The sequence below is a fragment of the Pseudoalteromonas rubra genome, assembly GCF_005887095.1.
Taxonomy (GTDB): domain Bacteria; phylum Pseudomonadota; class Gammaproteobacteria; order Enterobacterales; family Alteromonadaceae; genus Pseudoalteromonas; species Pseudoalteromonas rubra_E.
The window spans coordinates 1-57671 of record NZ_PNCI01000076.1; the positions used below are offsets into that span (position 1 = coordinate 1).

Here is a 57671-nt window from a genome sequence, read left to right on the forward strand (position 1 = left end):
ACCAACTGAACTACCACTCCAGCGTGCGCTTATAAGAGAAAAAGTAAGTGGCGGAGTGGACGGGACTCGAACCCGCGACCCCCGGCGTGACAGGCCGGTATTCTAACCAACTGAACTACCACTCCGCAGCATCTTGTTCTCTCGCTGTTCAGGTGTGCTCCCTGACAGCGGCGTGAATAATACGAATGCCCCCCTTAAGAGTCAACACCTTTTTTGAAAAAATCGGGGATTTTTAGTCATCCGACATCGAAAGGTTCAAAATATCAGCTGATTTATCATTTTTTGAACTCTGTTTGCCCGAGTTTTCTTTATCTTGCTCTAACTCTTCTAAATCTAACTGCTTTTTCTTTCCCAAAAACGGCAGGCTTATTTTGAGTTTGATGGGCTTTTTCTGTACAAAAATGCGCACGGCCAGCCAGCCCAGAAGTAAAATCAACACATTTCCCACCACCACGATGGCTACGATTGCGCCAGTACTGAGTCCGGGTTCAGGCTCGGGCGGGGCAACAACGCGCTGCGTTGGCCGCTCAGACTCAGGCAATTCAGGGACTTTTTCTATCGGACGTTCTATCTCAAAGTTGTAATCCGGCAGGCGAGCCATAAATTCACGGCCATTGATGTTTTCGCCAAAGGCAGACAATTCCACACTGTAACGGCCCCAATCGTAATTCTTGATCGCCAGCTGCCGATATAGGCGCTCTTCACCATTGAGAGTAAACATTTGCTCTTCCCCATTGGGGTATAAGATCTTGCCCTGAAAAATGACGGTCTCGGGCTTAACCACCTCGGAGGCGAGCCGAACGGTCAGTTGATGTTCGAACTCTTCCGGCCCGGCCAGCATTAAATCAAAGGAAAATGGGGGTTCTGCAATAATGATGGGATCTTTAACGACACGGCGTTTAAGAATGGGGGTCTCTATAAAAAACTCAGGTTGCCACTCGCCGGCAGGGAAGTTGAGCCGGAATTCGCCGGTGAAGATGCCATCGAGCGGACGCTCATCGAATTCCCGGCCATCATCTTTAAACTCGGCCACACTTTGGGTGCCCGCACCAAAATTAGCATACCGATCGTTATTGGTACTGACAAACTCCACATAGAGGGTGACCACATCGCGGAAATAACCAATGTCGACAGGCTGGCCATCATTGGTGACTTGCCCCTGGATTTTCAGCATTTCTCCACGAAAGATCAGTGGCGGTAAGGGGTCGACTTGCAATTCAATGTCACCTAGCACCATCACTCGACTATCCTGACGGATCTGACCCAACACCTGCCAGGGTCCCGGCATGGGATCTGTGACGATTACCAGGTCATAGCTGATCTCGTCATACCATTCGAGCTTTTCGTCACCAATGGCGTGTGTGGCGTAATATTTACTACCATCGGGTTTAACCAACACCACGGCCGGCGTGCCGGGCGCACGAAAGAACAGCAAAGTGATTTTCTTTACATTGTGGTCAATGCGAAAACGGTTATCCAGCAGCGGGATTTCATTGATTTTACCGTCTCGCTCAAGCAAGGTTATATGCGGAGTCTCGGCCATCGTCATCGCGCTGAGCAACGCGCTACCTAATAACATCAATCCTGCTAAGCCGATCCGCATGCTAGTTTACCCCATAAAAAGTTAATCTTTCTCTTTGACTATCGATGTCATACCTGACAGCCATTATTGCTGCCACAAACTCTGGCCACTGGCTTTGTTAACCAGCTCCATACGTGCTTCATGGGCATCCAGCTCTTCGGCTGTCGCCAGCACCACTGTTAACGGGGCCCTGTCAGCATTCAGGCGACGTATTCCTCCCCCGCTACCTTGTTGTGCCTGTTCATTATGTTGGGCCAGATTCAACTTTTTCTGTCCCCCGGTCATGGCCAGGTAAACATCCGATAAGATCTCGGAATCCAGCAATGCGCCGTGCAGTGTTCGTTTTGAGTTATCTATATCATAACGACGACACAAGGCATCAAGGCTATTCTTCTGACCAGGATGCAAGTCGCGCGCCATCACCAGCGTATCTAAGACTTCACATACATCGTGGGTTTTTGCAAAGCCCTGATTGAGCATGGCAAACTCGTGATCCATAAAGCCGACGTCGAACGGGGCATTGTGGATCACCAGCTCAGCGCCCTGAATATAGTCGTAAAACTCCTGAGCAACCTGATGGAAAAATGGCTTATCTCGCAGGAACTCATTGGTGATACCGTGAACGTCTATCGCTTCTTCTTCAATACCACGCTGTGGATTGATATAAACGTGAAAATTATTGCCGGTCAGGCGACGATTCACTAACTCCACACAGCCGATCTCAATGATCCTGTGACCTTCTTTGGGGTCAATGCCCGTGGTTTCTGTATCCAGTACTATTTGTCTTTTATGCATATCGTCGATTGCCTAACTTTGCTATGGTTAGCGTCTATTGGAGTATTTTACATAAAAACAGGCAAATTCGTGCAAAAATCCGTAGAGATCTATACCGACGGCTCCTGCTTAGGTAATCCCGGGCCTGGTGGCTATGGTGTGTACCTCAGTTATCAAGGTCATGAAAAAACCCTCAACGCCGGATACCGGCTCACCACTAATAACCGTATGGAGATGCTCGCTGCTATTGTTGCACTCGAAACGCTAAAGCGTCCCTGCCAGGTAATTCTGTATACAGACAGCCAGTATGTGAAACAGGGCATTGAGTCCTGGCTGGTAAACTGGAAGAAACGTAACTGGAAAACCGCCGCGAAAAAGCCTGTTAAAAATGTCGACTTATGGCAACGCCTGGATGCCGCTGTACAGCGCCATACGATTGAATGGCGCTGGGTAAAGGGTCATGCTGGCAATAAATATAACGAACTGGTAGATGATTTAGCGCGGGAAGCCGCCAGCGGAACTGACCTGTTGGAAGATACCGGCTACCAGAGCGAGTAGCTGCCTACCCTTGTTTCTGATTGCGGCTGTGTTTCAGTCGCGCGCCTTTCACAGCAGGTGTCCATTTGGGCCGTGCATGCCACTTTGGCTTAATCGGCGTTAAAGGCGCAACCCGTTTGCGGGCCACCAGCAGATAGACACTGCCCATAGGCTTCATGTAATGTCGACAAAACCGTCGCCAGGGCGCAAAACGCGACAAACGTGAGCCCCTTGCCAGCGAGGCATGGACAAAGCGCTCATCAGCAAGGATTTCAAACCCCAATAGATCCAGCCAGTCTTTAACCCGCGATGGCGTAAAAAAGCGCCCCGACCAGGGCAGTTTTTCTTTGCTAAAAGGCAACAGGTGCGCCAAACCACACAAGCTAAATGGGTTAAACCCACTGATCACAATATACCCGCCCGGGATCAGCGTTCGATGCGCCTCTCGCAAAATATGATGCGGGTCAGAATGATATTCCAGGCACTGACTCAGAATACATGAATCGACACTGTGTTCATAAAATGGTAGCTCATCAATCTCAGCGAAGACACCAACATGCTCACCTTCTGGCGCAACACAGATTTGATGACTGATCGGGCTTTGTGATGTATCCAGCTGACCACTCAGGCAACCTAACTTAAGCATATGATAGCCAAACATGCGAGGTAACCAGTGCGCCATGCGCCGCTCGATCCCTGCACGTACATAATCCCCATGCGGAAAATCCTGCCACTGGTAGGGTTTTGGCCCCTGCTGAAAACTTAGAGCTGGTTTCATTATTCGCACTCGCTATACTAGTTACACCTTCACTTTATAGAGCAATGAGTTATGGCGCAAGTCGCGGTGCAGATCCACCCCATCAAGGCCTTTAACGATAATTATATCTGGGCAATATGTCCGTCTGATAGCAACCTGATGTGGGTTGTTGACCCCGGACAAAGCGAACCTGTCATTGAGTTTGCAACGACACAACAAAAACAGCTGGCAGGTATACTAGTGACACACCATCACTGGGATCATACCGATGGTATCGCCCCGTTGCGCGCGCACTATGGTGAACTGCCAGTATATGGACCACAAAATACGCCTTTTAATGGCGTCACACACCCTTTGAACGACGGTGATAGAGTAGCCATTGCTGGACTGGACTTTGCCATTGCCCACACGCCCGGACATACACTGGATCATATCTGCTACCTGACATCGGAGCTGGCGTTTACCGGCGATACTTTGTTCAGTGCAGGATGTGGACGTTTATTTGAGGGCAATCCGCAGCAAATGTGGCAGTCACTACAACGACTATCCCAGTTGCCTGAGCAATGCCAAATTTACTGCACACATGAGTATACCCAGGCCAACCTGGCATTTGCGGCCGCAGTCGAGCCAGAGAATGAAGACATTGCTCAGTGGCAACAATGGGGTGAGCAGCAACGCGCACAAGCGCAGCCGACATTGCCCACCACAATCGCACGCGAGTTAAGCATCAACCCTTTTATTCGGGCGAACCTGCCACATATGCTAAATACTTTACCGGCTGATATACACATCGAGGGTAATGAAGACTGGCAAAGGTTTGCCGCACTCAGAAAATGGAAGGATAATTTTTAGGCACTGCTTTAATTTTCACAACTAAACAGTTAACATTGACGGGTTTTAGCTGTGGATTTTTCTGCGGCGCCGTACCCTGACAATGGATCAATGACCGAGTTTTATGAAAAAGCCTCTCTTGCTGCTGGTAGTATCAGCACTGCTGAGCGGTTGTCAAACTACGTTCGACAGCCCGACAATTGAACAAGCCGAACAACTGGATCATGCCAGTCCGGCCGAGATCAGCGACACTCTGATGAGTGCCATTCAGGAACCCGTGGAAGCCGATGAGCCACCACCGGTGTTCGACGACGTCTGGGAGCGGATCCGCTACCAACTGTCTATTGATGTGCCGCAAAATCGCCCCGTAGTCGCAGAGCGTAATTATTATCAGCGCTACCAGGCTTATCTGGATCGTATTTCAAAACGCGCCGAGCCTTACCTTTACTATATCGTAGAGGAAGTCGAGAAGCGCGAAATGCCGATTGAAATCGCACTGTTACCAATTGTGGAAAGTGCCTTCGATCCATTCGGGTATTCTCATCGCAGCGCATCCGGGATTTGGCAGTTTATGCCACAAACCGGCGAGCGCTTCGACCTTAAACAAAATTGGTGGTATGACGGTCGTCGCGACATCGTTCAGTCAACCCGCGCTGCGCTGGATTATCTGACCTATTTGCACAAAACCCTGGAGGGTGACTGGCTCAATGCCATTGCTGCGTATAACTCAGGAGAGGGCCGTCTGCTCAAGGCGATCCGCAAAAATCGTAAAAAGCATCTGCCAACTGACTTCTGGTCTTTAGATTTGCCACGCGAAACCACAGCCTATGTACCTAAGTTGCTTGCTCTGTCTGACTTGTTAAAACGCCAGGACGAGTTTAATGTTAAGTGGAACAAAATCATTAACGCACAGGTTGTTGATACCGTCGAAGTAGGTTCGCAAATCGATTTAGCGCTCGCAGCCGAAATGGCCGATATGTCACTCACTGAACTGTATCGTTTGAACCCGGGGTTTAACCGCTGGGCAACCGACCCGAACGGGCCACATACCTTGTTGCTGCCGGCAGATAAAATCGAAGCTTTCCAGACTCGTCTGGCCAATACCCCAATCAAAGACCGCTTGCGCTGGCAATATTATACGGTCGCCCGGGGTGACAGCTTGTCAGTCATAGCCAAGAAGTTTTCTACCAGCACCAGTGCCATTCGTTCTCTGAATAAACTGGATTCACACATGATCCGGGTTGGTCAGAAACTATTGGTCCCGCTGAGCGACGGCGAGTTACAAAGTGAGCACTTACCAGATGCCGTGCGCAGCGCTGCGAACAAAGCAACGCGTAATAAAAAAACCCACACGGTCACCAGTGGTGATACCTTATGGGATATTAGCCGCGAATATGACGTTACTGTGGCACAGCTTGCTAAGTGGAATAAACTAAAGGCCAATGCAGTCCTAAAGCTTGGCCAAAAGCTCACCATTTATCAGAGTCAAACGGCCACTCAGCCTGTTGCGAACACGACTGAGCGCACCATTACCTATAAGGTTCGTAAAGGAGATTCTCTGGCACGGATAGCGGCTAAGTTTAACCTGACTGTCAGTGAAATCGTGAAGTGGAATAAGCTTGCAGGTCAGAAATATCTCTACCCTGGCCAAAAGCTGAAACTGACCGTTGATGTCAAAAGCTCATAACGCAAAAAGCCGCTGACAACAGCGGCTTTTTTGTCGACTTACACCAGGACACTCGAATCAAAAATGTTGCAGCCACTTCTGTAGCCAAGGTGAAACGGCTTCATAAGGTTCAAAATGCTCACATGCATCAACATCCAGACGAGGCTCAGCCACAGTCGCATTCAGCTCCTGAATGAGTGCATCGATCTGACGTCCGGCGCCACAAAAAGTGTCCCCATAGCTACTGTCACCCAGGGCAATAACTCCGACTTTCTTGCCCGTTAGCATAGGAAACTGGCTTTGCATTTGCAGTATCAAAGGTAACAGGTTATCCGGAATATCGCCTTGTCCGGTTGTCGAAGAAATAAACAGCAGGTTTTCTGCTGACTGAACTTGTTGCAAAGTGAGTACTTCGGCAATTGTTGCAGTATGACCTTGCTGTTCAATGTCATTTTTAACCTCAACCGCCAGATTTTCTGCATTGCCAAATACTGAACCGACAAAAAGTGTAATGGATGCCATTATAGGTAGTCCTTTTCTGTACTCGGCCAGCCCAGTTGCCTGCATAAATTCAACATTTCCTCTCCCAGACTGGCGCGAATGATGATGGGTTGTTGACTATAAGGATGCAAAAACTTCAATTCAGTTGCAAATAACATCAGGCGGCGAATGCCAAAATGATCCTGAAAAAAGTGGTTCTGCTTGTTATCCCCGTGATTTACATCGCCAATAATGGGGTGATTGAGATGATTAAGATGGCGACGGATCTGATGTTTGCGACCCGTTTTTGGAAAACACTCGACCAGGGAGTAGCGAATACTGGGGTATTTACCCAGCGGAATATCCAACGTTGCCTGATGTAAGCAGTTGAACTGGGTCTGTGCTTCCTGAGGTGCTTTATCCTGATCGGCAAACTTGTCGGCGATTTTATCTAACTGTTCTTTTAACGGTTTATCGACATAAACATCTTCAGGAGCAAAGCCACGTACTAAAGCCAGATAACGCTTTTGCACTGTGCCATCGATGAATACCTGATTCATACCCCGTGCTGCTTCGGAACTTAGCGCAAACAACAGAACGCCCGAGGTAGGCCGGTCGAGTCTATGAACTGGAAACACATGCTGCCCAAGCTGATCGCGCAGCATCTGCATTGCAAATTGGGTTTCACGTTTGTCGAGAAACGAGCGGTGAACCAGCAATCCTGAAGGCTTGTTGATAGCCACATAGTGCTCATCCTGATAAATGATTTCTAGCATACTGCGACTACTCCGAAACGGCCAAATCTAGTCGTTGCAATACACTCAGTAACACTGCCAACTGAGGATGCTGTGCGAGGCTGACTTCTGCCATTGGGGCAATGGCCATGTTGGCGGGCAATGCTGATCCGCTTTGCAATAGCGCACGCATCTTGACGACAAAGACAAACTGTAACCATTGTTCGAAACGTAGCGTATCGCAGCAAAATGGTTGAGTAGAGCGTAACGCCTCAACCGGAACAGGCGTTGCCTGCCAAAGTTCAGCCTGACGCAGCGTATGCTCCAGCTCGTCCAGCAGGCGCCATACAGGGTGATCCATAGTGCTTCCTCACACAAATATAAAAGCGATATTATACCTCATCAACCCCGAACCTTTGTATCTTTATAGCTGCTCTTATCAGTCACTGAGAATAAAGCTATAATCGCGCTTCAACGCAATTAAGTGAGAAGATAATGACAGCGCAAATTACGACTTTAGGTGAACTACTGACTTCAGCTGGCACGCAATGGCGCGCCTATGATATTGGCCGTCGCATAACCAAAATCGATAAAAAGCAGTTTGCGCAGATCGAAACCACTCAGGTTCCTTACCCCTATCCGCTTGCAGGTCATGCATTACTGGCAATCCAGTTTTGGGATAACCAGGCAACCCAGGACCCTTATGTGTGGTTTTTAAAACTTCCTTTGGATGAACAAAGTAAGCTGGTTGCTGCCAGCCGCGATCACTTTGCCTCTATGGTGATTGATGCAATAGGCACTCAACTGACCGGTGAAGATGCGCAGGGTAAACTGGATAATAATCCGTATGTCTATGCGCCCAACGCAAATAAACTCGCCGCATTTAATGCGTTATTGAAAACGGAATTAAAGCGGCCTGCATCGCAATACTATGAGTACGCTGAGCTCTACTTTGCACAGAAGTTGGGGTTAGATCAGTGGCAAAACCTGGCGGTACAGGGCCTGGCAGATTTTGCGATGCGTCTGGATCACGGCAGCAATCGGGATAATTTAAAAGCCAGCTGGTCAGAGCTTCCTCAAACGGTTCAATCACCTTTGGCAGCGATGTTAGAGCATGTAGCCATTGGTGTTGAGCTGACAGAACACTTACTCAGAAGCCTGAAAACAGCTGTGGCTAAAAATGATCTGACAGCCTGTGTAAACCATCTTAGAGCTTTGTCCGGCAGCCACAGCCTGGGGCTTATCGCCGAAGCCGTAGATACTATTCTGGATTCGCCTTTGGCCGCACACGCCGACCTGCAACTGACCATAACAGGGCGTTGCTGGGAAACATTGACCGAGACACACAGGTTAATCAAGCTGATGGACCAGGCAGCCCACAACACCGATGTGGAGGGTCTGTTTGAAAGCATTTTCGCCGACTTGGTTGCAATTCCGGTTTTGCGCCCACATGTCTTAGCTCTACTTAGAACAGAAAATCGCAGTGAAACACTGTCAAAAGCGATAGGCAGGCTATTTAAACGATGATCACTCTTTGGCTTTTTATTCTTATCGGCGCAATCATTGCGTTCTTTTGGTTTGGCCGTCAGATAGCAGAAGCGGCGCAGCAGCATGCAATTGGCCAGGCTGAAAAACTAAACGTACAGCTACTCAGTGTCGCCTGTGTTAAACGCAGGCTTGCAGTACTGAGTAATGGAAAACTGGGAATAAAGAGTCAATTTGCTTTTGAGTTCAGTTCAGATCAACAAAGTGCCTACACTGGCACTATGTACCTGGAAAATCTGCGCCTGAAGAAAATGGACATCCCACCTCATCGCATGATGTAGCAGATGCACTGTGAACTGGTGAGTAGTTGATTAGATAGATCTTTCGATTTGCGGAAACGTACCTGTTCAATCAGGTATCAGGTGAACGTATTAGCCAACTGCACAGTCAGGCTAACAGACAAGCATAAAAAAACCAAGGCGTAACCCTTGCGCTACGCCCCAATCTGACGAATTTCCTGGGAGGTATCCGATACCTCTGCTTACAACAAACTAGCAAGCCGCCAAGCTTCATCATCCCCTGAACGGGTATACATCCTGACACACCCGATCTTCTTCCCTGACTTCATCCGATAGGTTACGTCCTGTAGATATCCTTACCGCATCCAAGCACATCCTTTGTCTTACAGTATGACTTTTTTCACACCGTTCGACTCTTCTTCCCTATTCCTTTTATAAACAACATCCTGTTGTGTCCTGAGTCATCCTGACTCTGTCCACTTCGCTTATCCTAAGCGCTCCTAACATCCTTTGTTCAACATCATCCTGATGTTTCCTGAGTCATCCTGACCCTGTCCACTTCGCTTATCCTAAGCGCTCCTAACGTCCCTGATTCAACATCATCCTGATGTTTCCTGAGCCATCCTGACTCTGTCCAATTCGCTTATCCTAAGCGCTCCTAACGTCCCTGATTCAACATCATCCTGATGTTTCCTGAGCCATCCTGACTCTGTCCACTTCGCTTATCCTAAGCGCTCCTAACATCCTTTGTTCAACATCGTCCTGATGTTTCCTGAGCCATCCTGACTCTGTCCACTTCGCTTATCCTAAGCGCTCCAAACATCCTTTGTTCAACACCGTCCTGATGTTTCCTGAGTCATCCTGACTCTGTCCACTTCACCTCTTCCTGGCGCTGATGTCCTTCCGTCCTTGGACACGATTAAGTTTACGCAATCCTGGCTGTCAGAAAAGGCGCTTTTTCTGATAGTTTTTTAAGTCATCAAGTTGAAATAAAATAAAAATCAATATAAATAAATAAGTTAGACTTAAATAAGGGGTTAAATCAACAGGTCTAAAACGCCTTGACCTACATCCATGTGAGAAAAGTCTCACAGCGTTTTTTCCATAATGGCCGCTCGGGTTTTAAACAGCAATTCACCTTGTACTGATTTGAAAGTTAAAACCTGATGCTTTTCATACCCATGCTCTTGAAAAAACGCTTGTTGGTTAGGTTCTGAGACAAACACCCCAAGGCCCGTGGCAAGTGGGTTCTCTTTTACCAATTCGTCCAATGCGCTAAGCAAATGGTGCCCCAGACCTTGCCCCTGATATTGCGGCTCTACCGCAATAAAAGACAGAAAATAGTAATGCCCCTGCTCAGACAGTGCTTCACGAATGGTTTTCTCTTTATCAATCAGCTGCTGCGTTTGAAGATAGCCAGCACTCATCATGAGTCGCAACCGCCAGTCCCAGCGTCGTGACGCTTGCAACTCGGTTTGCGCTTCAAACACACAGGCCACCGCAAGCAAAGATTGTCCCTGATATAGCCCAATCAGTGGCTGGGCTGATTGACCAAAACAAGACAATTCTTCGCGGATCAATGCACGTAAGCGCGATTCATAGCTTTGCTCATCGGATCCGCCCAGAACATCTTTAAACAACTTGTCATCATGGTAGGCTCGATATAACAGGCTGGCCGCAACGGTACTGTCTTCCGGGTGTAAGTGTTTAATCGTTAATTGTGTAACGGATGCAGGGTTAGTCATGGAGTGTCCTTGTTTTTTGTTTTGATTATCCGACGATAATTTACTTGGTCGGTGTCGTAAATCTACTATAGTTATAGCGTACTTTTTAAACAAAAAGAGGGGCGTATGGATACTAGTGTACATAATCTGAAAAACTTGTTTGCGCAACTTGGGTTGGATAACAGCGATGCCAAAATTGAGGCCTTTTTCAGTCAACATAGTCTGCCCAGTGATATGTTGCTAGCCGAAGCGCCATTTTGGAATGAAGGGCAAAGACATTTTATTGAAGAGTCACTTCAAGAAGATGCCGACTGGAGTGAAGTAATAGACGAACTGGATGCGCGATTGCGTTGAGCATGACTGGACTATTTGCAAGCAGTTAAATAGCACTTTACGCGCGGCCTTATTTCAGCTCGCATGCTAGTCCGGCGCTTTTTGATGGCTCCTCAAATCAGGCTCAATACAAACTGTTTTACGGGTGATGTTCCGCAGGCTAAGATGGTACAATGCACTCAGTTTTTGTTTCCAGAGGGCACACTATGCATCCCGCCGTTTTAAACGCCATAGCCACACTCATTGCACAAGGTAAAACCCCCACAGTTGCTACTACCAAAGCCAAATTAGCGGAGCCTGTGGCTATGCCATTGATCATAGCGGGACTGACGACATACAAGAATAACCCGGAAATACTGTCGACATGCGATGACAACCCCAGCCAGCGCGATGATTCTGAACAACCCAGTTCTGAAACACAACTTGATCGTATCGAAGCCAAGCTGGACAAGTTGATCGCCCTGCTGGAGTCTCGTTAATATGTTTGTGGTTGATCTTACCTTTGACTGTTATCAGGACACCACCCTTGAAAAAGCAGAGCAGGCAATCAACAGGCTCGTCAATGCACTGCGGTTCAATGGCCAGATCATCGGAGATGAATTTCCTACGGTATTAAAAGAAGGATTCTTTATCACGCGGGTAATGTGCCCGCTCGAAGATTCGTTGCACCCGCTCCACCACAGTCCCTTTGTGAAACATGCCATTGAGCAGCTGCAGCAAGCGGGATTGCTGGCACCTAAAGTCAAAGTAATAGGCCAGGATATTCATGCTAACGGTGCCGACCAGTGCCAATCCCCCTCAAGCTATATCCTCTATACCACCTATGTGCACACATGTAGTCCGTTATATTGTGGGGATGACTTCCAGCCAATTCCTTTGTATACCATTCCGGCTATTGCGAATGGCGATTATAAGGCGTTGATTAAATGGCAAGAAGACTGGCAGGCCTGTGATCAGATCCAGATAAACGGGGCAACCCGGTGCGAATTTGCCGCACTCAATGAACTGACAAGCCTCGACAGCGATCTAACCCGACGTGGACTGGACCTGAGTAAACGTATTCGTTACCTCACCAAAAAGCCGGTGTATTATTATTTATATCGGGTTGGCGGAGAAAGCCTCGCTCAGGAAAAAGCGCGCACCTGCCCGGGCTGTGGCGCTGACTGGGCATTAGAAGCGCCCTGGTTTGGCATTTTTGACTTTAAATGTGACGCCTGCGAACTGGTGTCTAATATATCCTGGGACTTTCAGTAGCAGAAAAGGTGACGTCCTTGCGCGTCACCTCAAACGCCAACATCACACGATTAAAACTGTGCCGATAGTTGACTTAAAAATGCTGTCAGGTTGGGCGCAAGTACTTTGTGCGGCGCTTTACCTACCCGCTCAAGACAAACCTCTCCTGTGCCTAGCTGCACCGTAATCAATACATCTTCCTGTGCAGTCAGGCCAATAAAGACCGTATCTTGTTGCTTGAGGCGTCGCTTCATCAACACATGACCCGTGATATTTTGTTGCAAACGCTCAAAGTCTTCTTCATTCCAGGCTTGCAGCAACTCTACTTCTTCACCGTCCAGCCCGACCAATATATTGCCCGCGTAAGCCGCGCCATAAAATTCATTTAGCTCAGAGCTAAACTGGGTTTCCAGCGCACTGGCCAGTGCATTGAAGTCACCACATGGCGTTCTGGGCACCGCCTGCCACGCTATCAGACCATCACCTCTGGGCTCTCCAGTTTCACACGGGCTGGGCCATTGTGCGTCATGCTGGATCAATGGCCAGTGGCCCTGTGATTGCTGTACCGAGTTGGCAAATTTATCATGAAGTTCGAGGATCAAAGTGCTCACGCTCATACTGCTATTCTCGCTCATTATTCGCTATAATCGGGGCCATTGTAACTACTAATGGATCAACATGACAGACTACAATAACGCCCCCGAGTTAAAAGCTTCCGTACTGGGCAAGACCACAGAATACGCCAGTCACTACGACCCAAGTCTGCTTCACCCCATTGCGCGCAAGCTCAATCGTGACCAGATAGCCGTAGACGAGCAGGCGTTACCGTTTTTTGGTGAAGATATCTGGCATGGCTATGAACTGTCCTGGCTGAATCATAAAGGCAAGCCACAGGTTGCAATTGCCCGATTTGTCTTCCCCTGTCAGAGCAGCCATATTATCGAATCCAAATCATTTAAGCTGTATCTGAATAGTTTCAATCAGAGCAAGTTTGCCAGCTTAGAAGCGGTGCAAAAAGCATTGCAACAAGACTTATCTGCAGCAGCCCAGTGCGATGTCGACGTCACCCTGTATGGCCCAGACGACCATGACTGCTTACCCTTTTCTGCCCTACCGGGAGAGTGTATCGATGAGCTGGATATTTCGGTAGATGATTACAGTCCCCGCGATGGCTTGCTGGCGCAAGAAAGTGACTCTCAGGTCACTGAAACCTTGCACAGCCATCTGCTTAAGTCTAACTGTCTGATCACCTCACAGCCAGACTGGGCAAGCATCGTGATCCGATATGAAGGGAAAAAGATTTGCCGGGAGTCTCTGCTGCGTTATTTAATCTCATTTCGGGATCACAACGAGTTTCACGAACAGTGCGTTGAGCGTATTTATTGTGATTTGTTGCGTGCATTTGAACCAGACAAACTCGAAGTCTATGCAAGATACACGCGCCGAGGCGGTCTGGATATAAACCCATTCCGCTCCAGCGAGCAAAATAAGACGACCTTTAACGTCCGGATCAATCGTCAATAAATGCCTTTACCGGCACGGTGACCGCGCATACATCGGTATGATTGGCCTGGTGTAAAAACCAGGCTTCCGGGCGGTTCTGCCGCGCCGCGATCAGCGCCCGAAATGCCTCGCTCTGAGTGTTAAATACCATAAAGCGTTGCTTGTCTTGTGTGTCTGCCAGCACCTCAACAGCCATAATAGGGTTAAAAACCTGCCCAGCGGTTGGCGTTCTGTGTAGCCGCTGAACGTGCTCCATTCCCGCTAAAACGCGGCCAAACACTGTGGTGTTTAAATCCAGATATCGTTGTGCTGTTAACGTAAAATAGAACTCACTGCCACCACTGTCTGCACTGTTCTGACGCGCCATTGCAAACGTGCCGGGGCAATGTGTTTGCCAGGTACGCTTGCCATCTTCACTCTGTGCCACCGCAAACCCATTTAAAAAGCCTGTTCGGGGGGCATAGCCATCATCTAGCCCCAGCTCTGTGATAGTAAGGGCCTCACTTGTGGGGTAGAAAAACTCCGCAGCAATGCTTTTTTTCCCATCAACAGGCTGTTTCTTGTCATCCTGGTCGCCACCTTGTGCAACAAAGCCCTCGACAAAGCGATACATATTGAGGCCCTGGTAAAAGCCTTCCCGGGCCAGTACTTTAATATTGTCGACATGCCCTGGCGCCAGCATGGGATTCAGCTCAACGTAAACCGGGCCTGTTGCTAGCGTAATCTTAAGCATGTTATCCGCAGCGACTGATCGCCAGTCATCTTTGTGCGCCTGAGCAATGATGCTGGCAGGTGAGCGCTGCTCTTGTGTTATCGTGATGCTGTCAGTCTGTGCTTGCTTGTCTGTCGACTGGCAAGCAGTGAGCGTGAGCATTAGCATAGCTGCCAGGCCCACCGCTTGATTTGTGTTCTGTGTTATTATTGTCATTGTGTTTTCCTGGTTGATACCACAGTTCGCTGCGTGACAAAGGTGTCTCGGCAGACAAGGTTGGGTTGGGCAGGGTCAGCCGCATCCGCCCGGCTAAATCCAGTTGCTCCAGTTTTTTTGCAAAGTGGCTGCGAAACAACCACTCGAAGCAGCCATCAGCAATGGCCTGCTCCAGACCGGACTCTAACAAAGTATGTAACTGGATATTGTTTTTATCGACAAACAGATAGACAGCAGAGGGGTAGGTAATCAACAGGTGTGGTTGCACCATGACGTCTGTTCGTGCCGAAAAGTCCTCGACTGCCAGTATATCCAGCGGCACCACATCCAGCCGCCTGTTACTCAGCATGGTCATCGCTTTTTCTGTATCGTGAAATGCCACCACCTGAAACCCATTGTGCTCAAACACCGCTCTGTCAGGCCAGTCATGGCGAAGCCCAAACAGCAGTGGTTTGAGCTGCCCCCAGCTCTTAAAATCCAAGAACTCAGCAGAACGGTTAGCATCAATAAACAGAATGCGGTACCCCAGTAACCCTTTTACCAGCGGGATACGTATTGCCCGTGCTTGTTGCTCTCTTTCCTTACTGGTCACTGACCAAAATACATCAATGCCCGATTGCTTGCCAAGCAGACGCACAGCCCGGGTTTGCGTTGGAATACCTGCTACGGTTTTTAACCTGACAGGTCGCGACTGATAGGACAAAGCCAGCTCAATCAGCTGAAGAACATAAGGATTAGCACCTGAAGTTACTCTAACTTCAAGCGGTGCACGTACGGTGTACGCGGCGCTCGAAAAGGTGGTGCTAAGTATCAGTGCCAACAAAAAGCGGTGCATTATTCATCCCAGTCAAATTTGTACAGCAGGTCAATACTTTTATACAAACCACTGGTCGCTTCAATATAAAACTTCGAAAAAATCCGATAGCGCACCGCGACTTCACTCAGCGATGCAAAGACACCCACCCGATAACTGACTTGTACACTGGGAGTCAGATAACCCGACACTTCAACTTGGGTATCATCACCACTGCCCTTGGCCGACAGGTTTACATCCTGTATTCCTATTGTCTCACCCGCTTTGGCAAAATACCCCTTGCTGCGATCTATACTCTGGGACAACAGAAATTGTGCCAGCATAGTATTATTATTACTTTGACCATCGCCTAACGGCTGACCGTTGAGCAGGTAGGCCAGTGCCTGAGCTTGATCCATCGAGGGCTGTGAATAAATCACCAGCTCGGGGCTTTGGATGCTGCCCTTCACCTCAACTCCGGCAACAACACCGTTGGCCGTTGTCTCAGGGTTACGAATTGCGCGCACATTAATATAGGGCTTGTCCAGCGGGCCATTGAAACCCAGCTGACCCGTCTCTATACTCAGGTCCTGCCCAAATGCTTTGTACTGCCCTTCTCGCAAATTAATCTCACCACTGGCCAGTAAGGCTGAAGCAAGCTGCTTTTCTAAAGACAGTTCACCTGCCAGGTAAGCATCCAAACCTAAGGCCCTAACCCTGACATCATCCAGTAAGCGCACGTCCAGATCGAGCCGATAATCCATTATCTGAGCTGACTGGGTAGGGCTGGCTTTGTCAACGATGACCTGGTCGTCGCTTACAGCGACTACCCCCTGGGGTAACTCTTCAATTTCTATACGGCCATAAGGCACTGTAATCTCGCCAGTGACTTCTGCATATTCACCGTTGTAACGCAATGACAGCTCTGGAGTCACATCCAGAGTAACCCCGGGTTGCGGTGTTAAGGTTAACTGCTCACCACTGAGGTTTAACTTTGCGCTCATAGCGCTGTGCCAATCCACTTCACCGTTGAGCGCGACCTGACCTCGTGGCGTCGTGTTAAGCTGCCCAGTCAGCTGAGCCTGCTGGCCATTCAGTTGCACATCAAGATCCAAGTCACTAATGGCCAGGGGAAGCTCACTCGCTTTTAGTTGAATGTCCTGTGCGCTAAGCTGACCACTTAACTTCGGCAGTGTCAGCGCACCGTCGATGTTGACTTGACCCGCAATGACCCCCGCCAGCTCCAAATCGGGCCATAATAACCGGCGTAGCAAAGGCCTGAATTTACCCAGCTCTATGCCTGCTATATTGACAAACCCACGCATCGTTTGAGGCTCAGCCTGAAGTGGCATCAGCAGCTCACCATCAAAGTGGCCTAACTTCCTAAGCGCCAGCTGCCAATTGGCTTTTGCCTCTCGGGCATCACTGTTCAGCGCCAGAGAAAAGCGGTCTATTTCAAGAGGCAAGGTCGGCACGGCCCCCTCCTCGCTAGCGTCAAGCTGCTCTGAGGCTGCACCGTATATTGTGACCTGAGCGTCAGCCATAGCCAGTTGCCCATCCAGTGCTTTTAGTTGACCCTTTGACCATTTTGCCATGGCATTGCCAGAGAATATCCCCTTAAGTTCAGCTAAATTACTCAGCAAGGGATTAAAATGCGTCAGGTCCAACTGCTGTACCTCAATACTGGCCTGACCCTGATCCCCATGCTCTGCCGCCAAGCAGATCTGCCCAGGTGAGAGTGTCCAGCATTGACGCGCCACGACTATCTGGTCCGCTTTTACGGTCAATTCCGCTGGCGACATCAACGCCAACTCACTGTTATTTAAGCGCAACATACCGGCATCTAACTGACCATCCCAGGCTTGCTGCGCATACTGCCCACTCAACGTCAGGTCAACACTGCTGCTTGAGTTCTCAACCTGTATTGTTAGCTGGTGGTGATCCTGATCTCCCTGTCCCACCAAGCTGAGAGACGTAGCAGGCAAATCCCCCTGAGTCACTTCTGACAGAGACACGTTCAGATCGGTCAACCAGTCTCTGGCCATATCCAGTGAGAGCGCCAATGTGCCGCCGCCTACCGACGTATCCTGATACACAAGTTTGTCCAGCCGGCTGCGTAATGTGAGGTTTGGTGCATTAACTGGTCCGGTTGCAGTAAACTGTCCCGACAGTTGCACCTCTGCCGGCAACACTGCATTTTTTTGGTGAGCCAGTGACAACTCGCCTTGCACATTCAGTTGCTCATTGGCTGTGCCCGACAGGATGATCTGGCTGTCTCCATAACTTAGCTGGGCGGTCTGGATCTCGCCATGTAAATCACTATTTACGTTACCTCGGGCAACCAGCTGCAAAGGTAAGGCGGCCAGCTGTCCGCTGAGCGCCAATTCATTAACCTTCACCCGCCACTGCTGACCATGCTGGGAAAAATCAAGCTGATAAGCCCCTGATAACTGGGTTTCATCCAGCTTCAGCCAGGCACCCAAAGGCAAGGCATGTAACTCGCCTTCTATCTGGCTTCGCAACCCATCTTGCCAGCTCACCTGAGCACTGAGCTGGGTATGCGCTTCACCCAATGTGAGCCCAGCCTTTTGTAACGTCAAGGCAGTGAGTCCGCCAGACGCTGCCAGTTGTATATCCAGCTCACGGTCAGCTAAATCAAGTTGCTCACTCAGTTGCACGCCAGCATGTGCATTGACCAAATAGTCAACTGCAGTCCCTTGCGCGTCGAGTGACAGCTTTTGCAGCGTATTGTCTGAACCCAGAGCAAGTTGTTCGGCGTTTACCGTCAGTGAGAAAGGCCAGTTTGGCACTGCCGGACTCACACTCAACGCGATTTTGCCCTGTGCATTACCAGACAGTGTGGCAGACAGGTCTAGTTGATTAAGGTCACCTGTAAATGTAAGGGCGCCCTGGTAATCGGAATGCTCATAATCTATTCCCCCCGACACAGCCCAGCGACTTAAGTCTGCCTGCGCTGCCAGAGTCAGTTGATGTGTGAGATAAGACAGTGACAAATGGTGGATCGACAACTCTGACTGCTCAGCACCGACACTGAGCCGAAGCTGCTTCAGGGCCTGCAACTCTCCCTTGTAAGGCCGATAGCTAAGCTCAGCGACTGTAAACTGTTCAATACTGACAGCCGTGGGAAGTTGTATGGCAGGCAATGCTAATGCAGGGATCGCTGTTGGCATAACAAAAGGGGCTGCAGGAGCTGGCGCGTCAGTTTGCCGGATCTGTGCACGACTCAGCGCAAGCTTGTTGATTTGAAGGCCCTGTTCATCGGCTCTGGCTGTCACTGCCAGTTTGTTAAGACTTACCTCGTGCCCTGCTACCTTTAACTCTGCTGCCCCTAAACGAAATTGCTTGATAGCGACAGAAAATGGCAAGGACAATGGCGCTGCTTCAGTCGCCTGCTCGGGTTCGGCTGTCACCTCAGGCTCGCCGGCAGGCTTAGCCAGATGTAAGGTCACCTTGTCAGCGCTGCCTGACAGACATAAGGTAGCGCAGCTAAACCAGTCAAGGGACAGGCTAGACTGACGGGCATGAAAGGCCACTTGTTGATTCTGAAATTGTACGTCCAGCACAGCATTAGACAGCAAACGCGCCTGAGGAGAACTTACTTTCAAACCAGTTACACTGTGATTGGCCACCCAGACCAGTAGTTTGTGACCAGGCAATGTAAACAACAAGCAAAACACCGTCACACAGAGGCCAATGACGGTGTAGCTAATACGGCGCAGCCAAGCTTTTAATCCCATTACATCTCCGGTCCAATGACAATACTTAAACGAGTACTCTTACTGTCTTTGCTCAGCCCCCAGGCATGGTCAAGACGGATCGGTCCGACCGGCGTCAGATAGCGAATGCCAAATCCGGCACCTAATGCCCATTTTTCCTTAAAGTCATCCGTTGCCGTGCCGGTATCCACAAACAGCGCAACACGCCAGTTGGGCATAAACTGATAGTTGTATTCAGCACTCGCTGTTGTAAGATATTTACCGCCCAGTAGCTTACCCTCCTCATCCCGTGGTGCCACAGACTGATAAGCAAATCCACGGACGCTCTGATCACCACCGGCAAAAAATCGCATATTAAAAGGTACAGCTTCAATGTCGTCAGTAATAATTGCCCCCGCTTCCAAACGAGTCAGAAAGAAATGTCGCTGCGCTATGTTACGCAACCAGGCATTTTTCCAGCGCACTTTGATCAGGGAGGTAGAAGATATCAATGAGTCACTGGCCAGTTCGACGGAAATCAGCCGTTCATTGCCCCAGTACGGCAACATACCTCCCAGGCTCTGTTTTTTTGCATAGCTCACGCCGGGGATCAGCATTTCTGTTTTCAGCGTTTCGCCATCCTGTTCACTGGTTTCATGCTCACGTTTTAAAAACGCGGTGCGCACCCAGTTTCCGGATGTCAACCACTGCCGTTGCACCTGAATATTCCAAGTCTTGGTATCAACCCCTTCAGTCAGGTCGTCCTGTAACTGATATCCCCCCAGAATGCGAAATACGTCGTTGTTTGGATCATCCACAGGGATTGTGTAGGCACCACTGATATCCTGCTGACGCTGAGATATATTGAGATCCGATGTCATGGAGTGTCCCCCACTCGTTACCCAGGGTTTACTCCATTTGAAACGCGCTTTCGCACCTAAATCGGTACTATAGCCTCCACCTACTTCATAGCTGTTAGCTGGCTTGTCGATCAGCTCAACGCGAATTGGGACAGTGCCTTGGTGCCTGAGTTTGAGCAAAGGGTAAACCCGAACGCTCTGAAAATACGGCGTTTCATTCAAAGTGAGGTTATATTGAGACAGCTTCTGGGCAGCATAAAACTCTCCCGGGCTAAATGGGCTAAGCGCTTTGGCAAACGCAACCGCCTTTGATTCCGCCGACAGACGTAGTTCCCCAAACCGATATCTGGGCCCTGCCGACAACGACAAGATCGCAGAGACCTGTTGTTGTGCTCGATCCACACTGAGCTGTTTTTTGAGCCACTGAAAATCAAAATACCCCAGCTCCAGCAATACACTTTCTATCTGCGCTTTGGTGGCTTCATAACGGTCATGTCTGACCTGTTCGCCTATCTGAATAGCACCGTCGAGTAACCTTGAACGCAATGCGTCGTCTTCAATTCCCTGCAGAGCAATCTCTACCTGGTGCCACTGTAATGCGACACCGGGGTCCAGAATAAGGGCGACACGCCGGGTCTTTGGGTCGAACGATATGGTGAGCGCGTGGTGATAATACCCAAGCGCCTGTAATGCCTTAGTCACGTCTTTATCAATCAGCTTCTTTCTGCGCGGCGTAAACGGCTTACCAACATATGTGCTCAGAAAACGCATGACATTGTCATGTGCTTCATCTGATAACTCAGCGCCGTCTGGCGCCTGACTTACAGTAAACTCTGTAATACCAGATGAATCGCTTGCCCATACCTGAAATGAAAAGAGAAGAACAACTAGAATGGCAATAAACGCAGATAAACGCACTAAATAACCCTAAAATTTACAGTGACATTATAATACCACAGCAAGATGACGCTGACATGGGGTGGATGTACTTATCACTGTGTTATTTTTGCGCGCTTACATACAAATTTTTGCGGTCAATGCTTTTTATTTTGTGTTGGATAGCGGACAATATCACCAGCTATATTAACTTGAGTATGATTATGCAATTCCCTGATGATGACAACGGCCAGCTACTATCTGAAATTGCTGCAGCCGGTGTAGATCTCACCCAGATGCACAGCATCGATTTTTTTATTTTGTTCGAACAAAAAGCCGACGCTGAGCGTTTTATGAGCACCATCGCAGAAGATGAGTTGGCACCAAAAACCAAATTGGATACCTGTCCAGATACCGGTGTATGGGAAGTCGTCACTTCAGTGACTATGGTGCCCGAGCACCAGCTGTTAAGTCAGACCGAGCAATACCTTGAGTCTATCGCGAACAGCCACGAGGGCTATGGCGACGGATGGGGAATACTTGCCGAGTAACCCTCGGACCTGAATGATGCAGAGTTTACAACACTCTGCATTAGCTCTTATCTGCAGTTCGATAACTGCCCTGATAATCAAAAATCTTTTCTGTTACCTGCCAGCCATATTTCTTATGCTGCCGGGCAATTACAAAATCTGGCGCCGACAGTAGAGTGGCATCCACCTGAACAGCCTCAGTCCAAGCGTTTACACGTACACCAGTACGACAGTGTTTCTCAAACTGGCGAACAAAATAGCCGCGGCTCGCAGGCTTAGCAAAGTCAAAGACTTCGCTCACACTGGCCCCGTCCTCATCGAAATACGTAATTTTCAGCAACTGCGCTTTAACCACTTCCCCGCTCAGGCCGCTGCATCTTAGCACCATGGCGTTTTTCAGGTTCAATGCAGCCCTCAGTTTATCGTCCGGATCAGTCAGCATCACCCCACAACTGTGGCACTGGCGTGCGGCTATATCATTTTCAGCGCCACAACTGTCACACTCTTTAAATTTGAAACGATAGTCACATTGCTGCTCATTGCCGTCATCGTCCTGCAACAACCCCTGACAACGCCGACCAAAGTGTTCAATGACTCGCCCTTGCTCGTCGTATTTGCCCCAAAAGACATTGCCGAACCCGCAGCCGGGACACAGCACTTGTACAGGTTCATTGTCCGAATTCGGCTTCTTACTGCCCACCTCAGGGTGAAACAGGTCAAACTCATTGGCAGCGTAATCAATCACCAGACAATCTTTCTTGCCTTCACTCAAACGCAAGCCTCGCCCCACTATCTGCTGGTACAGACTCACCGACTCTGTGGGCCTTAAAATCGCAATGACATCCACATGTGGCGCATCAAAGCCCGTGGTTAGTACCGATACATTGACCAGGTATTTTATCTCTCTGCGCTTAAAGGCCGCGATGATTTCATCTCGTTCGCGGTTATCTGTATCACCGAGCACCAGTGCTGTTTGTCCGTCTGGTAAATACCCCACAATTTCTTTGGCATGCAATACGGTCGCAGCAAATATCATAACACCGTGGCGACGTTCACTGAGTGACATTACATGTTCGATGATACTCTTGGTTGCCCGGGTATTGCTTTGCAACAGCTGGTTCATATCTGCTTCGCTGTATCGCCCGAATGCATTACTATCCAACGCTGAAAAATCGTAATTCTCCACCGCTGGATCGAGTTGTTTAGGTGGTGTCAGATAACCGTGTTTTATCATATAGCGCAGGGGTAATTCGTAAATACAGCGCCGAAAAGGACTGGTTTCACTGCCCCGAACAAAGCCGTGATAGTGACTGTGATACACCCACCCACTGCCAAGCCGATATGGGGTCGCCGTCAACCCAAGTATCTTGAGCGCCGGGTTAAACTCCCGCAAGCGGGCGATAACCGCCATATACTGGCTGTCGTCTTCACCACTAACTCGGTGACATTCATCGATAATCAGCAAAGAATAAAAAGTATCAATGGCCTCCAAATTTCGAGCCAATGACTGCACACTGGCAAATGTCACCTGATGAATCAGCTCTTTTTGTTTTAAGCCAGCGGAATAAATACTCGCAGATAAACCATAACTCTGATATTTCTGTGCATTTTGCTCAACTAACTCTTTGACATGTGTCATGACCAGTATTTTATGTCTTGCCAGTCGAGCCAGCTGTGCAATAACCAAACTTTTACCTGCCCCGGTTGGCAGAACTATTACTGCACTATCGTCTGACTTTTTAAAGTGGGCTACGGTATTTGCAACGGCTTCTTTTTGATAGGGTCTTAGTGTGTAAATAGGGACACCTGACTATATTAACGACAGAGAATTTTTCATTAAGGTGTGTGGTAACGGGGTATGAATTATGACCCCAGAAAAGGTATCTTAAACCTGATAAGCCAGCCATTTTATATAATATGACTGGCTTACACAGTGCGGTAGTTAGATTTTGTAATCTTCTAAGTTAACACCAACAAATGCTTTTGGTGTTTTACCGCGACCTGTCCATTCAAATACTTCACCGTCTTTTTCAATACGGTATTTTGGACGTACTTTGCTGCGCTTATCAGTTGCTGTTTCGGAAGCAAAATCTTCTAAAGACAATCCTTTTTCTTTAATCAGTGCCAAAACTTCTTTTTTGGCTTCTTCCTGTTTTGCCTGCTCATCAATGGCGGCTTGGATAAGCTCCAGCGCTTTATTCAAATCACTGTAACTTGCAGTCTTAATAAAAGATCTTATTTCACGCATTGGATTACTCTCGTAGATTGTTGAATTTAGAATTTTATGAGTTAATTAAGCTCGGTATATAGAGAGTATATTATATTTATCTCTTTTCAAATTAAAAGTAGTTAAATTTATAATATCCATTGATAATTACTCAATATTAGCCACCATTTAAACTGAGTTCTCATCTCACCCCCCGTCATTGACCTCTACTGACACAGAGACTAACGCATCCAGACTTTCACCTCAGCCAGGCCATTGGACTGTAATAATTGCAACTGAGATTCAACATTTTGGCTTTGTTCAAATTCAAACGCATCCAGTTGTTCATCAAAAGTAATGGTGGCAGAACCATCCCCGCCGCGTTGTTTCACTTCGTGTAATGCGATATCAGCGAGGTTAACAGACGCTTCCCAGCCTATGACCTGCCCCCCAAGTAACGGCAGAGGATAAAAAGACCAGCCTACCGACACGCTCAGATTCAGAGATTTTCCGTTGGGCAACTTAAAATCAAACTGAGCAATCGCTTTACAAAGCTCGCTGACATACCGTTCTACTTCAGAACATTTAAAGTCCCTCAACAGCAGTAAGAACTCATCACCACTCCAGCGCGCGACATAATCTGATCCCTGAGTACGGGTATTAAGCAAAGTAGCCAGTTGCTGCAGGCAGCTGTCGCCACCGATGGGACCATAGGCATCATTGATTTTACTAAAACTATCAATATTGAGGATCATCAGTACCAGGCTCTTATCCTGCTGCCGCAAAGACTGCGCATTACGCTGATAGTGCTCAATATCCTTCGGGAGTTGGTCAAATAAGAAGCGACGGCTGCGCAGTCCTGTCAGTTCATCTGAGTGGCTGACCAATTTTAACTGAGTGTTGACCTGGTTGAGTTTATCATTGGCTTTTCTGAGCTCTGTCGTACGTTCAGCAACCAGGGCTTCCAGCGCAGCTTGCTTGCGTCGCTCCTGAGTACGAAATACCCAGAACACCAGATAGAACAAAAACATAAAGCCACAGGTGATGATTAAGCGGAAAAATACGGTTTCATCAAAACGCTGTGGTAATTGAAGGTTGAGCGACAAGTTATGTGCCTGCTGCCAGTCCTGGCCACGCCGCTTTACCTGCAGTAAGAAGGTAAAATCACCCGGCGGCAGGTTCGTGTAAATGGCTTCACGCCGGGATTGAGCATCGCGCCACTGAGCATCGTGGCCTTCCAGTTTGTAGCGAAACTCGATACTCTGCGGCGCGTAGAAATCAATGGCCGTATAGCGAATGGTCAGATCCCGTTCACTGGTGTCCAACTCAACTGGACCTTCCAGTCTGTCTGGTGTCAGGTTACGTGTTGCAGTGACAATACTCTCAAACTTAGGCGCCAGTTCCGCGGTGCTGAACAACTGAACTTTTTTAGGGATACGCACGATCCCCTGCAAGCTGGGATATAAAAGATAATCGTCCTGCTCCACCACGGCATCATGGCCCAATCCGGTACAGCACTGACTTGGCACGCCATCCAACTGTCGGTCAAATGGGTTTATCACCTGCTCAACTTGTAAGTTTTCCACCGCCTCACTGAACTGGGCGATAGGCATCCGGTACACCCCTTTCATGGTACTGACCCAAACCAGTTCCTGCGACTTGTCAAAGTGTAACGATAAGATCGGCCCGTAAGGCAATCCGTGGGATGCATCAAGCTGATGCCAGTCCCCATCCTGGCTGCGATAATACAGCCCATCATAAAAAGTACCGACCAGGGTTGCACTGCCTTCTACATGCAAAATACTGGTGACATAGGCAGATTCGAGCGATGTCTGTCCACCGATCTTTTCAATGCCCCGCTCATTGTATTTATAGGCTCCCTTGTCGGTGCCGATAAAGCCAAAACGCGGAAAGTCTACAACATAGGTAATAAACTGGCTGCCCAGAAACGCATTATAAGTAAAAGGCGTCAGGCCGCTATAGTCTAACCGATATAGACCTCGTCCGGTGCCCAGCCACAACCCGCCCTGATTGGAAGGTGTCAGGGTAAAGACCTGAGTCTGGCGAAACTCACGATTAGGAATAGCAAGCAGTTTGTCATCTTCATAAATGACTACGCCACGGCCAGTGCCGAGAAACAATCGCTCGCCGATGAACTCCATATCATGAATTTCTACCCCATTGAGCTGAGACGCGCTGATCACAGGTTCGTAATTATCATTGCTATCAAGTCGGCCGACTCCCTCTCTGGTGGCAATCCATACATTCCCTTGCAAGTCTTGTGTGATAGCTGAAATAGCCTGCTCCCGCTGTGTGCCGACAGCGAAACGCTCGACCCGCCCGGCATGCGCCAGCCAGAGACCTTCGTTAATGCTGGCCATCCACACATTACCGTCATCATCAATAAAAATGTCGGTAAACCAGATCCCCTGGTCCAATTGTGCCAGCTCAACATATTGCCATTGACCACCACTTTCTTTGTACAACAGCCGGCCATAGGTAGATACCCACATACCACCTTGCTGATCGCTTAAAAACTTATAGGTCGCATTATTACCTATCTCGTCGTAGCGCCTGAGCACTTCATCAAAGTCGAGAAAATACGCCCCCAACTGAGAAGCGAGAAAAAGCTTACCATCAATCCAAGACAAATCATGAATATTGGTTTGTGCCAGCTGACGTGGTAGTGATACCTTGCTGGATAACTCCAGTCGCATGTCATTGGAGCCCATAGACTGGGACTCACTGATCCGCAACAAATGGCGCTCGTTAACCAACCAAATGCCTTGCGGAGACGAGGTCATTTTTGTTACTGAGCCAACTATCTGACTTATATGGGTAAGGGAGAGCTTTTTATTATCTAGATTGTTTTGTGCAAGGGTCAGGCGTTTAGCTGATACATAATATAAGCCATTCGCCGCGACCCAGATATTACCATTGTGATCTTCAAGAATATCCCTGGCTTCACCCTGAACTTCAAAGCGCTCTGCACTAAGGGTTTGCGGATTTAATCGGGTTACCCCTCTACGGGTGCCAATCCACAGCATACCAAAACGGTCAACAAAGAGTTTATTAACCGCATTGCTATCCAGAAATTCACTATTTTGCGTTGTGTAATTACTAAACTGTAAGCCGTCAAATCGGCTTAGTCCAAACTGTGTACCAAGCCAGATATAGCCTTGCTGGTCCTGAACCACACTTTTGATGCTTTGCGATGGCAGGCCATTTTGCATACTCCACTGTTTAACAACATAATCATTAATTGCCGCACTCACACCTGTGGTGAATATGCATAGCAACAGTAGAAGTATAAATCGCATAGGCTCCCTCTTCGTACCCGTAATTAAATTAGCCGCCCAGGACACCTGTTTTAAACAAAGCTTGCAAACAAATCAATGAAAAAATCCCGGCAAGCAGGTCATCTGCCATTATTCCCAGGCCACCATGCAGCTTTCTATCCAGTATTCGAATTGGACCTGGCTTTGCAATATCAAAAAAGCGAAATAATAAAAAACCAACCAGCAGCGACTGCCAGCTAATTGCGGCCCCAATCATAGTGATATAAAACCCGGCGACTTCATCCCACACGATTGCTGGGTGATCATGTACGCCGACATCACGAGCAGTCTTGCCACAGATCCAAAACCCCGCCAGACTGAGCAAAACGGCTAAAGTGATCTGCATCCATAATGGCTGCCCCATTGTCAGCAGAATAAATGGCAGTGCTGCTAAAGTACCAAAAGTACCGGGGGCTTTAGGTACTAACCCTAAACCAAACCCCAGCGCTAGAAAATGATGTGGGCGTTTGAGGTTGAATGATAACGGCTTATTCAAACCTGCTCCTAATTAAAAGTGTTGATAACCGCTACGCGGTAATGGGCATTTTTCCCCCGCTTGCAGCAACTCTAGTTTGCCGACCGACGCGGTAACTTGACCGATGCATACAGGCTCGACACCATACTGACGAAGACGCGCCTCGACGGCGCCTTTATTGCTGTCATTCACGGTAAACAACAGTTCATAGTCATCGCCATACGCCAGCCCCAGTTCATGACGTAAAGATACAGGCTCTAATTGCTGCAGAGTAGGTGACATTGGTACATCTTCAATGTTGACCAAAGCGCCCACACCTGACTTATTCAAGATGTGCTGCAAATCAGCCAGTAAGCCATCCGAAATATCGATGCAGGCAGTTGCCATACCTCGTAACACTTGCCCAGCCGCCACTCTCGGAGTTGGAAAGTGTAATTTTTCTTCGAGCCGCTTTAACTGAGTAGCTTCTATCGGTAACTGACGCTTACGGGCTTCAATTGCCAAAGCCGCATCACCCAGCTCTCCGGTGACATAAATCCAGTCACCCACTTTGGCGCCAGAACGCGTCAGTGCTTTGTCATTGGGGATGATCCCTTTGGCACAGATGGTGATGGTCAGCGGGCCCTGAGTTGTATCCCCACCTATCAGCTGAACATTGTAATATTCTGCAATTTCATGCATACCTTCGGTAAACGCTTCCAGCCAATCCATATCGACCTCAGGCAGAGTTAACCCAATGGAGATCCACGTTGGCTCTGCGCCCATAGCGGCAAGATCGCTGAGATTAACGGCCAAGGCACGATGACCTAATGCTCTGGGTGGAATGTCTTCGAAAAAGTGTACACCGGCAACCAGGGTGTCTGTGGTAATGGCAAGTTGGTGCTTGTCAGGAACCGTCACTATGGCACAATCATCACCAATGCCAACCTTTACATCACGACGCGCAATGCCACGCCCCTTGAAGTAATGATTGATTAACTCAAATTCCTTCATACATTAAAAAAGCCGGCCCATGCCGGCTCTCCTCACGGTCTCGATTACTTGCGGATTATCTTAACCGCTTTGTCCAGTACGCCGTTGACAAATTTGTGACTGTCTTCAGCACCAAACATTTTCGCCAGCTCAATCCCTTCGTTAATGGCGACTTTGTAAGGGACGTCTTCGCGGAATTTTAACTCGTAAATGCTGACGCGTAATACAGCTTTTTCAACCATATCCAGGTCATCAAATGGACGAGACAAATGCGGAGTCATCAACTCATCTAGCTGTTTGCAGTTCACTGCAACGCCACGCGCCAGATCTTTGAAATACTCTACATCAACCTTTGAAACGTCGTTTTCGATCAGCATTTGCTGCTCGATATCAGCAATGGGGTTGCCACTTAGCTGCCAAGAATATACTGCCTGAAGGGCAAGGACACGCGCCTTACGTCTAGCTGCTGGTTTCACTGAGATTCCTCTTAAATTTGCTCTAGCACGTTCACCATTTCTAGTGCACCAAGTGCAGCTTCGCCACCCTTGTTACCCATTTTGGTTCCCGCGCGCTCGATGGCCTGCTCAATACTCTCCGTGGTTAACACACCAAAAGCAACCGGGATATCGTAGTCCATAGACACGCTCGCCAGGCCTTTGTTTGACTCATTTGCAACCAGGTCGAAATGAGGTGTACCGCCACGAATGATGACACCTAATGCAATGATGGCATCGTGTTCTTTTTTCATTGCAACACGCTTAGCCGCTAAAGGTAATTCTACTGCACCCGGTACATACACGACAGTGATGTCCTCGTCCTTTACGCCACCTGTGCGTTTTAACTCATCAACTGCGCCTTCTAACAGGCTGCTACCAATAAAGTCGTTAAAACGAGAGATGACAATGGCAAATTTCTTGCCCGGTGCGTATTTATTACCTTCGATGATTTTCATTAGATGATTCCTAATCTAGTATAAGCAATTGCCAAATTGAGGCGCATAATAGCATAGAAAAAGACGAAACGCCTACAGGGAAATCCCCGTCAGGCGCTCGTTATGCTATGAGTAAATTATTGAGGTTCGACGTAATCGACAACTTCCAGGTGGAAGCCAGACAGGGCATGGTATTTTTTCGGCAAGCTCATCAGGCGCATTTTGCTGATCCCCAGATCGGCAAGAATTTGCGAGCCCACACCTACAGTTCTGGATGTCCCCTGAAACTTACGGTAGTTAGGCTTCTCACCGGCATCTTCTGCCGCAAACGCCTTCACCAATTGTTCCAGGTCTTCTGTTTTCTCTTGTTTGCCCAGAATAACCAGGACACCATTGTTGTCGGCAATGTATTTCATTGCGCCATGCAAGGTCCAGCTGCGATCTGCACTGCGGTCGGATAACAAGGTATCATTGAACGTACTTTGCAGGTGAACTCGCACTAAAGTTGCATCATCAGCACTCACTTCACCTTTTACTAACGCATAGTGCAACTGGTTATCTATGGTGTCTTTATATGTCACCAAATTAAACTCACCGTATTCGGTAGGCAGCTTACATTCTGCGACTTTTTCAATCGTCGTTTCATTGAGGTTACGATATTCAATTAAATCGGCGATGGTGCCAATTTTGATGTCGTGCTCTTTAGCAAACACTTCCAGCTCGGGGCGTCTGGCCATTGTGCCATCCGGGTTAAGGATCTCAACAATCACTGAAGATGCTTCAAGACCCGCCAGGCGCGCTAAGTCACAACCCGCTTCCGTATGGCCAGCACGGGTTAACACGCCACCTGGCTGTGCCATGATCGGGAAAATATGGCCTGGCTGCACTATGTCTTCTGGTACCGCACCTTTAGCAACAGCCGCCTGCACTGTACGGGCGCGATCTGCTGCCGAGATACCTGTGGTCACGCCTTTAGCGGCCTCAATCGACATAGTGAAATTGGTTGAGAACTGGGCGCCGTTATTTTTAACCATCAGGGGCAAGTCTAACTGCTGACAGCGCTCTTGCGTCATCGTCAAACAGATCAGGCCACGGCCATAGGTCGCCATAAAATTAATTGCTTCTGGCGTGATATGCTCTGCCGCAATGATCAGATCGCCTTCATTTTCCCGGTCTTCATCGTCCATCAGAATCACCATTCTACCGGCTTTAATGTCATCGATGATTTCTTGTGCGCTGTTTAAGCTCATAATCTTCCCGTTAGTAAGTGCGTTATTGGCAAGTTATTTAATAAAGCCAGCTTTGGCCAACAAGCTGGTTGTGAGAGTTGATTGCTCCGTATCGGCCGGTACACCTTGGACCAGCCTTTCGAGATAGCGCGCTATCTGGTCTACTTCCAGGTTGAGTAATGTCCCCACCTTAAAGTCAGCGATGGTGGTCTCTTGTGCTGTGTGTGGCACTATTGTCAGTTTGAATTTGTCTTCATCCAACTCATTGACTGTCAGACTGATCCCATCAATCGCCACTGAGCCTTTGTACGGAATGTATTTCATTAATTGCGCTGGCGCTTTGAGCCAGTATTCTGTAGCACGCGCATTCGGCTTAACGGCCACCACTTCTGCAATGCCATCAACGTGGCCGGATACTAAGTGGCCACCAAGCCGTGAGATCGGTTGCAAGGCTTTTTCCAGATTAACGAGCTGGCCAACCCGGTACTCACCAAAGCGAGTCAACTTGAGCGTTTCATTTGACACATCGGCACGAAAACCGTCAGCGAATTTTTCAACAACGGTCAGGCACACACCATTGGTGGCGATGCTGTCGCCAAGCTGCACATCATCCATATTCAAGGTGGTACTGGTAACCCGTACACTCAGGTCTCCCTGCTTAAGGGTCAGCTCTGTTAATGTGCCTGTTGCTTCAATGATGCCTGTAAACATAATGCCTTACTTACCTTTTTTATGTGCCGTAATGCGGATATCCGTACCTATCGGTGTCATCTCTGTGAGCGTTAACTCTGTGACCTGGCTCATTGCCTGTAAAGGTGCACTGTTAAACAAGTCTTTGCCGTCTGTACCGATAATTTTAGGTGCCAGATAAATCAAATATTCATCAATCAGACCCTGCTGATGCATGGCCCCCGCTAAGGTCGCGCCGCCCTCGAGCCAGACCTGATTAATGTTTCGCTCGGCCAGAAACGCCAGCGCCGCGTGCAGGTCAATTTTACCAGCACAGGTCTTAATCTTAATTTGCTCTACGAAATGTGGCCAGTTGTGCTGATTATCAAGGTCTGAGCGTAAAATAACGACTGGCGCAGCTATTTTAAACAGGGCTAGCTCCGGGTGAAGACGGTTTTGTGAATCAATAATCACCCGAACCGGCTGCCGCCATTGCTCAACGGGTCGCTCGATATCGGTCAGCTCTTCAGCGCGAACATTGAGCCGAGCATCATCCACCAGTACCGTATCTGCGCCCGTCAAAATTGCGCAACTTTGCGCCCGCCCCAGCTGCACATCGCGCCGCGCAGCAGGTCCTGTGATCCATTTGCTCTCGCCATTACCCAGTGCCGTTTTGCCATCCAGACTCGCAGCCAGCTTACAGATAACATACGGCAGGCCGTGTTCCATCCGCTTTAGGAAACCTTTGTTGAGTGCCCGCGCCTGTTGTTCAAGCAGTCCCGAAGCTGTTTCTATCCCTGCGTCATTGAGCATCGCAAGTCCTCGTCCCGCAACTTCTGGGTTGGGGTCGACCATCGCAGCAATGACTTTACTGACGCCTGCTTCGATAAGGCCTTTTGCACATGGTGGTGTACGGCCATAGTGACTGCAGGGTTCAAGTGTTACGTAGGCCGTCGCGCCCTGAGCCTGCTCGGCAGCCTCTCGCAGAGCATGCACTTCCGCATGTGGCTCACCAGCGCGTAAGTGAAACCCTTCACCGACAATTTCACCGTTGTTGACTATCACACAGCCGACATTGGGATTAGGCGTAGTCGTAAAACGGCCCTGTTCAGCCAGCTCAATAGCGCGTGCCATAAAAGTACGATCGGCTTGTGTAAAACTCATTCGTCCCCCAGCCGGGCTATTTCTTCGCCAAATTCTTTCACATCTTCAAAGCAACGATACACCGACGCGAAACGTACGTAGGCCACTTTATCGAGTTTTTTGAGCGCTTCCATAATACATTCACCTACCAGTTGACTGGACACTTCTCGCTCACCGGTAGCACGCAATTGAGATTTAATTTGATGAACCACTTCTTCTATCTGCTCAGTGCTCACAGGGCGCTTTTCAAGCGCTCGATGCAAACCATTTTGCAGTTTATCTTCATTAAATGGTTCTCTGGAGCCATCTTGTTTGATCACTCTGGGCATCACCAATTCGGCCCCTTCAAACGTGGTAAAACGCTCGTGACATAAAATACACTCACGTCGCCTGCGTACCTGGTGACCCGAGCCAACTAACCGTGAATCTATCACTTTGGTTTCTTTTGCCGTACAAAAAGGACAGTGCATAAACACTCGCTATGAAAAACTGACAAACGCCCCATCCCCGTTGGTTAAGGTTGCAACAGGGTTTGGGTTAATTGTTGCCAGTATATCAAGATAGTGGCCATTGATGCACATAAAAAAAGGCTGCCCAGATGGCAGCCCTCTTGTGTAGAACGTCGCGCGCTATCGCTTACGCGTATACAGGCAACTTAGCGCAGATCGCTTTTACTTTTTCTTTCACCTGTGCCTGAACTGCTTCGTCTTCGATGTTGTCCAGTACATCACAGATCCAGCCAGCCAGCTCACCCGCTTCCGCTTCTTTAAAGCCACGACGTGTGATAGCCGGTGAACCAATACGCAGACCAGACGTCACAAACGGAGAACGTGGATCGTTTGGTACAGAGTTTTTGTTCACTGTGATATTCGCACGGCCAAGCGCCGCATCCGCATCTTTACCTGTGATGTCTTTGTCGATCAGATCGAGCAGGAACAAGTGGTTGTCCGTCTTACCTGAAACAACTTTGTAGCCACGCTCCTGAAGTACAGCAACCATGGCCTGTGCATTTTTTACCACTTGTGTCTGGTATGCTTTGAAGTCATCCTGCAAAGCTTCTTTAAATGCAACAGCTTTGGCTGCAATCACGTGACACAGTGGGCCACCCTGACCGCCCGGGAATACTGCGCTGTTCAGCTTTTTATAGATGTCTGCATCACCACATGCTGACAGGATCAAACCACCACGAGGGCCTGCCAGTGTTTTGTGTGTCGTTGTTGTAACCACATGCGCATGTTGGATTGGGCTTGGGTAAATACCCGCCGCAACCAGACCCGCAACGTGTGCCATATCAACCAGCAGGTAAGCACCCACTTTGTCTGCAATTTCACGGAATTTAGCCCAGTCAACAATACCTGAGTAGGCAGAGAAACCACCGATGATCATTTTCGGCTTGTGCTCCAGCGCCAACGCTTCAACCTGTGCGTAGTCGATTTCGCCAGTCTCTTCGTTCAGGCCATACTGAACCGCATTGTATGTTTTACCAGAGAAGTTCACGTGTGAACCATGTGTCAGGTGACCACCATGTGCCAGACTCATACCCAGCACGGTATCATGCGGCTGAAGCAGCGCCTGAAATACCGCAGCATTTGCCTGAGAGCCCGCGTGCGGCTGAACGTTTGCATAATCACAGCCGAACAGTTCACATGCACGGTCAATCGCCAGTTGCTCAACCACATCAACGTGTTCACAGCCACCGTAATAACGCTTACCCGGATAACCTTCAGCATATTTGTTTGTTAACTGCGACCCCTGAGCCTCTAGTACGCGTGGGCTACAGTAGTTTTCAGACGCGATAAGCTCAATGTGCTCTTCCTGACGGGTCGTTTCCGACTGGATCGCTTGAAATAGTTCAGGGTCAAAATCTGCAATATTCATGTTACGTTCTAACATGGTGTCTCCTAGGTACACGTAAGATTGGTTTTTGAAGGCTTGATTGTACGCAAATTGCGGCCATTTGCCTATGAATTCGGCGTGAGCCTATTTAATCAAGGATTGAATTTATTTCACAGTGTTTAGGGGATGATATTTTTTTATTTAAACATTTATATTTTTTATTAAAAACCAAACATACATTTTAAATTGAAATCTATAAAAGTTCCCCTTTTAGTGGCTAGACCGGCTCACCAAATAGGGGAACTGAGTATAAGTTAACGCATGAGGCGTGCCAGCACAGCATCCTTTAGAGCGCTATAGTCAGCCTGCAAAAGCTCTGCAAGGCAGGGTTTCTCAAGGGCGCTTGCCAGTGCCTCTGGTATTTCAATTGCCTGACCCAGCACAGCTTCCACCGTCTCCCGAAATTTCGCGGGGTGCGCTGTCGCCAGAAAAATCCCCGTCTCATCAGGCTGACCATCAAGAGTGAGCCCTTCATAAGCAATGGCAGTATGAGGTTCCGTCACATACCCGGCTTCAGCAACCTGACGCATCACTTCTTGCGTTCTCTCTTCTGACACTGAACGTGAATAAAACTCATCTTTAGGAAAGTGCCCATGATCTAACATCGATTCTACACGAGGCCAATTATTAGGTTTACTCACATCCATGGCGTTGGAGATAGATTCTAAAGTGGCGTTAGGCTGCCAATGACCAGACGCAATATATCGGGGTACAGTATCATTTTGATTGGTCGTTGCGCTCAGCCGCTTGACTGGCAAACCCACTGCAGCGGCTATCATTGCAGCACACACGTTGCCGAAATTTCCGCTCGGCACAGAAATGTGCACTTTGTCTCGCTGGGACGGTGCAAGCTGAGCAAATGCTTCAAAGTAGTAGCAAACCTGCGCCAGCAAACGGCTAATATTGATCGAATTAGCTGAGTTCAGTCCCAAAGTTTGCTTGAGCTCGTCATCCAGAAAAGCTTGCTTTACCAATGCCTGACAATCATCAAAGCTGCCTTCTACAGCATAACAATGAATGTTTTCACCCAACGTAGTGAACAGCTTTTGCTGTGCCAGAGAAATTTTACCCTGAGGATAGAGGATCACCACGTCGACATTGGGCATTTGATAAAAAGCGTGGGCCACCGCTGCACCGGTATCGCCGCTGGTTGCAGTCAAAATTGTCACCCGCTCACCCTGACTGAAGGCGCCAATGCACTGTGCCATAAACCGGCCACCAAAGTCTTTAAACGCCAACGTCGGACCGTGAAAGAGCTCCAGGCAATATTTATTTTCTTCAACTTGTACTAAGCGAGCAGGAAAATCAAATGCCTGCTCACACATGCTTTGCAATGAGTCCAGCGGTAATTCATCCCCTATCAGATGCTTCAGCAGAGCCGCACTGCGTTGTGCAAACGGCTGCGCCAGCAAGCCATCGATGTTATCCAGTGGCGTCAGTTCAGTGGGGAAGAATACCCCCTGATTTCGACCCAGACCCGTTTTAACCGCTTCGATAAAGGATACTATCTGAGTATCGTCTTTTAAGTTAACCAGTTTCATCCTACTCTCCTTCCTTTATTTCTCTTGTACCTTGTGGGTCTATTCGGCAAATATGGCTGAAGCCATGTTCATTCAGATAATACTGTTGCAACCATAACTGACAGCGTTGCGCATCCTGTTCGTTTGCGCACAAAGCGAACAAGGTAGGCCCTGCACCAGAAATGCTCACAGTGAGCGCGCCAAGCTCGGGCAAACTCAACTTCGCGTCGGCATACCCTTTAATTAAAGGTGCCCGATGAGGCTCAGCTATCTCATCGCGCATCAAAGCGAGCGCGGCATCAAACCTGTGCTGCGCCATCAGTAAAGTAAAGGTACTCAAACGCTGGGCAAACTCCACCGCATCGTGAGTGGCCAGTTGCGGCGGTAAAACGGCTCTGGCCTCAGCAGTATTCAAAGCAAATCCAGGGTAAGCCACCACCAATCGCCAGCTGTCATCAACAGGCAAACTCAGAGCTCTGTCTGGTACCAGTTCAGCAGTTAACTGCAATCCACCCAGATAACAGGGAGTGATATTGTCGTAATGACGCGCACCACTGACCTTACCCTCAAAATCAGCCATCAACTCAATCATCTGCGTTTGAGACAAACGGGTCTGTGCAAACGCATCCAGAGCTGCAAATGTCGCTACCACAGAGCAGGCACTGGACCCCAGCCCGGACCCTATGGGTAAGCGCTTTTCTAATGTCAGCTTAACGCTGGGCATATCTGCAGCGACATGCGCTCTAAAGTGCACCAGGCACTGATAAGCCAGATTTTCCTCAGCTCCCGACGGGAGCTTAGCCGCGTAGGGCCCGACACATTCAAAACAGTCTTGTTCAGCAGCTTCTGCGCTAACCACATCTCCCAGTAAAGTCCCATCAAGTGGCGCAATCGCGGCACCTAAAGAATCAAAACCGACGCAAAAGTTACCAATAGATGCCGGTGCAAAAAATCGTTTCATAACCCCTCCTAGCGCGTCAAAGTTTTTAAGATATCGGCAAATACGCCTGCCGCAGTGACTTCAGCCCCGGCACCATAACCCCGGATCACAAAAGGTTTTGGCTGATAATACTGACTCAATATTGCAAGGGCGTTTTCGCCATCACGAATGTCTGACAAAGCGTGCGCTTGATCGACCGCCTCAATGCCAACCCGACAACGACCGCCCTCAATCGTGCCGACATAACGCAGCACTTTCCCTTCACTGGCAGCACTGTCAATACGATCCGCAAATGCTCTATCCAACTCATGCAGCCTGGTCATAAACTCATCGACCGAGCTACCTGCTGCAAAGTCGACGGGCACCACGGGCTCGACTTCGATATCTGACAACTCCAGCGCCAATCCGGACTCACGGGCAATAATAAGCAGCTTACGCGCCACGTCCGTACCTGACAGGTCATCTCGCGGGTCCGGCTCAGTAAAACCGCTTTGTTTTGCTTTGGCGGTGGCTTCGGACAGACTCAGGCCGTCCTCCAGTTCACCGAAAATGTAGGACAGAGAACCCGACAGAATGCCACTGAAAGACAGCAACTCATCGCCTGCGCCGAAGAGTAGTTGCAGATTGTCCAGTACCGGCAAACCGGCCCCCACATTCGTTTCATATAAAAAGCGTCGGCCCTTCTGCTGTGCCACCTGCTGCAATGCCTGATAGTAACTGTAGTCACTGGTGTTGGCTTTTTTGTTCGCCGCCACAACATGGAACCCGGCCGCCAAAAAATCGTGATACTGGTCGGCCAATTGCTGAGACGAACTACAATCTACTATTACAGGGTTGATCAAATGATTACGACGCACAAACGCTTCCAGATTGGCCAGCTCAAAGCCTTGCTCTGCACCCGCCAGTGCTTGTTGCCAACTATCAAATGGAACGCCCTGCTCATTCAAATAACAGTGCTTTGAATTGGCCACGCCATAAAGATTCAGTTTAATGTTGCGCTCTGCAAGCCAGGTTTGCTGGCGTTGCAGTTGTGCAATGAGTTCAGTGCCTACCAGGCCGCAGCCCAGTAAAAACACATCAATGGACGGAACATGAGTAAAGAAGTTTTCATGGCATACTTTAACCGCATCCTGACACAACTCCCCCTGGATAACGGCTGAAATAGCACTTTCAGTTGAGTCCTGAGCAATCGCTACAATATTCACCTGGGCCTGTGCCAGTGAGGCAAAAAACTTTGCAGCCAACCCTTTGTGTGACTTCATGTTATCGCCCACCAGGGTGACAATCGCCAACGAGCGGCGTACTTCTATTGGCTCAATCAGTTGCGCCTGCATCTCCAGTTCAAAGGCACTTTGTAGCGCCTGCAATGCTAACGATAGATCTTGCTCATGAACACAAAAGCTGATGCTAAATTCACAGGAAGATTGAGTGATCAATACAATTGAGACATTGTCTTTGGCCAGTGCCGAAAATACCCTGGCTGCCATCCCCACCTTACCTTTCATGCCCGGGCCAGAGACCGTCAACATAGCCAGTTTATCTAAGCTGGATAACGCTTTAACGGGTTCATCGCCGCCACCTTGTGCCGCTATCACTGAGCCTGGTAACTCGGGGGCATGGGTATTTTTAATCTCACAAGGTACGCCTGCCTTAGCACAAGGTAAGATCGTTTTCGGGTGCAAAACTTTGGCGCCAAAATACGACAATTCCATGGCTTCTTTGTATGATAAGCGATTTACTTTTGTGGCTTTTTTAATCAGCCGAGGATCTGCACTATAGACCCCATCTACATCAGTCCAGATTTGGCAGACGCGAGCCTGAATACAGGCAGCTGCAATGGCAGCAGAATAGTCTGAGCCGTTGCGCCCCAATGTCGTTAACTCGCCTGCACCATTGCTGCCTGTAAAACCGGGCATAATATAGAAGTTTGCAGAGTGCGCTTTGAGCTGCGCCACAAAACACGCGCGGCTATCGTCCAGCAAGGCTTCAGCATCCAGGTAGGCTTCATTGGTTACAATGCAATCTGTTGCCTCAAGATAACAGGCTTTGTCCGTACCAAGCATAGCCACCATCAAAGCAACACTCACCCGCTCACCAAAGCTAATCACATAAGCTTCTATCGCATCAGGGCATTGCTTGAGCAATTTAATACCAGCCAGTTTGTCGGCCAGCGCAGCAAAATCAGGCCACTGATTCACCTGATTAAACTCAGCCTCGACCTGCGCTTTCAGTCCATCCAGACGCTCTGTCAGGGCGAGCCATTGTGCTTCGTAATCTTGCCCCTGACGCGCCAAGTCACATAGCTCAACCAACTTGTCAGTAACCCCACCTGGTGCAGATAAAACGACTAACGCCTCATTTTTACCCTGAGTCAGGATCAGCTCCCGTACTCGTTGCAGACAGGCGTAATCGGCCAGCGATGACCCTCCGAACTTCAATACTTGCATGTTAATTTTCCTCATTCCAAAAACAAAAAAGGCCTGTGCTCGAAGTGAGCACAGGCCTTTTTAAATACGCAACGACCTATGCCACTATCCCGTAAGGATGGTGGTGGTGGTAATGGTCGTGGTGTTAATAATCTTTTTCATAGACTTTAGACTGCCTGAATAGCCAACAAGCTGTCAAGCACAAAAATCTAATTTGCGGGGTGAAAATCTATGCAAAAAACTCAAGTTGTGACCAGCAATGTGCAAAATCTATGTTGGAATGCGTCGGGCACTGATGTAGTAAGCGAACAGGCGAGTGTAAACAAATGCTTTGAATGTTAACAAATGAGCGGGGACTAGCGGATCCCAAAACGACTAAGGGTTGCCTGCAAGGCTTCCGGTTTAACCGGTTTTTCCAAAAATTCGAGTGCACCCAGTTTAGCCACCCGCTCCTTCATTTCGCCCTGAATATCAGCAGAAATAACCACCACATAGGTTTCTATCACCTGACGTTTTATGGCCTCCAGCACTGCAATACCATCCATCTCCGGCATGGTGAGATCGAGACAGACTAGATCAATGTGACGTGTCGCCAGCACATCGAGTGCTTCGCGTCCGTTACAGGCCTGACAAATGTCGGCATCCAGCATACCGCTTAAACAGCGGATCACTTGTTTGCGGGCAACGACTGAATCGTCACAAACTAATACAGAGTAGCTCATAGGGTGAATTGTCAAATAATCTTTATTGTTCTGATCTGGGATAAAGGTTATTGTTGTGATTAAACTTATAACATAATAATCCTCGTCCAGTAAGTGGCAGAGGAACAAATTCCTTGCGATATCAGATTGAGATTAATATTTATTTTTAGCACTTTATTGGCTAACTTTAAGTGTAATAAACGCGCACAAACCCGTTGTTAGGAGCAAAGAACACTTCATGCTGCAAAAAAGTCTGTCAAAGAAGCTGCTCACAAACGTCTTGTCGGTTTACTTTTTGCTTACCTTCGTCGTTACCTGTGGACAGGTGGTCGCTGAGTATGTCAATACCAAGGACTATATTCGCAACGAGTTAACCATGCTGCAAAAAACCTTTAGCCGCAGCCTGACTCGCGCGATATGGGAGCTCAACACCAAACAAACCGTCACAACCGCTGAAGGTTTGCTGGCGATCCCTATGATTGAAGGGATCATAGTGCGTGATGACAGCGGTGAAATTATTTCCCAACTGGGCCGTTCATTGAATATCCATGAGTTATACAGCCAACAGTTAGTGCAAGAAGAAGCCTTGATTGAAGACACGCCGTCAGGTTTATTTGGCTACACCTTTCCTCTGATCTTTGAGTTTTCCGGGCGCGCTACGCAGGTAGGTGACGTTACCTTGTTTTCGAGTCGGGAAGTAGTATTCAGCCGTATCATGATTTCCATTTATTTTCTGATCGGTAATGCCATGGTCAAGACCACCTTTTTGATCATCTTGTTTTTGCTTGCATTCAGAAAGTTGCTTACCGAACCCCTGACCGATCTGACTGAGCAAATTGATGACTTTGAAATAGATAATGTTGATGGCCATAAAATTGATATAGATACCACGGAGCGCAACGAGCTCAAGGTCATGGAAGAGGCCTTTAACAAACTCATTGACCGAATTGCTGATTACCGCAAAAAGCTGGATCAGGCCCAGAAAGAGCTTTTGATCAGTAACGAAAAACTGGACCAGCACAATATCCAGCTGGAGCAGGAAGTGGCGCGTAAAACGTCAAACCTGTCTCAGGCAATGATGGATCTGCAGCAACAAAAGTATGAGTTAGAAAAACAAAAGCTGACGCTCACCGAAGAGATTGATCTGAGACGCCAAACCGAAGAAGAGTTACTCACCAAGCAAAAAGAGCTGGAGAAGTATGTTGATGAGCTTAATATGGCACAAGAGCGACTGGTCGGCTCAGAGAAAATGGCTGCGCTGGGTGGCCTCGTGGCTGGTATTACCCACGATATAAATACCCCCGTTGGAATTGGGGTAACCGCAACGTCATTCTTACAGGAGCGTTTAGAGCGCCTGGAGTCAGCTTATCGGGATAAAACCTTATCGCCCAAAGCGCTGGAAGAATTTATCAATGAAGCCAAGCAAAGCACCAGCCTGCTCACAACTAACCTCGACAGGGCCTCAGAGCTGGTGGCCAGCTTTAAGCAGATTGCCGTTGATCAGGCCAGTGAAGCGGTTCGCACCATTAATTTTAAACAGTATCTGGGCGAAGTGATCCGCTCTTTACATCCCAAACTCAAGAAAACCGCCCATATTGTTAACGTTGATTGCCCGGAAGAGCTTACTCTGCACCTCCCAGCTGGTGCGATCAGTCAGATTTTCACCAATCTCATTATGAACTCCCTGATCCATGGTTTCGAAGGTATCGCTCAGGGCACCATAGACATAGAGATCAGAGAAGAAAACAACGACGTGTTTATTGTTTACAAAGACAATGGTAAAGGTGTCAGCAAAGCACAGTTGGAAAAACTCTTCGACCCCTTCTTTACCACCAAGCGAGAACAAGGCGGCAGTGGTTTGGGCACTCATATCACCTTTAACCTAGTGAAACAAACGCTTAATGGCGACATTGAAGTCAATTCCGAAGAAGGCAACGGCCTGACCTACTATATTCGCTTCCCAAAAGAGCTACAAAAGAGCGTCGCGATGTTCAGTTAATACCCACAAAAACCGGCACAGCAAATTATCTGCCAAGAGCCTTTGCCCGAGGGCGTGTCGGTTTGCTATGATGCGGGTCGATTTTACTCTTCGGAACCTGTTCTATGTGGTTTAGCAATCTTATCTGTTACCGATTTAAACAAGACGTCTCCTACGCTCAGGAAGACTTTGAAGCGGCACTGGAGCACGACGTATTTCGTCCGTGCGGTAGCCAGGACATGAGCACTTTTGGCTGGACCAAAGCACTGGGTAAACATGGCCAGACATTGAGTCATTTTTCTCAGCACTGTATTTTAGTTTGTGCAAAACGAGAAGAAAAAGTACTGCCCGCTTCTGTCATCAATGAAATGGTTGCTGAGAAAATCGAGTCGATCGAGCAAGAGGAGAATCGCCCGGTCAAGAAAAAAGAAAAAGACGAAATTAAAGAGAACATCACTGCAACACTGTTACCTCAGGCATTCAAGAAATCCAGTTTGCAGTTCGCCTTTATTGACCAGAAAAACGGGTGGTTAATCGTCAACAGTGGCAGCTTTAACAAAGCGGAAGAGTTGACTGCCCTGCTGCGTAAATCTCTGGGTACTCTGCCCATTGTTCCGGCATTCGCCAATTACGATCTGGATCTGTTCCTGACTGACTGGCTAACTCAGTTTGAAGTACCTGAGGGCTTTGCGATCGGCTCTGACGCAGAGCTGCAAGAAGCCGATGACAATGGCGCACAGGTAAAACTGAAACAGCATGACCTGGCCAGTGACGAAATTAAGCTACATCTGGAACACGGTAAGCGCGTGACAAAACTGGGCATGGACTGGCGTGAGCGTGTTCAGTTTACCTTACAGAATGATGGCTCTCTCAAACGCTTAAGCTTCAGCGATACATTAAAAGAGCAAAATGCAGATATTCCTAAAGAAGATATGGCAGTCAAATTAGACGCCGACTTTATTTTGGTGTCTGAAGAAATCAAAGAGCTACTGGAAGAGTTATCCCAGGGCTTGGGTGATCAGGAAGACCTGTAAATGAAGGCAGGATGCGACAGCCTCCTGCCCTGCTCACTATCGCGGCTATGAAAAGGCCGCTTTGATGTCGTTCAGCATATCCTGATATTCATCGTCGTAAAACATGTCGACCGATCCCAGCACACCTTTTTCCTCATACACATGTAATGCCGCCGCTTTGTCGGATACCTGCAGTATCCCCTCAACAATAGCGCCAACTCGGATAAAGTCCACATAGCATACATGTGCGGGTTTATAGTTTGGATTCGCCCAACTTTCAGCCACCTCAACAAACTCTTCAGTGAAGCCCCACTCACGCATAATAGCACCACCAATTCGGCCACCGAGTTTTTGAATTGCATGTGCCAGAAAGCTTGGATTCGCAAAGACTTCCGGGTGGTGCTCGGCTTCTGTCAGGATAGGCAGCACCCCAATATTAAATACCAAAGAAGCCAAGGTGATGGTGTCTTTGTTAAGCGACGTATGTTTGTTAACCCGCAGATAAAAATCCATTGTGGTGATCGCCTGACAGGCCACTTTCAGGGTTTTTTGCCAGGCTTTGTCCATATAAGTTTTGATCAGTTTGTTCTGCGACACAAACAACTGCTCCATCGCCATAGCCGTCGCCACATTTTTTACCTGTCGCAAGCCGATGCGAGTGACCGCCTGATTGAGCGTATTCACTTTCACAGCACGACCTAAAAATGCACTGTTCGCGACTTTAATCATACGAGCAGCCAGCGCCGGATCATGAGAGATCACCTCTGCCATTTGCATAAGATTAACTTCTGGGTCATCCGCAGCCTGACGGACCCGAACGGCTATTTCGGGCAGGGTAGGCAAAACCAGGGTATCGTTATTTATTTTATCAATCAGAATCGTCAACAAGGCATTTTCAGTAGACATATTGGTTCAATCCTCGAATTTATTGGCCTCTGGTGCGCAGCATCTGCCTTTTGAGCGGGCAATGTGCTGTTCATGCTATTAGTATTGTCTAACTTAAAGAGTAAGTTAAGGAAAGTATAAAAATTATTCGTGACATGCGGCACACATCCAACGATTCACCTGAGATAAAATATTCCCTCAGTTTGTATTATGAAGGCAGCAAGTTGCGCAGAATTCATGTAATGTATACGCCCGACATAATAATACGGACAATCTATGCGCCACTTATGCTCTTATGTAGTAGCGCCGTAGAAGACAGTCCGACACACCCTCAATGAAGGAAAAATGATGAAACGCGCAATGTTATCCACAGCCATCATGCTGGCTTGTGGCGTTATGCTCAGTGCATGTTCTGAGCCACAAAAACCGTCAAATAACGAGGCTCAGCCACAGGCAAATAACTCAGATACCGGATATCAGCTGAAAGACTTGTCGCCTGCACGACTGGATATTTATACCGAAGTTACACTCAATAGCGATCTCTCACACCTCAATGACAACCAGAAAAAAATGCTGGGCCTGCTGATCGAAGCCTCTAAAATCATGGACGATCTGTTCTGGCAGCAAGCCTTCGGCATGAACAAAGCAGAATTTCTGGCAAATATCAAAGACCCGAAAGTGCGCCAGTTCGCCGACATTAACTATGGCCCCTGGGATCGTCTCAATGGCGACAAAGTCTTCCTGGAGGGCTTTGCAGACAAGGCACCCGGTGCACAATTCTACCCGAGCGATATCAGCAAAGACGAGTTAAATCAGGCTGATGTGAAAGATAAGGCGGGTTTGTATTCCCTGATCAAACGTGACGCACAAGGTCAGCTTTATAGCGTTGCTTACTCAGAAGCTTATCAGACGGAGCTGAATACGGCGGCTCAGCTACTACGCGATGCCAGTAAGTTAGCAGTCGACAAACAGTTTTCCAAATACCTGAACCTCAGAGCGGATGCTCTGGTCAACAACAGCTACCAGAGTTCAGACTTCGCCTGGATGGATATGAAAAACAATCCCATCGACGTGGTGATTGGTCCAATCGAAACCTACGAAGATCAGCTGTTTGGCTATCGCACAGCATTTGAGTCTTATGTTCTGGTCAAAGACATGGCCTGGAGCGAACGTCTGGCAAAATTTGCTGCATTCCTGCCAGAACTGCAACAAGGACTGCCGGTTGATGCGAAATATAAGCAAGAAGTGCCTGGCTCAGACGCCGATCTTAATGCGTACGATGTGATTTACTATGCCGGCCACTCCAATGCGGGCAGCAAAACCATTGCCATCAATTTGCCAAACGATGAAGAAGTACAGTTGCAAAAAGGCACGCGTCGTCTGCAGCTGAAAAATGCCATGCAAGCCAAATTCGACAAAATCCTGGTGCCTATTGCAGACCAGCTGATAGTGCCGGAGCAGCGTAAACACATTACCTTCGATGCATTCTTTGCCAATACTATGTTCCATGAAGTTGCCCATGGTCTGGGTATCAAAAACACCATTACTGGTAAAGGGACTGTTCGTCAGTCACTTCAGGAACATGCCAGTGCACTGGAAGAAGGCAAAGCCGATATTCTGGGCCTCTACATGGTTGAGCAGCTATTGAAAAAAGGGGAAATCAGCGAAGGGACACTGGAAGATTATTATGTGACCTTTATGGCGGGTATTTTCCGGTCTGTCCGCTTTGGTGCCTCCAGCGCCCATGGTAAAGCGAACATGATCCGCTTTAACTTCTTCAAACAGGAAGGGGCATTTTCGAAAAACGCCGATGGTCTGTATCAGGTCGATATGGCCAAAATGGGTGCCGCGATGGAAAAACTATCTAATGTGATCCTGACCCTACAGGGTGATGGTGATTATCAGAAGGTCGATCAATTGCTGGCCACTCATGGTGACATCAAGGCAGAATTGCAAGCGGACCTCGATAAGCTGGCAGCTGCCAATATTCCGGTCGATGTGACTTTTAAGCAAGGCAAAGCAGTGCTAGGACTATAGTCCTAACACCACACACCTATCGGATCAGGCGTTCACATCGAGCGCCTTTTTTATTTCGCTAATCTGTTGTTCGCTGTATGGCACCGCAGGTAAAACACCCCATACCGGTTTTGGCCAGGCAGCATCGTGCTCAAAACGCGCAATATGATGCACGTGCAACTGAGGCACCATATTGCCCAGTGCAGCTACATTCAATTTATGCGGGTTAAACACAGCTTTAATTAAGCGGCTGAGTTTGGCTGATTCCTGCCAAAACTGCAGTTGCTGCTCTGTCGTCAGGTCAATGATCTCTCGCATGCCCGATACGCGCGGTACCAGTACAAACCAAGGGTATTGACTATCATTCAATAACAATAACTTACATAAAGGCCAGTCTGCTAATTCTATGCAGTCACGTTGAAGTTCCGGCGCCAGTTGAAAAATGCTCATCGTATTCTATCGGGTCTGTGATCTGTGGCCTCACTGTAGCGAACTTCCACAGCAAAATCGACCAGATAAATGGGATTCGCTTCACCCTACCTCATCTGTCGGATTTTATTGCCATCCAGAAACACAGTCTTTACCATCAACGCTCTTAAACCAAATCAACACAACTAAAAAGGTGACTCTGTGCGCAATCTGTTATCTTACGCAGCGTTAGCCGCTGGCTTGCTGGCCACCAGCCAGTTGGCTGTGGCTCAACCACTGACACTGGAACGTATCTTTGATGACCCAACGTTAGCGGGAAAGGCGCCCGTTAAACTGAAGTTTTCACCCGATGGTACGCGGGTGACTTACCTGCAGGGAAAAGTAGACGACTACAACCGGTATGATCTGTGGGAATACAATATTAAAGCTGACACCAATCGACTACTGGTGGATTCTCAGGCACTTTTTTCGGGCCCTGAAACATTGTCTGATGAAGAAAAAGCACGCCGTGAACGACAGCGCATCTTTGGTCGCGGGATCCTGGAATACAAGTGGTCAAAAGATGGTAAAGCACTGCTTTTCCCACTCAATGGGGACCTGTACTATTACGAACTAAGCACAGGTAAGAGTCGTAAGCTTACCAATACCGAGGCCTTTGAAACCGATGCCCGTTTTTCACCCAAGGGCAACTATGTTTCCTTTATTCGTGAACAAGACTTGTATGCACTGGAGCTGGCAACCGGTCAAGAGATCCGTCTAAGCAAAGATGGCGGTGGCGTCATCAAAAACGGCATGGCTGAGTTTGTCGCACAGGAAGAAATGGGCCGGATGACGGGCTACTGGTGGGCCGGCGATGAAAGCAAGATTGCCTTTACCCGCATTGATGAAAGCCCGGTACAAGAAGCCATTCGCAATGAGATTTATGCGGACGAAGTTAAGCTTTTTAACCAGCGCTATCCTTTCACCGGCACAGATAATGTTCGCATCGATCTGGGTGTGGTGACACTGAACAATCAAAAAATTGATTGGGTCGACCTTGGTAAAGACAAAGACATCTACATCGCACGCGCAAAATGGTTGGAAGATGACACGACATTATCTTATCAATGGCAAAATCGTTCTCAACAAAAGTTGGAACTCAGATTCTATAACGCCAGTAATAAACAGCAGCGCGTTGCTCTAACAGAAACCAGTGATACCTGGCTGAACCTGCATTTTGACTTGCATTTTCTTAAAGATAACAAGCACTTTGTCTGGGCGTCGGAACGTGATGGCTACAAGCACCTCTATTTGTATCGCACCAGTGGCCAGCTGGTTCGTCAGCTGACCAAAGGTAAGTGGGTCGTCGATGAGCTACAGGGCATTGATGAGAAAAAAGGTCTGGTGTACTTTTCTGGCCGTAAAGACACCCCACTGGAAAGCCATTTATATTCAGTCCCTCTATTCAAGAAGGGCAATATCAAACGGATCACAGAAGCCGGCGCCTACCATAAAGTAGTGATGGCCGAGGATAACCGCACCTTCATCGACAGTAAGTCCTCTGTAAATCAGCCTACGTCTGTATCGCTGCGTAACTCCAATGGTGAATTCATTACCTGGCTGGAGCAGAACAAACTGGATGACCAGCACCCACTGACACCTTTCCTGAACGATCTGGCGACCCCGGAGTACGGTACTCTCAAAGCTGAAGACGGCCAGGTGATGCATTATCGCCTGTTTAAACCAAAGCACCTGGAAAAAGACAAAAAGTACCCGGTGATCGTGAATGTCTACGGGGGTCCACATGCCCAGCGTGTTACCAACAGCTGGCGCAGTAAAAATCTGTATTTCCAGTACATGGCGCAGCAAGGTTACATTGTCTTCCAGTTAGACAACCGAGGCTCATATAACCGGGGTAAGCGCTTTGAAGACCCTATCTATAAACACTTAGGGGAAGTTGAAGTCGCCGACCAGATCCGTGGTGTAGAATTTTTACGTACACTAGATTATGTCGACCCTGCTCGAATTGGTATTTATGGACACAGCTACGGTGGTTATATGGCACTGATGACTATGTTCAAAGCTGGCGACTACTTCGCAGCCGGCGTATCTGGTGCACCGGTAACTGACTGGGCTCTATACGATACACATTACACAGAGCGTTACCTGGGGCACCCTAAAACCAATGCTAAAGGTTATGAGCAAAGTGCCGTCTTCCCCTATGCTGACGGCCTCAAGGGACCTTTAATGATCTACCACGGTATGGCAGATGACAATGTACTGTTTACACACGCCACCAAACTATTCAAACAGTTACAGGATAACGCCAAGCCATTTGAGATGATGACTTACCCGGGCTCCAAGCACAGTCTGCGCGGTAAGAAGGTACAAACCCATTTACATCAGACGATTACCAATTTCTTCAATCGTCACTTCGAAGTAAAATAATCCAACATGCGGGCCTGCGTTGGCCCGCACTTCCCCCCATGTGCAGCCCGTTGTGGTATTCGACAAATAGCTAATTGCCTAAATCTTTCCTCGCTAAATATATTATTCACTTGATTTAGAACAAATTTCACCCGCACTTTTATTGCAGTATAGACAATGAAAGTCCGTTCAGCGCACAACCTTGTGCCTTCAAGAGGAGCCAAAGATATGGCATTTCTGAGACAGTTCACCATTTTTGGCCGCCTTGCAATGCTGGTGGGAGTCGTCGTTCTGGGTTTGGCTGCACTGGGCGTGATGAATCTGCAACAGCAATATCAGGCACTGAGCGAACAGCAATATGAAAAAACCAAAAACCTGGTGGAAACTGCACATAGCCTGGTTAGCCACTTTAATCAGGCTCAGCGTCAGGGCATACTCAGCGAAGATGACGCCAAAGCCGCTGCCCTGGATGCGTTGAAAAACCTCAGATACGATGAAAATAATTATTTCTGGGTCAATGATCATTACCCTCGTATGGTGATGCATCCTTTTAAGCCTCAGCTCAACGGACAGTCGGTCAGAGACAGTAAAGATCCCGACGGTGTGGCATTATTTCAGGAAATGGTGGCGGTTGTAGACGCTCAAGAAGCAGGCTTTGTTCCCTATAAATGGCCTAAGCCCGGTAAATCCGACCCGGTCGATAAGATCTCCTATGTAAAAGGCTTTGCGCCCTGGCAATGGATCATCGGCTCCGGCGTTTATCTGGATAATATTGACGTGCAATTTACACAGCTGCGTAATCAAATGCTTTTCAATATTCTTGTTCTCCTGGTCGTGCTCATTGCACTTAACTTCTTTATCAGCAATAGTATTTTACAACCCATTCGCACCGCCTCGGACATGATGCGTGATATTTCTCAGGGTGAAGGGGATTTGACACAGCAACTTGATGAACATGGCCGAGACGAAATCTCCCGCCTGTCTCGTTTTTTCAATGCCTATACCGAAAAAATGCGCAGCTCGATTGCCTCTGTTGCCAATAATGCAACTGAAGTAGAAGCCCTTGCCAATCGGGTTGACAATACAGGCGAAGTCAACCTGGAGTATATAGAAAGGCAGAATGACAGTAGCCGTCAAGTGGCCACAGCTGTCGAGCAAATGAGTGCACAGATACAAGAGATAAGCCAGCATGCCGAAGCCGCTGAACAGGCAGCAGGGGATGCGATGCATACCAGTGAGACGGGCAAAGCCACGATTGGTACAACCATTGATGCCATAGGTACGCTCTCTGATACCATTGAGGAAGTCAGCATTGTGACACAAGCACTGGCAGAAGAAAGCCAGCATATTGGCTCAGTACTGGACGTGATCCGAGGTATTTCAGAGCAAACTAATCTGCTGGCGCTCAATGCAGCAATTGAGGCAGCTCGTGCCGGGGAGCAGGGTCGGGGGTTTGCGGTAGTCGCCGATGAAGTGCGTACACTGGCGAGTCGTACCGGACAGAGTACCGATGAAATTCAGGCCATGATAGAGAAGCTACAAAAAGGTGCTCAGGCAGCCGTCGATGCAGTACAAAACAGCCAGCGCCTGTCAAACAATACGGTCAGCCAGGTACATGAGGCCGAACAGGCACTGAATGAAATTGAGCGGCTGATCACTGTGATCCTGGACATGAATGGCCTGATAGCCCGTGCGACGGAGGAGCAGAGCAGTGCAGCAGCCGACGTCAATGTGCGCATTGGCGATCTGTCGGACGCCACCCACCACTCACTGGACACTACACAGCACTTGTCTGAGGCCAGCAAGGAGCTGAAGCAGGCAAGCCATCAGCTTGCCCTGATTGTGGAACGCTTTAAGGTTTAGCGGCAGTAACGCGCAAACAAACTACTCACGGTTGCGGCTGTCGGCTTACCATGCTGCCAGTCACCGCCTTCAACACCACTGCCTGCAATGTCCATGTGAACATACGGCAAAGGTAGCTCAGCATCACAGCCATGTTTGTCCAGACCACCAACAATTGCCAAAAAGGCCATTGGAAACTGGTGACCACGGGCAGTGACTGCTGACGGTGCGTTGTTACTCGACAGTACGTCATCCGCCAGAGTGCGCGGCTGAACAAAGTCGTAGTCCTCGCGGCGGCTGCGCGACACTTCAGCGCAGTCAGCCCACAAATCACCTAAATCGGCAAGCTGGCGAGATACCTGTTGGGCGCGTGCCGGACCATTTTCAACATAGGCGCTATATGGACCCATTGCGCGTGCTGCGTGGCCAGTAAGTGTTGCTACGGTAAAGAGTTCCGGGTTCACCTCATGCTTGGCCAAATCTTTTAGCTCGCTCAGCAGATCACCCATTGCCAGACGCCCTTCAGCATCGGTATTGCCAATCCGTACTTTAACCCCTTCACGGCAGGTGATTATCTCATCCGGAACAAAGCAGTCAGAGCCAATTGAGTTACGTACCACTGCCAGGTAGGCAATCACTTTGACACCTTTTGGCTGGAAATCTGCCACAGACTTCATAAAGCCCGCCACAGAAGCCGCACCGCCTTTATCTCGGCTCATCCCGGCCATAAAGCCACCGACTTTGAGGTCAGCACCACCCGTGTCATACACCAGGCCTTTACCTACAAACATCAGTGTACGCTCTACCTCTCCTTCTGGTGTGTATACCAGCTTCACCACTCGTGGGTGATGGCGCTCTACTGCATACGATGCGCGGGCAACAGTACCCAGCATAGGGTATTCCTGATCGATAGTTGCGGGATCTGCCACAACTTCAACACTAACACTGGTGCCATTGAACAGCTCAACACAGTAGTCTGCGAACTTAGGAGGGGCCATACGCTCAGGCTCCGTACCACACAAATCACGGGCTGCATATTGACCTGCCGCAATGGCATTAAGCTGTCGGCACTGCTCTTCACTTGCACCTAGCAACGCAATTGATTCGACGGGTTCAATAGAAGGTCCACGATACTCACGCGCCTCCAGAGGCTGCCACAACGCCTGACACGCTCCCAGGTAGGTCACTTCAAGCGCATTCTGATATCGAGCTTCACCGGGTACTCCTGCAACAACCAGAACAGGTTTAACAGCACCTGCGGCCTTAGCTTCCTGGATACCCGCTTTGCCCGCCTCAAAAAAGCGACGTACATCGTCATAGTCACGGTTCAGTGGGCCAGTCGGCGACACAATAAGGCGCTTGCCAGGCACGCCTTCAGCCAATAACACACTCGCTTTGGTGCGTAGTCGTGCATCAACAGCCAGGTAAGGTGCCGCGGCGCTATTTAGCTCAGAAAAAGCGAGTTCAGACACATCGGAAGTGACGACGATGACGGCATCGGCGTCCTGAATTTGCCAGTCATTGACCGACAGAGCAAGAGGGAAAGACATATAATCAGCCCTTGGTTATTTTAATCCTGGGCTGATTATCGGTTATTTGCTGGCAAGAACCAAGACTATCAAGGTAAATAGGCGCTTAAGCACAGAATAATGCGCTATCACGTTGAATAGCGCTGACACTCAACACCTTTGCACCCTGATCCTGTCATTTAGTCGGGCTGCGATGTCGTCTCAGTGTCTTTTTGTAACTTGAGTTTACTGACCACAGACCAGGCTTCAAGCATGACCAATACACTGACAACAAGTACCACAATATCGAGGCCAACCAATAGCCAGTTACCCTGTTCATAGTATTCACCCAGCTTGATCACCCCGGCGAAGAAAGCCATCAGAATCACAAAAGTCATGGGGATCAGAGTAAACTTGGCAGGGCGACCCAGTTTAATCAGATACACAGAAATTACCAGTAAGGTCAGACTTGCGAGGATCTGGTTGGTGGAGCCAAACAGTGGCCAGATAATCATACCGCCGCTACCCGATGCCCCACCAGCACCAAATGCCAGCAACAAGCAACATCCGACAGCAACCAAAGTTGCAAGTACGCCATTTTTCAGTGCATTCAGTTGGTAGATCTCTCCCCATTCCTGAATAATATAACGCTGTAGGCGTACACCCGAGTCCATCGTGGTACCCGCAAATAACACCACCATCACCGCCAGCAGGGTCGAGGCGATTTCCACCGATAGTCCCCAGCCATTGCTGATCAGATTCGCGCCCCCCTGAATAAAGGCGCCCACACTACCAGCGCCAAGATGACTGTATATTTCATGCCACTCTTCAGGCGATACCGCCAGCATTACACCACTTACGGCCACCAAAGTGATCAGAGCCAGCGACCCCTCACCCACAGCGCCCAGATAACCAACAAAACGGCCATCCGTCTCTTTGTCTAGCTGTTTGGAACTGGTGCCAGAGGATACAATTCCATGAAATCCGGATACGGCTCCACAAGCGATAGTGACAAACAACAAAGGAATAATACTCGGTGTATCTACTGCCGTCTGAGTATTAAATGCCGGCGCCGTAATATCAGGCATCACCACAAATACCGCACCATACAACAGTACCAGACCGACCAGCAGTTGCATGCCATTAATGAAGTCTCTCGGCTGCAGCAACATCCAGACAGGTAATAAAGATGCAACGGCGGCATAAATAAACAAGATAATGATCCAGTTTGCTTTGTCGGCCAGACCAAACAACTCACTGGGCAGTGCCAGCGGCATACCCGACCCCACATAAATACTGGCATACAAGATGGCTACCCCGATCACACACAAGGGCACCAACGGCACCTGGCGTTTGAGCAACTGGCCAATGACCAGTGCAACCAGAATCGCAGCCCACGCGGGGAATACGGCACTGGGGTTGGCTACAAAAGAGTTGGCAATCACCACCCCGAATACCGCATTGACCATCAACAGGACCAAAAAGACCACAATCATAAATAATGACCGGGTGCGCTTTCCTATCACAGTTTCAGACAGGGCACCCATAGACTTGCCCTTGTGACGGGCACTGGCCCAAAGGGCACCCATATCGTGCACACCAGCAAAAAAGATGGTGCCAAACACCACCCACAAAACGGCTGGCACCCAGCCCCAATATACTGCTATGGCTGGGCCAACAATAGGCGCCGCCCCGGCTACAGATGTGAAGTGATGTCCCCAGAGTACGACTTTGTTGGTTGGCACATAGTCTACTCCGTCGTTTAATTCATGCGCCGGTGTCACGAACTTATCGTCCATTTTAAATATTTTTTCGGCGATGAACTTTGAATAGACAAACCAGCCAAACAGCATACCCAGTATGCCAAACAGCACGATCATGATTGACTGCATTGTATTCCCCCTGTTGTTGTCCTGTTGTTGTTATTTATAGTCTCTTTATATATGTTCGTTATTGCTCAGCACACAACCCGCTCAGCCATGCCGCAGACAAAAGTCACTAAAGCACAGTTATACCAATTTGTTTAATTAAGTGTTCTATTTTGAGGCGAGAAAATATCGTCGATAACACCGCAAAAACTTCGCTATTCAGTTGTTCTAAATGAGAAATTTTTAACACCGTTACCGGCATATTTGCTCCTTTAAATTGAACAGGTATTAAGTGAAATTGGTATTATTATCGTCTCACCTCAGGTTTAGCCTTGCCAGTGCGATTAAACATATCTGGTAACGGGCCATAACCCTCACAACGGTGTTACTGCTAAATCGGTTTGCTAATACCCTAGCACACAGGCGTATAATCACAGAGTAGTGACGCAGTTATCTTTTAGTCTAAGGTCGGAACGTCAAACAGGCCTAACTGGGCCTGGCCGGATGAACTCTCACCTAGACCCAACTGAATGCCGATCAGCCGTACCGGTTTACTGCCAAAGCGTTCTACAGCCTGCTCCAGCAAGGTGAATAGCACACTCTCATCAATCTCATGATACTGGCATTCTTTGGTGGTTTGCGAAAAGTCATAAAACTTTACTTTAACGCCCAGCTTATTGAAGGTTCTCGCCCCGCGGTAGGGCTCAGAACGCCTTTGTAGTTCAGGTAACAACCGCCGACGAAGAATCTCTTTGAGCGCATCCAGGCTTTGAATGTCTTTTTCAAACGTGGTCTCAACCCCTACTGATTTACGAACACGCTCAGTTTCTACTTTGCGCTCATCTATGCCCTGACAACGCCGCCACAGTACATCACCAAATTTACCGAAGCGATCCGTCATCTGTGCGCGACTCATGGCTTTAACATCCCGGCCATATTGCAGCCCCACAGCCAGCAGTTTTTCATGGGTGACTTTACCCACACCCGGGATTTTTTTCAGTGGCAGTGTATCGATAAACGCAGCCACGTCATTGGGAGTGATCACATACTGGCCATTGGGTTTGTTTTCATCACTGGCAATTTTGGCCAGGAATTTAATGGGAGCAATCCCGGCAGAAGCGGTTAAGCCTGTTTCGTTAAAAATGTCACTGCGGATCTGCTGAGCAATTAATGTGGCGCTTCCCTGATACAAAGCGCATTCCGTTACATCCAGGTAGGCTTCATCCAGGGACAATGGTTCAATCAACTCGGTATAGCGGGCAAAAATTGCTCGTATTTGCGCCGACACCGCTTTGTAAACTGACATCCGGCCAGGCACAATCACCAGCTCAGGGCACAACTGTTTGGCCTTATAGTTAGACATGGCTGAGCGCACCCCATATTGGCGGGCAATATAATTGGCTGTCGACAGCACACCACGATGGCTGTTCCCTCCAATCGCAATGGGAACATCCGCAAGCGCTGGGTTGTCTCGCATTTCTACGGCGGCATAAAAGCAGTCCATATCAACATGGATAAACTTACGCATGATCTCGAAGACTGGTTATTTATACAGTTATTATGTGCAAAGAATCTCACTATGGCAATACGATTGAATATTTTTTGTCACCACATACGATCTGTATTTTATTTGGAAATACTCTAAACTGGTCAGACAATGCCTGCGTATCTATCGCTCACTAAGCCGATACGCCAGACCTATTCAACACAAGGAGCATTTATGAAGTACAGCCGCCTGGGTCATTCCAATTTAGAGGTGTCACGTGTCTGCCTGGGCAGCATGACATGGGGTGTGCAGAACAATCAGCACGACGCCGATGAGCAAATCAACTATGCACTTGCACAGGGTATCAATTTTATCGATACCGCAGAGATGTATGCCGTTCCTCCCTCGCCAGATACCTATGGTAAAACCGAGGAAATCATCGGAGACTGGTTGCGTCGTCACCCGGAAAAACGCCAGGATATCGTCATCGCGACCAAAATTGCGGGCTCGGGATTAGCCTGGATCCGCGGTGGTGCACCTATTTCGGCAGAGGCCATAGTGCAGGCTGTGGATGCCTCACTAAAGCGCTTACAAACCGATTACATAGATGTTTACCAGTTGCATTGGCCAAACAGGACATCCCCGCACTTTTCCAAACACTGGCCGGGGATGATCACTTTCAGTGATGTGTCTACAGAGCAGCACAAAGCAGACATGCTTGAGATCTTGAAGGCCTTAAAACAGTGCATCGATGCAGGCAAAATTCGCCACTGGGGGCTGTCTAACGACACACCATGGGGGGTCAACGTTTACCTGCAGTTGGCACAACAGCACCAACTACCACGGCCCGTTTCCATTCAAAACGAATTCAACCTGCTACATGCCAAAGACTGGCCATATATTATTGAGAATTGCGTGCATGAAGACATTGCATATCTGCCCTGGTCACCCATTGCAGGCGGTGCATTGTCAGGCAAGTATCTGGGCGGCGCAAGACCGGAAGGCTCACGTTGGACCTTGATCCAGCGCAATGGCCTCTTCCGTGATACCCAGTTTGCCCAGGAAGCCACCACCGCCTATCTGGAGATTGCCAAAGAGCATCACATTAGCGCCGCACAGCTCGCACTTGCCTGGTGTGATCAAGTCGATGGCGTCACGTCAACTATCATAGGCGCAACCACCATGGCGCAGCTAAAAGAAAATATCAAAGCATTTGATATGACTCTGCCACCTGAGGCATTAGCTGAGATTGATACGGTACTTAAAACTTACCCGCTGCCCTATTAACACATACCTGAAAAAACACATGCCCGGCTGAGCCAGCTGGGCATGTTTGCCTTCTCCAAACTGTGCTAAAATCGACGCTTTTTGTGGACTTAAAAATGCGCGTTCTTAATCCAACCCCTGCGACGCCTTTGCCGGGCAGTTGCTTTACCCGCCCGGCAACACGAGCAATCATCACCAGTCAGTCGCGAATATTGCTACTCTATACACAAAGATATGACGACTACTCTTTGCCTGGTGGTGGTGTTGATGAAGGTGAATCTCTGACCGATGCGCTAGTACGTGAAGTCAAAGAGGAAACGGGTGCCCGTACCGTCACTAACGTGGTTCCCTTTGGTGTTTACGAAGAGTATCAACGCTGGCACAAACCGGACTATGATACTGTCCATATTATTTCTCATTGCTACGTATGTGATATTTGCGGTGAATTTGATGAGCCCGAGATGGAGCACTATGAAGTAAATAATGGTATGCAACCACGTTGGGTTGAGATTGCTCAGGCAATTGCGCACAACGAACGTGTGCTGGCCAGCAGCGATAAACAAGGACAGTCATTACTGCGTGAAACGCGACTACTGCGGATGATTGCAACTGAGCTGATGCAACTGAACTTTTAACAAAGGGCAAGGTCATATCTGTGTTTTAAGTATAAACCAGAGTCATAAAAATAACACACTAAGGAAAAGTGATGCGTTCGTGGGTCGTTGCAATTGTTGTGTCTGTTGCCAGCCATCTGGGCTTGCTGTGGCTACTTGCTCAGCACCGGGCATTTGTCTCCACTATCCCATCTACCAAAAGTATTAAAACGTATCTGGTGGTCGAACAACCAAAAAAAAGCACGCCAATGGTTGCTTTAGAACCAGATACTA

Annotated in this window: 51 protein-coding genes and 1 tRNA gene (1 of these 52 running past the window's edge); 18 read left to right on the forward strand and 34 right to left on the reverse strand. The window is 48.6% G+C overall.

From position 1 onward, the window contains the following. Positions 1-48 precede the first annotated feature (48 nt). The 3 genes from CWB99_RS22290 to dnaQ all read right to left on the reverse strand — a co-directional run bounded on the left by CWB99_RS22290 (position 49) and on the right by dnaQ (position 2377). Positions 49-125: transfer RNA gene (locus tag CWB99_RS22290), tRNA-Asp, on the reverse strand. A 107-nt stretch (positions 126-232) separates the two neighbouring features. After that, a complete protein-coding gene (locus CWB99_RS22295; protein ID WP_249332059.1) occupies positions 233-1579 on the reverse strand; it encodes a TIGR03503 family protein in 1347 nt (448 codons plus the stop codon). A gap of 87 nt (positions 1580-1666) precedes the next feature. Next, positions 1667-2377: a DNA polymerase III subunit epsilon gene (gene dnaQ, locus CWB99_RS22300; RefSeq protein WP_138553539.1), complete on the reverse strand. Its 711-nt coding sequence runs from the start codon at positions 2375-2377 to the stop codon at positions 1667-1669. Positions 2378-2446: 69 nt separating this feature from the next. Between dnaQ and rnhA the strand changes: the two genes are divergently transcribed. After that, complete coding sequence (gene rnhA, locus CWB99_RS22305; RefSeq protein WP_138553537.1) at positions 2447-2914, forward strand: ribonuclease HI; 468 nt, start codon at positions 2447-2449, stop codon at positions 2912-2914. Positions 2915-2918: 4 nt separating this feature from the next. On the opposite strand, the gene CWB99_RS22310 is transcribed toward rnhA, so the two are convergent. Further along, positions 2919-3671, reverse strand: a complete 753-nt coding sequence (locus CWB99_RS22310) for a class I SAM-dependent methyltransferase (protein ID WP_138553535.1) — start codon at positions 3669-3671, stop codon at positions 2919-2921. A gap of 51 nt (positions 3672-3722) precedes the next feature. On the opposite strand from CWB99_RS22310, the gene gloB reads away from it, so the two are divergent. Both gloB and CWB99_RS22320 read left to right on the forward strand, forming a co-directional pair. Further along, positions 3723-4502, forward strand: a complete 780-nt coding sequence (gene gloB / locus CWB99_RS22315) for a hydroxyacylglutathione hydrolase (protein ID WP_138553533.1) — start codon at positions 3723-3725, stop codon at positions 4500-4502. Positions 4503-4605: 103 nt separating this feature from the next. After that, positions 4606-6168 carry a lytic transglycosylase gene (locus CWB99_RS22320; protein WP_138553532.1) on the forward strand — a complete coding sequence of 521 codons (1563 nt, stop codon included), beginning with the start codon at positions 4606-4608 and terminating at the stop codon, positions 6166-6168. Positions 6169-6225: 57 nt separating this feature from the next. On the opposite strand, the gene CWB99_RS22325 is transcribed toward CWB99_RS22320, so the two are convergent. The 3 genes from CWB99_RS22325 to CWB99_RS22335 are packed head-to-tail and all read right to left on the reverse strand — an operon-like array spanning position 6226 to position 7722. Next, a complete protein-coding gene (locus CWB99_RS22325) occupies positions 6226-6669 on the reverse strand; it encodes a flavodoxin domain-containing protein (RefSeq protein WP_138553530.1) in 444 nt (147 codons plus the stop codon). Then, positions 6669-7403, reverse strand: coding sequence for a tRNA pseudouridine(65) synthase TruC (truC, locus tag CWB99_RS22330; protein WP_138553528.1), 735 nt, complete (start codon positions 7401-7403; stop codon positions 6669-6671). The genes CWB99_RS22325 and truC overlap by 1 nt, the downstream gene beginning before the upstream one ends. A 7-nt stretch (positions 7404-7410) precedes the next feature. Then, positions 7411-7722, reverse strand: coding sequence for a YqcC family protein (locus CWB99_RS22335; RefSeq protein ID WP_138553526.1), 312 nt, complete (start codon positions 7720-7722; stop codon positions 7411-7413). Positions 7723-7856: 134 nt separating this feature from the next. On the opposite strand from CWB99_RS22335, the gene CWB99_RS22340 reads away from it, so the two are divergent. Both CWB99_RS22340 and CWB99_RS22345 read left to right on the forward strand, forming a co-directional pair. After that, the gene (locus tag CWB99_RS22340) at positions 7857-8888 is read left to right on the forward strand and encodes a DUF3549 family protein (RefSeq protein WP_138553524.1); all 1032 of its coding nucleotides are present in this window, start codon (positions 7857-7859) and stop codon (positions 8886-8888) included. Next, on the forward strand, positions 8885-9187 hold the full coding sequence (locus CWB99_RS22345) for a DUF3301 domain-containing protein (protein ID WP_054015437.1): 303 nt from the start codon (positions 8885-8887) through the stop codon (positions 9185-9187). Before CWB99_RS22340 ends, CWB99_RS22345 begins: the two co-directional genes overlap by 4 nt. Positions 9188-10233: 1046 nt before the next feature. On the opposite strand, the gene CWB99_RS22350 is transcribed toward CWB99_RS22345, so the two are convergent. Continuing rightward, positions 10234-10890, reverse strand: coding sequence for a GNAT family N-acetyltransferase (locus tag CWB99_RS22350; RefSeq protein ID WP_138550071.1), 657 nt, complete (start codon positions 10888-10890; stop codon positions 10234-10236). Positions 10891-10995: 105 nt separating this feature from the next. On the opposite strand from CWB99_RS22350, the gene CWB99_RS22355 reads away from it, so the two are divergent. From CWB99_RS22355 to CWB99_RS22365, 3 genes are all read left to right on the forward strand, one after another. Continuing rightward, positions 10996-11223, forward strand: a complete 228-nt coding sequence (locus CWB99_RS22355) for a DUF2789 domain-containing protein (protein ID WP_138550072.1) — start codon at positions 10996-10998, stop codon at positions 11221-11223. Between the two features lie 185 nt (positions 11224-11408). Next, positions 11409-11681, forward strand: a complete 273-nt coding sequence (locus tag CWB99_RS22360) for a hypothetical protein (protein WP_138550073.1) — start codon at positions 11409-11411, stop codon at positions 11679-11681. A 1-nt stretch (position 11682) separates the two neighbouring features. Further along, positions 11683-12456, forward strand: a complete 774-nt coding sequence (locus tag CWB99_RS22365) for a Zn-ribbon-containing protein (protein WP_054015441.1) — start codon at positions 11683-11685, stop codon at positions 12454-12456. Positions 12457-12506: 50 nt separating this feature from the next. Here CWB99_RS22365 and syd read toward each other — a convergent pair whose 3' ends face one another. Further along, positions 12507-13052, reverse strand: a complete 546-nt coding sequence (gene syd / locus CWB99_RS22370; RefSeq protein ID WP_138550074.1) for a SecY-interacting protein — start codon at positions 13050-13052, stop codon at positions 12507-12509. 61 nt (positions 13053-13113) lie between these two features. Here syd and queF point away from each other — a divergent pair, with 61 nt between their 5' ends. Next, entirely contained in the window at positions 13114-13959 is an 846-nt protein-coding gene (queF, locus tag CWB99_RS22375; protein WP_138550075.1) for an NADPH-dependent 7-cyano-7-deazaguanine reductase QueF, read from the forward strand. Here queF and CWB99_RS22380 read toward each other — a convergent pair. The 4 genes from CWB99_RS22380 to CWB99_RS22395 are packed head-to-tail and all read right to left on the reverse strand — an operon-like array spanning position 13946 to position 21153. Then, positions 13946-14812: a peptidylprolyl isomerase gene (locus CWB99_RS22380; protein WP_138550112.1), complete on the reverse strand. Its 867-nt coding sequence runs from the start codon at positions 14810-14812 to the stop codon at positions 13946-13948. The genes queF and CWB99_RS22380 overlap by 14 nt on opposite strands. Then, a complete protein-coding gene (locus tag CWB99_RS22385) occupies positions 14763-15701 on the reverse strand; it encodes an amino acid ABC transporter substrate-binding protein (protein WP_138550076.1) in 939 nt (312 codons plus the stop codon). The genes CWB99_RS22380 and CWB99_RS22385 overlap by 50 nt, the downstream gene beginning before the upstream one ends. Continuing rightward, entirely contained in the window at positions 15701-19417 is a 3717-nt protein-coding gene (gene tamB / locus CWB99_RS22390) for an autotransporter assembly complex protein TamB (protein WP_138550077.1), read from the reverse strand. The genes CWB99_RS22385 and tamB overlap by 1 nt, the downstream gene beginning before the upstream one ends. Continuing rightward, the gene (locus CWB99_RS22395; protein WP_138550078.1) at positions 19417-21153 is read right to left on the reverse strand and encodes an autotransporter assembly complex protein TamA; all 1737 of its coding nucleotides are present in this window, start codon (positions 21151-21153) and stop codon (positions 19417-19419) included. Before CWB99_RS22395 ends, tamB begins: the two co-directional genes overlap by 1 nt. 182 nt (positions 21154-21335) lie before the next feature. Here CWB99_RS22395 and CWB99_RS22400 point away from each other — a divergent pair, with 182 nt between their 5' ends. After that, positions 21336-21662 (forward strand): ribonuclease E inhibitor RraB, encoded by a 327-nt coding sequence (locus CWB99_RS22400; protein ID WP_138546457.1) that lies wholly within the window; start codon positions 21336-21338, stop codon positions 21660-21662. Between the two features lie 40 nt (positions 21663-21702). On the opposite strand, the gene CWB99_RS22405 is transcribed toward CWB99_RS22400, so the two are convergent. The 16 genes from CWB99_RS22405 to CWB99_RS22480 form a co-directional block, all read right to left on the reverse strand. Then, the gene (locus tag CWB99_RS22405) at positions 21703-23439 is read right to left on the reverse strand and encodes a DEAD/DEAH box helicase (protein ID WP_138550079.1); all 1737 of its coding nucleotides are present in this window, start codon (positions 23437-23439) and stop codon (positions 21703-21705) included. A 144-nt stretch (positions 23440-23583) separates the two neighbouring features. Beyond that, entirely contained in the window at positions 23584-23889 is a 306-nt protein-coding gene (locus CWB99_RS22410; RefSeq protein ID WP_138550080.1) for an H-NS family nucleoid-associated regulatory protein, read from the reverse strand. Between the two features lie 200 nt (positions 23890-24089). Further along, complete coding sequence (locus tag CWB99_RS22415) at positions 24090-27167, reverse strand: ligand-binding sensor domain-containing diguanylate cyclase (protein ID WP_138550081.1); 3078 nt, start codon at positions 27165-27167, stop codon at positions 24090-24092. 28 nt (positions 27168-27195) lie between these two features. Next, complete coding sequence (locus CWB99_RS22420; protein WP_138550082.1) at positions 27196-27681, reverse strand: phosphatidylglycerophosphatase A family protein; 486 nt, start codon at positions 27679-27681, stop codon at positions 27196-27198. 12 nt (positions 27682-27693) lie between these two features. Further along, complete coding sequence (gene thiL / locus CWB99_RS22425) at positions 27694-28653, reverse strand: thiamine-phosphate kinase (protein WP_138550083.1); 960 nt, start codon at positions 28651-28653, stop codon at positions 27694-27696. Between the two features lie 44 nt (positions 28654-28697). Then, positions 28698-29108, reverse strand: coding sequence for a transcription antitermination factor NusB (gene nusB, locus CWB99_RS22430; protein WP_010382792.1), 411 nt, complete (start codon positions 29106-29108; stop codon positions 28698-28700). Between the two features lie 11 nt (positions 29109-29119). Beyond that, entirely contained in the window at positions 29120-29584 is a 465-nt protein-coding gene (ribH, locus tag CWB99_RS22435; RefSeq protein WP_054015454.1) for a 6,7-dimethyl-8-ribityllumazine synthase, read from the reverse strand. Between the two features lie 116 nt (positions 29585-29700). After that, positions 29701-30813 (reverse strand): bifunctional 3,4-dihydroxy-2-butanone-4-phosphate synthase/GTP cyclohydrolase II, encoded by a 1113-nt coding sequence (ribBA, locus tag CWB99_RS22440; RefSeq protein ID WP_138550084.1) that lies wholly within the window; start codon positions 30811-30813, stop codon positions 29701-29703. 33 nt (positions 30814-30846) lie between these two features. Beyond that, on the reverse strand, positions 30847-31503 hold the full coding sequence (locus CWB99_RS22445; protein ID WP_138550085.1) for a riboflavin synthase: 657 nt from the start codon (positions 31501-31503) through the stop codon (positions 30847-30849). 6 nt (positions 31504-31509) lie between these two features. Next, positions 31510-32625, reverse strand: coding sequence for a bifunctional diaminohydroxyphosphoribosylaminopyrimidine deaminase/5-amino-6-(5-phosphoribosylamino)uracil reductase RibD (ribD, locus tag CWB99_RS22450; RefSeq protein ID WP_138550086.1), 1116 nt, complete (start codon positions 32623-32625; stop codon positions 31510-31512). Then, positions 32622-33074 (reverse strand): transcriptional regulator NrdR, encoded by a 453-nt coding sequence (nrdR, locus tag CWB99_RS22455; RefSeq protein ID WP_125716105.1) that lies wholly within the window; start codon positions 33072-33074, stop codon positions 32622-32624. Before nrdR ends, ribD begins: the two co-directional genes overlap by 4 nt. A 166-nt stretch (positions 33075-33240) precedes the next feature. Beyond that, positions 33241-34497 (reverse strand): serine hydroxymethyltransferase, encoded by a 1257-nt coding sequence (gene glyA / locus CWB99_RS22460; protein ID WP_138550087.1) that lies wholly within the window; start codon positions 34495-34497, stop codon positions 33241-33243. Positions 34498-34754: 257 nt separating this feature from the next. Continuing rightward, the gene (thrC, locus tag CWB99_RS22465) at positions 34755-36041 is read right to left on the reverse strand and encodes a threonine synthase (RefSeq protein ID WP_138550088.1); all 1287 of its coding nucleotides are present in this window, start codon (positions 36039-36041) and stop codon (positions 34755-34757) included. Between the two features lies 1 nt (position 36042). Beyond that, complete coding sequence (gene thrB / locus CWB99_RS22470) at positions 36043-36981, reverse strand: homoserine kinase (protein ID WP_138550089.1); 939 nt, start codon at positions 36979-36981, stop codon at positions 36043-36045. 8 nt (positions 36982-36989) lie between these two features. After that, positions 36990-39407 (reverse strand): bifunctional aspartate kinase/homoserine dehydrogenase I, encoded by a 2418-nt coding sequence (thrA, locus tag CWB99_RS22475; protein WP_138550090.1) that lies wholly within the window; start codon positions 39405-39407, stop codon positions 36990-36992. Positions 39408-39742: 335 nt separating this feature from the next. Then, on the reverse strand, positions 39743-40108 hold the full coding sequence (locus CWB99_RS22480; RefSeq protein ID WP_138550091.1) for a response regulator: 366 nt from the start codon (positions 40106-40108) through the stop codon (positions 39743-39745). Positions 40109-40325: 217 nt separating this feature from the next. On the opposite strand from CWB99_RS22480, the gene CWB99_RS22485 reads away from it, so the two are divergent. Further along, entirely contained in the window at positions 40326-42086 is a 1761-nt protein-coding gene (locus CWB99_RS22485; protein WP_138550092.1) for a sensor histidine kinase, read from the forward strand. Positions 42087-42190: 104 nt separating this feature from the next. Beyond that, the gene (rdgC, locus tag CWB99_RS22490) at positions 42191-43099 is read left to right on the forward strand and encodes a recombination-associated protein RdgC (protein ID WP_138550093.1); all 909 of its coding nucleotides are present in this window, start codon (positions 42191-42193) and stop codon (positions 43097-43099) included. Positions 43100-43144: 45 nt separating this feature from the next. On the opposite strand, the gene CWB99_RS22495 is transcribed toward rdgC, so the two are convergent. Then, positions 43145-43984: an HDOD domain-containing protein gene (locus tag CWB99_RS22495; RefSeq protein WP_138550094.1), complete on the reverse strand. Its 840-nt coding sequence runs from the start codon at positions 43982-43984 to the stop codon at positions 43145-43147. Positions 43985-44311: 327 nt separating this feature from the next. Here CWB99_RS22495 and CWB99_RS22500 point away from each other — a divergent pair, with 327 nt between their 5' ends. After that, on the forward strand, positions 44312-46000 hold the full coding sequence (locus CWB99_RS22500) for a dipeptidyl-peptidase 3 family protein (protein ID WP_138550113.1): 1689 nt from the start codon (positions 44312-44314) through the stop codon (positions 45998-46000). 24 nt (positions 46001-46024) lie between these two features. Here the strand turns inward: CWB99_RS22500 and CWB99_RS22505 are convergent, their stop codons facing one another. After that, positions 46025-46429 carry an HIT domain-containing protein gene (locus CWB99_RS22505; protein ID WP_138550095.1) on the reverse strand — a complete coding sequence of 135 codons (405 nt, stop codon included), beginning with the start codon at positions 46427-46429 and terminating at the stop codon, positions 46025-46027. A 189-nt stretch (positions 46430-46618) separates the two neighbouring features. Here CWB99_RS22505 and CWB99_RS22510 point away from each other — a divergent pair, with 189 nt between their 5' ends. Both CWB99_RS22510 and CWB99_RS22515 read left to right on the forward strand, forming a co-directional pair. Then, positions 46619-48835 (forward strand): S9 family peptidase, encoded by a 2217-nt coding sequence (locus CWB99_RS22510; RefSeq protein WP_249332061.1) that lies wholly within the window; start codon positions 46619-46621, stop codon positions 48833-48835. Positions 48836-49042: 207 nt separating this feature from the next. Continuing rightward, positions 49043-50677 carry a methyl-accepting chemotaxis protein gene (locus CWB99_RS22515; RefSeq protein WP_138550097.1) on the forward strand — a complete coding sequence of 545 codons (1635 nt, stop codon included), beginning with the start codon at positions 49043-49045 and terminating at the stop codon, positions 50675-50677. Here CWB99_RS22515 and CWB99_RS22520 read toward each other — a convergent pair. The 3 genes from CWB99_RS22520 to dinB all read right to left on the reverse strand — a co-directional run bounded on the left by CWB99_RS22520 (position 50674) and on the right by dinB (position 55560). Continuing rightward, positions 50674-52206, reverse strand: a complete 1533-nt coding sequence (locus CWB99_RS22520) for a M17 family metallopeptidase (RefSeq protein ID WP_138550098.1) — start codon at positions 52204-52206, stop codon at positions 50674-50676. The genes CWB99_RS22515 and CWB99_RS22520 overlap by 4 nt on opposite strands. Positions 52207-52364: 158 nt before the next feature. After that, positions 52365-54056 (reverse strand): carbon starvation CstA family protein, encoded by a 1692-nt coding sequence (locus CWB99_RS22525; RefSeq protein ID WP_138550099.1) that lies wholly within the window; start codon positions 54054-54056, stop codon positions 52365-52367. 433 nt (positions 54057-54489) lie between these two features. Beyond that, positions 54490-55560, reverse strand: a complete 1071-nt coding sequence (gene dinB / locus CWB99_RS22530; protein ID WP_138550100.1) for a DNA polymerase IV — start codon at positions 55558-55560, stop codon at positions 54490-54492. Between the two features lie 192 nt (positions 55561-55752). Here dinB and CWB99_RS22535 point away from each other — a divergent pair, with 192 nt between their 5' ends. From CWB99_RS22535 to CWB99_RS22545, 3 genes are all read left to right on the forward strand, one after another. After that, positions 55753-56805 carry an aldo/keto reductase gene (locus tag CWB99_RS22535; RefSeq protein WP_138550101.1) on the forward strand — a complete coding sequence of 351 codons (1053 nt, stop codon included), beginning with the start codon at positions 55753-55755 and terminating at the stop codon, positions 56803-56805. A 95-nt stretch (positions 56806-56900) separates the two neighbouring features. Further along, positions 56901-57419 carry an NUDIX hydrolase gene (locus CWB99_RS22540; protein ID WP_138550102.1) on the forward strand — a complete coding sequence of 173 codons (519 nt, stop codon included), beginning with the start codon at positions 56901-56903 and terminating at the stop codon, positions 57417-57419. A 71-nt stretch (positions 57420-57490) separates the two neighbouring features. Then, positions 57491-57671 carry the start of a hypothetical protein gene (locus CWB99_RS22545; protein WP_138550103.1) on the forward strand. It continues 545 nt past the right edge of the window, so only the first 181 of its 726 coding nucleotides appear in the window; it begins with the start codon at positions 57491-57493; its stop codon lies off the right edge, out of view.

Excerpts from the sequence above, each read along its gene's own strand:
- CWB99_RS22295 (WP_249332059.1), bottom strand. The coding sequence starts at position 1,579 with ATGTTATTAGGTAGCGCGTTGCTCAGCGCGATGACGATGGCCGAGACT.
- dnaQ (WP_138553539.1), bottom strand. The coding sequence starts at position 2,377 with ATGCATAAAAGACAAATAGTACTGGATACAGAAACCACGGGCATTGAC.
- CWB99_RS22310 (WP_138553535.1), bottom strand. The coding sequence starts at position 3,671 with ATGAAACCAGCTCTAAGTTTTCAGCAGGGGCCAAAACCCTACCAGTGG.
- gloB (WP_138553533.1), top strand. The coding sequence starts at position 3,723 with ATGGCGCAAGTCGCGGTGCAGATCCACCCCATCAAGGCCTTTAACGAT.
- CWB99_RS22320 (WP_138553532.1), top strand. The coding sequence starts at position 4,606 with ATGAAAAAGCCTCTCTTGCTGCTGGTAGTATCAGCACTGCTGAGCGGT.
- CWB99_RS22325 (WP_138553530.1), bottom strand. The coding sequence starts at position 6,669 with ATGGCATCCATTACACTTTTTGTCGGTTCAGTATTTGGCAATGCAGAA.
- truC (WP_138553528.1), bottom strand. The coding sequence starts at position 7,403 with ATGCTAGAAATCATTTATCAGGATGAGCACTATGTGGCTATCAACAAG.
- CWB99_RS22335 (WP_138553526.1), bottom strand. The coding sequence starts at position 7,722 with ATGGATCACCCTGTATGGCGCCTGCTGGACGAGCTGGAGCATACGCTG.
- CWB99_RS22340 (WP_138553524.1), top strand. The coding sequence starts at position 7,857 with ATGACAGCGCAAATTACGACTTTAGGTGAACTACTGACTTCAGCTGGC.
- CWB99_RS22345 (WP_054015437.1), top strand. The coding sequence starts at position 8,885 with ATGATCACTCTTTGGCTTTTTATTCTTATCGGCGCAATCATTGCGTTC.
- CWB99_RS22350 (WP_138550071.1), bottom strand. The coding sequence starts at position 10,890 with ATGACTAACCCTGCATCCGTTACACAATTAACGATTAAACACTTACAC.
- CWB99_RS22355 (WP_138550072.1), top strand. The coding sequence starts at position 10,996 with ATGGATACTAGTGTACATAATCTGAAAAACTTGTTTGCGCAACTTGGG.
- CWB99_RS22360 (WP_138550073.1), top strand. The coding sequence starts at position 11,409 with ATGCATCCCGCCGTTTTAAACGCCATAGCCACACTCATTGCACAAGGT.
- CWB99_RS22365 (WP_054015441.1), top strand. The coding sequence starts at position 11,683 with ATGTTTGTGGTTGATCTTACCTTTGACTGTTATCAGGACACCACCCTT.
- syd (WP_138550074.1), bottom strand. The coding sequence starts at position 13,052 with ATGAGCGTGAGCACTTTGATCCTCGAACTTCATGATAAATTTGCCAAC.
- queF (WP_138550075.1), top strand. The coding sequence starts at position 13,114 with ATGACAGACTACAATAACGCCCCCGAGTTAAAAGCTTCCGTACTGGGC.
- CWB99_RS22380 (WP_138550112.1), bottom strand. The coding sequence starts at position 14,812 with ATGCTCACGCTCACTGCTTGCCAGTCGACAGACAAGCAAGCACAGACT.
- CWB99_RS22385 (WP_138550076.1), bottom strand. The coding sequence starts at position 15,701 with ATGCACCGCTTTTTGTTGGCACTGATACTTAGCACCACCTTTTCGAGC.
- tamB (WP_138550077.1), bottom strand. The coding sequence starts at position 19,417 with ATGGGATTAAAAGCTTGGCTGCGCCGTATTAGCTACACCGTCATTGGC.
- CWB99_RS22400 (WP_138546457.1), top strand. The coding sequence starts at position 21,336 with ATGCAATTCCCTGATGATGACAACGGCCAGCTACTATCTGAAATTGCT.
- CWB99_RS22410 (WP_138550080.1), bottom strand. The coding sequence starts at position 23,889 with ATGCGTGAAATAAGATCTTTTATTAAGACTGCAAGTTACAGTGATTTG.
- CWB99_RS22415 (WP_138550081.1), bottom strand. The coding sequence starts at position 27,167 with ATGCGATTTATACTTCTACTGTTGCTATGCATATTCACCACAGGTGTG.
- thiL (WP_138550083.1), bottom strand. The coding sequence starts at position 28,653 with ATGAAGGAATTTGAGTTAATCAATCATTACTTCAAGGGGCGTGGCATT.
- ribH (WP_054015454.1), bottom strand. The coding sequence starts at position 29,584 with ATGAAAATCATCGAAGGTAATAAATACGCACCGGGCAAGAAATTTGCC.
- ribBA (WP_138550084.1), bottom strand. The coding sequence starts at position 30,813 with ATGAGCTTAAACAGCGCACAAGAAATCATCGATGACATTAAAGCCGGT.
- CWB99_RS22445 (WP_138550085.1), bottom strand. The coding sequence starts at position 31,503 with ATGTTTACAGGCATCATTGAAGCAACAGGCACATTAACAGAGCTGACC.
- ribD (WP_138550086.1), bottom strand. The coding sequence starts at position 32,625 with ATGAGTTTTACACAAGCCGATCGTACTTTTATGGCACGCGCTATTGAG.
- nrdR (WP_125716105.1), bottom strand. The coding sequence starts at position 33,074 with ATGCACTGTCCTTTTTGTACGGCAAAAGAAACCAAAGTGATAGATTCA.
- glyA (WP_138550087.1), bottom strand. The coding sequence starts at position 34,497 with ATGTTAGAACGTAACATGAATATTGCAGATTTTGACCCTGAACTATTT.
- thrC (WP_138550088.1), bottom strand. The coding sequence starts at position 36,041 with ATGAAACTGGTTAACTTAAAAGACGATACTCAGATAGTATCCTTTATC.
- thrB (WP_138550089.1), bottom strand. The coding sequence starts at position 36,981 with ATGAAACGATTTTTTGCACCGGCATCTATTGGTAACTTTTGCGTCGGT.
- thrA (WP_138550090.1), bottom strand. The coding sequence starts at position 39,407 with ATGCAAGTATTGAAGTTCGGAGGGTCATCGCTGGCCGATTACGCCTGT.
- CWB99_RS22480 (WP_138550091.1), bottom strand. The coding sequence starts at position 40,108 with ATGAGCTACTCTGTATTAGTTTGTGACGATTCAGTCGTTGCCCGCAAA.
- CWB99_RS22485 (WP_138550092.1), top strand. The coding sequence starts at position 40,326 with ATGCTGCAAAAAAGTCTGTCAAAGAAGCTGCTCACAAACGTCTTGTCG.
- rdgC (WP_138550093.1), top strand. The coding sequence starts at position 42,191 with ATGTGGTTTAGCAATCTTATCTGTTACCGATTTAAACAAGACGTCTCC.
- CWB99_RS22495 (WP_138550094.1), bottom strand. The coding sequence starts at position 43,984 with ATGTCTACTGAAAATGCCTTGTTGACGATTCTGATTGATAAAATAAAT.
- CWB99_RS22500 (WP_138550113.1), top strand. The coding sequence starts at position 44,312 with ATGAAACGCGCAATGTTATCCACAGCCATCATGCTGGCTTGTGGCGTT.
- CWB99_RS22505 (WP_138550095.1), bottom strand. The coding sequence starts at position 46,429 with ATGAGCATTTTTCAACTGGCGCCGGAACTTCAACGTGACTGCATAGAA.
- CWB99_RS22515 (WP_138550097.1), top strand. The coding sequence starts at position 49,043 with ATGGCATTTCTGAGACAGTTCACCATTTTTGGCCGCCTTGCAATGCTG.
- CWB99_RS22520 (WP_138550098.1), bottom strand. The coding sequence starts at position 52,206 with ATGTCTTTCCCTCTTGCTCTGTCGGTCAATGACTGGCAAATTCAGGAC.
- CWB99_RS22525 (WP_138550099.1), bottom strand. The coding sequence starts at position 54,056 with ATGCAGTCAATCATGATCGTGCTGTTTGGCATACTGGGTATGCTGTTT.
- dinB (WP_138550100.1), bottom strand. The coding sequence starts at position 55,560 with ATGCGTAAGTTTATCCATGTTGATATGGACTGCTTTTATGCCGCCGTA.
- CWB99_RS22535 (WP_138550101.1), top strand. The coding sequence starts at position 55,753 with ATGAAGTACAGCCGCCTGGGTCATTCCAATTTAGAGGTGTCACGTGTC.
- CWB99_RS22540 (WP_138550102.1), top strand. The coding sequence starts at position 56,901 with ATGCGCGTTCTTAATCCAACCCCTGCGACGCCTTTGCCGGGCAGTTGC.